Consider the following 56,841-nt stretch of genomic DNA (forward strand, 5'->3'; position numbering starts at 1 on the left):
ACAGCGCCAGGGCCTGGATCGGTGAGAACGCGATCCACAAGGCGGCGCCGATCCTCGAGCGTCTCGCGGCCTACGAACCGCAGAGCGTCCCGGTGGAGGGCCTCGTCTACCGAGAGGGCCTCAACGCCGTCCGGATCCGGGGCGGCGTCGCCGGCAACGTGATCCCCGACCTGTGCGAGGTCGAGGTCAACTATCGCTTCGCGCCGAGCCGTGACCTCGCCGAGGCGGAGGCGCACGTGCGCGAGGTGTTCTCGGGGTTCGAGGTGGACGTCGTCGACGCCGCAGCCGGCGCACGCCCTGGGCTGGACGCGCCGCTGGCACAGGAGTTCCTGTCGGCTGTGGGCGCGGAGCCCCGGCCCAAGTACGGCTGGACGGATGTCGCCCGCTTCAGCGCGCTCGGCGTGCCCGCCGTCAACTACGGTCCTGGTGACCCGCACCTGGCCCATCATGACGAGGAGCGCGTGGCGATCGCGCAGATCGAGGCGGTCGAGCAGGGCCTGCGCGCGTGGCTGGCGACCAGCTGACGGCGCCGCCCCGAGCACGGGCGTCGGTGGGACGCACCGCTCTGCGGATCGCGGTCATCTACGTCGCCGCACGTCTGGTCACGACGCTGTTCCTCCTGCTCGCGTCGGAGTTGAGCGGATTCGGCTCGCGGATGGGACCGGATGCCGGCCTGATGGACGTCGTCGTGGCGTGGGACGGCGCCTGGTACTGGCTGATCGGCTACTCCGGGTACCCGCCGGAGCTTCCGCTCTCCGACACCGGTCAGGTGGTCGAGAACGCCTGGGCCTTCCTGCCGATCTACCCGTACCTCGTCCAGTGGATCTCGCTGCCTTTCGGCCACTGGGGGAGCGGCGCGCTCATCGTCTCGCTGGTCGCCGGGTACGGGGCATCCTTCGTCCTCTTCCAGCTGCTGCGCACGCGGCTCGACGAGTCCGCGGCGACGTGGGCGGTGGTGTTCTTCGCCAGTGGTCCGCTCGCCGCGCTCTTCCACATCGGCTACGCCGAGTCGCTGAACCTCTTCTGGCTGTTCTGCGCGCTGTGGTGCGTCGTGCGCCGTCGATACGTGTGGCTCTACGCGCTCATCCCGCTGATGGCCTTCACGCGTCCGGGCGTGCTCGCGTTCGCGTTGTTCCTCGCGCTCTTCGGCATCTGGCGCTGGGTCACGAGGTCGCGCGAGCCGCTGCGTGCGCCGGAGATCGCCCACATCATCGCGCTGGGGCTGCTCGCCGCCGTCGCAGGCTTCGCGTGGCAGGTGATCGCAGGGGCGGTCACGGGCGTACCCGACGCGTACCTGGCGACCGAGCTCGCCTGGCGGCGGAACTGGATCGCCGGGGACGCCAGCTTCTTCCCCTTCGAGGCATTCGTGTCGGGGATCGACTTCTGGTTCGGGACGATGTGGCATCTGCCGCCGGTGGTCGGCTACGTGGCCGTGGGCGCCGGGGTGCTGCTCATCGGTGCCGGGCTGGTGTTCCTGCCCGCGGTGCGCCGGCTCGGGATGGAGATCCGGCTGTGGAGCGCGAGCTACCTCGTCTACCTGCTGCTGGTGTTCTTCCCGCAGTCGAGCATCTTCCGGCTCCTCGTCCCGCTCTCGCCGCTGTGGGGAGCCGTCGCCGTGCCCCGCTCCCGGGGATGGCGGATCGGTGTGCTCGTGGCATGCCTCATCGGCCAGTGGTGGTGGATCTACAACATGTACGCGTTGGGGAACACCGCCTGGCAGGTGCCGTGACCGGACGCCGTGATCCGCTTTCCCCAGGCTGCGCCCGGCGTCGGCGGCCTCACGATAAACTGTAAATGCAGACCATCGATGAAAAGGAGCCGCAATGGCAGCCATGAAGCCGAGAACCGGAGACGGGCCGATGGAGGCCGTGAAGGAGGGTCGACTGATCATCGTTCGCGTGCCGCTCGAGGGCGGCGGGCGCCTCGTCGTCTCTGTGAACGACGCTGAGGCCAAGGAGCTCTACGACGTTCTGGGTGGCGTCGTCAACGCCGCGTAGACGCAGCATTGCGCGAACGGCCGGTCCGGAAGGACCGGCCGTTCGCGTTCGCGTACCTGCTTCAGGATGCCGCGACAGTGGTCAGCTGCAGGAGCCCCTCGCCCGTGATCGACAGCGCGCCGATCACGGCCGGCGAAGCCTGCGTCTCCTGGATGAGAGAACGGAACGCGGTCGTCACCGGGTCGCGTCGCACCGGATCGGCGACGGCGCCGCCGGCCAGCACGCGGGGGACCAGGACGGTGCCGCCCGCACGCACCAGGCGCAGCCCGTGCTCGACGTATTCGATGACGCCCTCTGGATCGGCGTCGACGAGCACGATGTCGTATGACGCCTCGTTCATGCGCGGCAGCACCTCCGATGCACGCCCGGTGATGAAACGGGCCCGGGCGGGCGGGATCCGCGCGTCGGCGAACGCCTGCCGAGCGGCGCCGAGGTGCTCGGGCTCCTTGTCGATCGTGGTGAGGGTCGCGCGCGGCGAGCCGTGGAGCAGCCACAGCCCCGAGACACCCGCGCCGGTGCCGATCTCGACGATGTTCAGCGCCTGCGATGCTGCGGCGATGACGGCGCACTGCGCGCCGACGGCCGGGCTGACCGGCGCGGCGCCGAGCTCGAGTGCGTGCGCACGGGCACGGGCGATGTGCTCCGGCTCATTCGTGGCCTCGTCGACGAACCGCTGGTTCGCGTTCTGCTCTCCCATCCGAAACCCTCCGTCCGCCAGCCTACGCGGCCCCGCGGCACCGGCCGCACAGGCGCGGCGGTAACCTGAATGCATGATCTTCGGCCTCACGATCGAGAAGCTTCTGCTGATCGGACTCGTCGCCGCACTCATCCTCGGACCCGAGCGCCTGCCGCGCTATGCGGAGTCGCTGGCCGGATTGACCAAGCGGGCACGGGAGTGGGTGACGACGGCGAAGACGCGCGTGCGCGACGAGATGGGCGAAGACTTCGACGACGTCGATTGGCGCACGCTCGACCCGCGGCAGTACGACCCGCGCCGCATCATCCGCGAGGCTCTGCTCGACGACGCCCCCGTCGCGAGCATCGCGGCGGCACGACCGGCGACGGCGACGGCACCGACGCCGTCCACGGCCCCGGTGAGCTCGCCGTTTCGCGGCCCGACCGACGGCCCGCCGCCCTACGACACCGAGGCGACCTGAGTCTCAGCGCGGGCGGAACGGGAGCGACCGGCCCGACAGGCCGCGTGGCGTACCCGCGAGCGTCGTCGCGACGTCCGCGATCGCGCGAGCCGCAGGATCGTCGGGATGAGCCAGGACGGCGGGGATGCCGGCATCCGCATCCGTCCGCAGCGTCGGGCTGAGCGGCACCGAGGCCAGCAGCGGCACCTCGGTGTCGTCGTCAGACAGGGCCGCGGCGACGGCGGCGCCGCCCCCCGACCCGAACAGGTCGAGCGTCGTGCCGTCGGGAAGGGTCATCGCGGCCATGTTCTCGATCACGCCGATGACGCGCTGCCCGGTCTGCCGCGCGACGTGTCCGCTCCGGACGGCGACATCGGATGCGGCCGCCTGCGGCGTCGTGACGACGAGCACCTCGGCGTTGGGGAGCAGCTGCCCGACCGTGATCGCGACGTCGCCCGTGCCGGGCGGCATGTCGAGCAGCAGCACGTCGAGGTCGCCGAAGTACACGTCGGTGAGGAACTGCTGCACCGTGCGGTGCAGCATCGGGCCCCGCCACGCGACGGCGCCGACGGGTGCATCGCCGTCGCCGCGGCGCAGGAACATGCCGATCGAGATGACCTTCACCCCGTGGGCCACGGGCGGAAGCATGAGGTCGTCGACGCGGGTCGGCTGAGGTGCGGCGCCGTCGGGCCCGACCAGGCCGAGCTGGCCGGGGATCGAGAACCCGTGCACGTCGGCGTCGATGAGGCCGACGGCGAGCCCGCGCGCCGCGAGGGCGACCGCGAGGTTGGCGGTCACCGTCGACTTGCCGACGCCGCCCTTGCCGCTGGTGACGGCGATGACGCGCGTGAGCGTGCCCGGGCCGAACGGCATCTCGCGGCTGCGCCCGCCCCGCAGCCGCTCGGTGAGCGCGTGCCGCTCGGCCGGCGTCATGACGCCCACCTCGAGCGCGACCTCGGCGATCCCCGGAACGGATGCCGCGGCCGCACGCACGTCGGCGGCGATGCGATCCGCGGCCGGGCAGCCGACGATCGTCAGCGCGATCCGCACGTTCGCCACACCGTCGTCCACTGTGATGTCGCGCACCATGTCGAGCTCGCCGATCGGGCGGCGCAGTTCCGGGTCGGAGACGGCGGCGACGGCGGTGCGGACGGCGTCCGCGCTGGTGGACGTCATCGCGCGGCGCCGTCCTCGAGCTCGGTGGTGTCGAGCTTGTCGAGGAGCATGCGCAGCTCGGCACGCAGCACATCGCGCGTCACGACCTGCTCGGCGAAGTCGTTGACCGCCATCCGCAGCGCGACCACTTCGCGCGCGAGGTACTCGGTGTCGGCCAGATTGCGCTCGGCGCGCTGCCGGTCCTGCTCGATCTGCACGCGGTCGCGGTCGTCCTGCCGGTTCTGCGCCAACAGGATGAGGGGCGCGGCGTACGAGGCCTGCAGCGAGAGGATGAGCGTCAACAGCGTGAAGTTCGTCGCCGCGGGGTCGAACTGCAGCTGCGGCGGCATGAAGATGTTCCACGTCAGCCATACGGCGACGAAGATCGTCATGCCGATCAGGAACCCGGAGGTGCCCATCGCGCGGGCGAAGGCCTCGGAGAAGCGCCCGAACCGGTCACTGGACTGCTGCGGCGTGCGCTGCAGCATGCCTCCGCGGCCGCGAGGCGCATCGAGCGACGGCTGGCGGGTGGAGCGGGCCATCAGCGCCTCCTCGGAATGCTCGCGGTCGTGGTCGGGACGGGTTCGGATGCCGGGCGTTCACCCTCCTCGGCATCGTGGGATCTCCAGTCTTCGGGGAGGAGGTAGTCGAGCACGTCATCGACGCTCACGGCGCCGACGAGGCGGTGAGCCGGGTCGACGACCGGAAGCGAGACGAGGTTGTACGACGCGAGCAGACGCGCCACCTCGGCGGCCGACGCCGTCGCCGGCACCGGGTCGAGCGTGTCGTCGATGATCGCGCCGAGCCGCTCGTGCGGCGGGTAGCGCAGCATCCGCTGGAAGTGCACCGTCCCCAGCAGGCGCCCGGTCGGGGTCTCGTACGGGGGCAGCGTCACGAAGACCGCCGCGGCGAGGGCGGGGTGCAGCTCATGACGGCGGATGAGGGCGAGCGCCTCGGCGATCGTGGCGTCCGCGGACAGCACGATGGGCTCGCTCGTCATGAGGCCGCCCGCCGTGTCGGGGCCGTACTTCAGGAGGGCGCGGACGTCCTCGGCCTCTTCGGGCTCCATCAGCTCGAGGAGCTCCTCGCGCTGGTCCTCCGGCAGCTGCCCGAGCACGTCGGCGGCGTCGTCCGGCTCCATCGCGTCGAGGATGTCGGCGGCGCGCTCGTCGTCGAGGGCCTCGAGGATGTGCACCTGCTCGTCCTCGGGCATCTCCTCGAGGGCGTCGGCGAGCCGGTCGTCGGGGAGCTCCTCGACGACCTCGAGCAGACGGTCCTCGGGGAGGTCCAGGAGCGTGTTCGCGAGATCGGCCGGGCGCAGCTCGGAGTAGGTGGCGACCAGCTGCTCGGCCGACTGCGCCTCGCCGGGTGCCTGGCTCTCGCGCACGGCATCCCAGTTGGCGAACGTCGTCGGACCCTTCGCGAAGGGCGATGCGCTCGTCTTGGGCTTGCGCAGGAAGAGCTGTCCGACATCCCATTCGCCCAGGCGGTTGCGCTCGATCGCGACGTCCTCGATGACGGCCGTGCCCGAGCCGTCGGCGAAGAACACCTTGCGGCCGAGCATCTCGGCCATCACTCGCACCTCGCCGCCGCGCTGCTGGAAGCGGCGCACGTTGATGAGGCCGGTGGTGATCACCTGGCCGGTGGCGATCGAGGTGACGCGTCCGATCGACACGAACACGTGGCGACGGCCGGGGATCTCGACGACGAGGCCGATCACGCGAGGGGGATCGTCTTTGCGGTAGATGACGACGACGTCGCGGACCTTGCCGAGACGGTCGCCGGCGGGGTCGAAGACCGAGCACCCGGAAAGGCGCGCGACGAAAACCCTCTGCGTGCTCACACGTCCCAGCGTAGTCCGCGCGCCGTGGGAGGATGGGGAGATGACCATGATGGGAGGGCGTGCCCCGCAGGGCTCGGATGCCGTCGGTCAGACGGTCGCGAGCTTCCCCACGTACGAGGCGGCCCAGAAGGCGGTGTCGTCGCTGATCGCGGCCGACATCCCCGCGCGCGACATCGCGATCGTCGGCCAGGGGCTGCGCTCGATCGAGCGCATCACGGGACGACTCGGCTACGCCTCCGCGGCGCGGTCGGGCGCCGTGAACGGACTGCTGCTGGGACTGCTGTTCTCGGCGATCCTCGTGATCGGCTCTCCGTCGGTGCCGATCCAGGCCTTCGTCGGCGTCCTTTTCGTGGGCATCGCGATCGGGATGCTGCTGAGCATCGTGGCGTACTCGTTCGTGCGTCGGCGTCGTGACTACGCCTCGGTGATGCAAGTGGTCGCCGACCACTACGAGGTCACCGTGACAGACTCCAGCGTCGGACGCGCCCGCCAGGTCCTCGGACCGCAGTCGTCGGTGAGCCCGGCGACGCCGGCGCCGGCGCCTGCTGCCGCCGTTCCCGCGCCGACGCCCGATCCCGCCGCCGAACCGCCGAAGTACGGGGAGCGCGTGGTGCCGCCGGCGGACGCCGTGCCCGACGCGACGCCGGAGACCGAGCAGGACCAGCCCGCCGCTGCCGGCGGGACCGACGCGGTGCCGGACGACGACGACGCTCCCGCCTCGGTCGACACGCCCGCCGCGGTCGCGCCGGAGGAGTTCGGATCCGAACGAGGCGATCGCGCGTGAGCCCTGACGGGGATCCCGCGCGGATCGCCGTCTCGCTCCCGAGCGGTGCGGTCGAGGTGTCGGCCGACTTCGTGGCCCCCGAAGCCCCGTGGGCCTTCGCCGCCGTCGCGCACGGAGCGGGCGCCGGGTACCGGCATCCGTTCCTCCTCGGGTTCGCGCAGGCGCTGGCACGCGAGGGGGTCGCGACACTGCGCTTCAACTTCCCTTACGCCGACGCCGGACGACGGATGCCGGGGCCTGCGGCGCACGCCGTCGCGACCTGGGCGGCGGTCCACGCCGACCTCGTGGCGCGCGCGGGAACGGCGCCCGTCTTCGCGATGGGCAAGTCGTACGGCGGGCGCATGGCGTCGATGGCCGCCGCTGAGGGCGCGATGGACCCGGCCGCGCTGGTGTACCTCGGTTATCCGCTGCACCCGCCCGGCCGCCCCGACAAGCCGCGGACGGCGCACCTGCCGGACGTGCCGCAGCCGCAGCTGTTCGTCGAGGGGACGAACGACCCGTTCGTCGACCCCCACGAGCAGCTCGAAGCGGCCGTCGCGTCCTGTCGGACGGCGGAGATCTCATGGATCGACGGCGGCGGCCATTCGTTCGAGGTCAAGGGTCGCAAGCGCGCGGCGGCCGAGATCGGCGCCGACCTCGCCCCGCTGGTCGCCGGCTGGCTGCGCGCTCACTCGGCGGCAGGACCCACGTAGCGGCCGTTCGGGCGCAGCCGCATCGGACGCTCGGCGTACTCGTCGATCGCGTGTGCGATCCAGCCTCCGATGCGCCCGATCGCGAAGACGACCGCGCCCGCGTCGTCGGGCATCCCTGCCCACCGTGTGAGCGCCGCGAGAGCCAGGTCGAGGTTGGGGCGTGTGTCCGCACGCCGGGCCACCTCCGCGGCCACCGCGTCGACGGCGTTGAGCACGTCGGCGCTGCCCGGCGTCTCGCGCAGCAGATCCAGGAGGACCCGTGCGCGCACGTCGCCGTCGGCGTACAGCGGCTGGCCGAAGCCGGGGATGCCGCGTCCGCCGTCGCGGATCGCCTGCGCGATCGCCGCCGACGGCGCCGTGCCCTCCAGGACGTGCTGCAGCATGCGCGCCGCCGCGCGGCTCGCGGTTCCGTGAAGCGGTGCGTCGAACGCACCCAGCGCGGCGGTCACCACGGCGTACCCGGTGGCGCGGGCCGAAGCGGCCACACGGGCGGCGAGCGTGGACACCGCGAGGTCGTGGTCGATGACGAGGACGAGCGCCGCGTCGAGCAGGCGCACGCCGTCGGGCCGGGCGTCACCCCCGAGCGCCCGCCACAGAGTCGCGGCGACGGAGTCCGGCGGCATTCCGGGGGCGGCGAGGGCCGCAGGAAGCCCGGTCACCAGGCGCGCTCCGACGCGCGGGAGCTGCTCGGGCGCAGGGTCGTCCCGCAGCGGGTCGGTCGCCGCGAACGCGGTGACGGCGACCTGGAGGCGATCCAGTGGCGTGGCTGCGGCGCCGAGCGCGCCGACGGTGCGCCGTGCGACCGCGAGGTCGTCGGGCTCGGGAGACCGCAGCGACGGGATGTCCCACAGCCACGTCAGCACCTCCTCGAACGACTGCTCGCGCGCGAGGCGCGCTGCGGACCGCTCCCGGTAGTAGAGCTCGTCGTCGTCGACGTGTGCGAGCGCCGTGTCGAGCACCATGAGCGGGGTGCCGGGTGCGGCCGCGGCGGCGGCGCCGGGGCCGGGGCTGCGTCGACGCCGCTGGGCGAACGCCTCGACTTCGAGGGGATCGAACGTCGAGCCGGCCGCGTCGCGCTCGCGGGAGAGCAGGCCGCGCGAGACGTACGCGTAGAGCGACTCCGGTTTGATGCCGAGCCGGGCGGCCGTCTGGGCAGCGGTGAGGCGAGGCAGATCGTCCATGATATTGATCCGATCAAGATTGACGAACGCATGATCAAGTTCTCACACTGACTGTAGCGAGATCGCCTCAGCGGCGCTCGGAGAAAGCGGAGGACGACATGAGCACCACGACATCGCAGGTCCCGGCGGACGCACCGCGAGGCCTCGCCGGCGTGATCGTCGCCGACACCGAGGTCAGCGACGTGCGCGGTGCCGAAGGCTTCTACCAGTACCGCGACCGTCCCGCCATCGCGCTGGCGGAGTCGGCGACCTTCGAGGAGGCATGGCAGCTGCTCGTGACGGGGGAGGCGCCCCTGAGCGCCGCCGCCGCTGCGACGTTCGCAGCAAGAGTCGCCGACACCGCCAGGGGCCAGCGCGCCGACATCGCGCTCGTGGCCGATGCGGTCACCGGTGTCGCCCCTGACGTGCTCGCCGGGCTCGCAGCGTCGTGGCCGCTGCTGGCCGCGCGTCGCGGCATCCGTCCGCTGTACGACCTCGATGAACAGGAGCGCCTCGCCGACGCGATCGCGCTGGCGGCGTCGACGCCGGTCATCGTCGGCGCGCTGTGGCGTCGGGGCCATGGCGAGCAGGATCTGGCGCCGCTCGAGGGCCGCGGCCTCGTTGCGAACTACCTGCACCAGGTGACCGGAACGATCCCCGATCACGACACCGAGCGCGCGCTCACCGCCTATCTCATCGCCGTGATGGACCACGGCTTCAACGCCTCCACCTTCACGGCGAGGGTGATCGCCTCCACCGGCGCCGACGTCGCCGCGTGCCTCGTCGGAGCCCTCGGGGCGCTCACGGGCCCGCTGCACGGCGGCGCCCCGTCACGGGCGTTGGACGGACTCGACGCGGTGGGCACGCCCGATCGCATCGACGAGTGGATCGCCGGCGAGCTCGCCGCGGGGCGTCGGCTGATGGGCTTCGGGCACGCGGTGTACCGTACCGCGGATCCGCGCGCGGAGCTGATGAAGCGCGTCGCACTGCGCCGCGGCGGTGCGCGCGTCGAGCTCGCGCGGCGGTTCGAGGCATCCGCCGAGCGGCAGCTCGCCGCGGCGAAGCCCGGGCGCGACCTCCACGCGAACGTGGAGTTCTGGGCGGCGATCGTGATGGAGCAGTGCGGCGTGCCGCGGACGCTGTTCACGCCGACGTTCGCCGTCGCGCGCACGATCGGATGGACGGCGCACATCCTGGAGCAGGCGCGCGACCCCAAGATCATCCGTCCTTCGGCGCGCTACGTCGGCGCGCCCATCCAGGTGCCCACCGCGTAGAGGCTCAGCGCCCCGCGGCGTAGCCCTGCATGCCCCGCGGGTTCGCCGCGCTCCACAGCACGCCGGTCGCGGCATCCTTCCCGACCGCCGATACGCGGCCCAGCGTCCAGTCGCCGGCGCGCGTGACCACGTGACCGCGTCGCGCGAGGCCCTCGATCACTCCGTCGCCGAGGCGGTCCTCGACGACGGCGCCCGCGGGCGTCCACGTGCGCGGCCAGAACGACTCCGGCAGCGACGAGGTGTGCAGCGCGGGCGCGTCGATCGCCTGCTGCGGTGTGTAGCCGCCCACGATGATGCGCAGCAGGGCGAGGAGCTGCCACTGGTCCTGCTGATCGCCACCGGGGGAGCCGATCGCGAACTCCGGCGCGCCGGCGCGGAGCACCAGCGTCGGCGTGAGGGTCGTGCGCGGACGCCTGCCGGGGACGAGCGAGGACGGATGCCCCGGCTCGAGCCACGTCATCTGCAGGCGCGTGCCGAGGCAGAACCCGAGGGCGGGGATCGTGGGCGAGGACTGCAGCCAGCCGCCGGACGGCGTCGCCGAGACGATGTTGCCCCAGCGGTCGATCACGTCGAGGTGGCACGTGTCGCCACGGGTCTCGCCGGTCTTGGCGACCGTGGGCTCGCCGGTGCCGACCGCGGGCGCGTCGTAGGTCGTACGCAGCGGCGGCCGGAACGCCACGCCGCCCGACGGCGTGCCCGGCCGGAACTCGGCGGACGCCGTGGCGGAGATGAGGGCACGACGCTCGTCGAGGTAGTCGGCGGCCAGCAGCGCGTCGAGGTCGACGTCGTCGTCGCCGAACCACGCGTCGCGGTCGGCGTAGGCGAGCTTCTGCGCCTCGAGGATCGTGTGGGCGCCGGCCTCCTGCGACGGGTCGAGCAGGTCGTCGGCGAGGGGCTCGAGCATTCCGAGCGTCTGCAGCAGCGCGGGACCCTGCGTCCAGGCGCCCGCCTTGGCGATCGTGCGGCCGCGGAACTCGCGCGACACCGGAGCCTCGTAGCCGGCCTCGAACGCGGCGAAGTCGTCGGGTGTGATCACGGCCGCATGCACGCCGCCGCCGGAGTGGCGATGCGGCTGCGCGAGGAAGGCGGATGCCTCGTGCGCGACGATCCCGGTGCGCCACTCGGCACGAGCGGCGTCGATGCGCGCGGCGCGCCCCACCGGCCCGTCGTCGCGCACCGTGCACGAGGCGTGGACGAGTCCGTCGAGCACCGAGGCGTACGCCGGGTTGCGCACGACCTCACCGGCCGCCGGCGGTGCGCCGTCCGGCATCCACAGCGCCGCCGACGTCGTCCAGTCGTCGCGGAACAGCGCGGCGACACGGGCGATGGTCGCGGCGGCGCCCGCCACGAGCGGATGCCCGTCGCGTGCGTAGCCGATGGCGTACGCCAGCACGTCCTCCAGCTCCCACGTCCCGTGGTCGCGCAGCAGCAGCAGCCACGCGTCCACGGCGCCGGGGACCGCCGCCGCGAGGCCGCCCGCGCCGGGGACGAGGTCGAGGCCCTCGGCGCGGTAGTGCTCGATCGACGCGCCCGCCGGCGCCGGCCCCTGGCCCATGAGGACCGTCGGGGTCGCGGCATCGGCCGGCTGGAAGATCCCGACGAGATCGCCGCCCGGGCCGTTCAGGTGCGGCTCGACCACGTGCAGCACGAACGCCGCCGCGACGGACGCGTCGAACGCGTTGCCGCCCCGCTCGAGCACCGCCTGCGCGGTCGCCGTCGCGAGCCAGTGGGTCGATGCCGACATGCCGAACGTGCCGGTCAGCGTCGGGCGCGTCGTGAACGACGACGGGGCCGTGTACGTCACCGTGGTCAGCGCCGGCCGCGAGCGATCCACGCCTCGACGTCGTCCGCGGTGCGCGGGATCGCCGCGGACAGGTTGACCGGGCCGTCGGCGGTCATCAGGATGTCGTCCTCGATGCGCACGCCGATGCCGCGGTACTCCTCGGGAACGGTGATGTCGTCGATCTGGAAGTAGAGGCCGGGCTCGATCGTGAAGACCATGCCGGGTTCCAGCGCGCCGTCGTAGTACATGTCGCGGCGGGCCTGCGCGCAGTCGTGCACGTCGATGCCGAGGTGGTGGCTCGTGCCGTGCACCATGTACCGGCGGTGGTGGCCGCCGTTGTCGGCGTCGAGCGCCTCCGCGGCGGTCACCGGCAGGAGGCCCCATTCGGCCACGCGCGTCGCGATGACCTGCATCGCGGCCTCGTGGACCGACCGGAACTTCACACCCGGCTTCGCGGCGGCGAACGCGGCGTCGGCGGCCTCGCGGACGGTCTCGTACACCTTGCGCTGGATGTCGGTGAAGCGGCCGCTGACCGGCAGCGTACGGGTGATGTCTGCGGTGTAGAGGCTGTCGACCTCGACGCCGGCGTCGATGAGGATCAGGTCGCCCGGCACCACGGCGCCGTCGTTGCGCGTCCAGTGCAGGTAGCAGGCGTGAGGGCCGGATGCCGCGATCGTGTCGTAGCCGACCGTGTTGCCGTCGCTGCGCGCCCGCCGGTGGAACACGCCCTCGACGATGCGCTCGCCGCGGGGGTGCTCGACGATCGCGGGCAGGTTCGCCACGATGTCGTCGAAGCCGTCGGCGGTGACCTGCACGGCGAGCTCCATCTGCCCGACCTCGTAGGCGTCCTTGACGAGTCGCAGCTCCGAGACGAAGCGGGTGAGGTCCTCGTCCTCGTCGAGCACGACATCGCCCTCGCCCTGCTCGAAGTCGTCGATGTGGGCGGTGGCGACCCCCAGGTCGGCCGCGACGCCTGCCAGCGCGGGCCGGGGGCCGATCCAGAACTCGCCGATCGAGGCATCCGAGTAGAACTCGCTCGTGGTGCGGTCGGCGCGCTCGCGGAAGTACAGCGCGACGTCGTGGCCGCCGTCCGGGAGCGGCTCGAACACGAGCACGGCGCCCGGCTCGGCGTCAGAGGCCCACCCGGTCAGGTGGGAGAAGGCGGAATGGGCGCGGAAGGCGTAGTCGGTGTCGTTGCTGCGCTGCTTGAGCTCGCCTGCCGGCACGACCAGGCGCTTGCCGGGGAACGCGGCCGACACGGCGTCGCGGCGAGCGGCCGCGAAGGGCGCCTGCGCGCGCGCCGGGGGCGTGTGTTCGGGCCGCTCGGCCCACCCCTTCGAGATGGTGTCGAGGAATCCCTGCCCGTAGGGCTGGCGACGGTTGGTGCTGGTCGAGGGCTTCTCGGTCTCGGCGGTGCTCGTGGCGCCGGCGGACGTCTCGTTGGCTGCGCTGCTCATGCGTCCAGTCTCCCACGCACCGACGACGCCGAGACCTGCTCGGCCGGCCGCTTCAGCCGACCGGCTCGTACTGGACGATCAGCGGGCGGTGATCCGAGCCGGAGTCGTCGAGCGACCGCAGCACGAGGGAGCCCGTCGGGCGCCACTGCGAGGTCGCCATGATGTGGTCGATCGGTGCGCCCAGGATCGCGGGCATGTCGGAGGACCACGTGCCCAGCGCGCCGTTGCCGGTCTCGACTGCCGCGTCGTTGCAGTGCCCCAGGGTCGCGCCGTCCATGCCCAGGCCCGACATGTGGTCGACCGTCGCGTTGAAGTCGCCGGCCATGATCACGTTGCCGTCGACGCACTGATCGGCCAGCCACTGCAGATCGTCGCGCCAGGACTGCATGTACGCCGGGCGCGGTGCGACGGCGTGGACGGCGACGACGATCGGCCCGTCGCCCGACACCGGCATCGCGACGGCGCTGGGCACCGTCGAGGTGTTGCTGCTGCCGTCGAGCGAGGACTCGATCACGGAGTAGTCGCCGAGCTCGGGGGAGATCAGCAGCGTCGTGGAACCGGCATCCCACTCCGTCGACGGATCCGAGGCGTGGTGCGCCCACATGCGGTGTCCCAGGTCGCGCATCGCGATCGCGACGCGCTCGCCGGTCTCGATGGTCGTCTCGGGGAGGGCGACGATGTCGGCGTCCATGGCGACCGCGATCTTCGCGATCGTCTCGGGCGGGGTGGCGGGACCGGCCGTGTTCCACGTCATCACGCGGATGCTGGACTCGGTCTTCTCGGGGAGCGGGTCCGAGCCGGGGCCGCCGCGGGAGGCGAGCACGGCCGCGTTGGCGATGGTCGCCGCTCCCGCGACGATGGCGATCGCGAACGCGAACCCCCGGATCGGCCGCGCGATCGACAGGAGGAGCGCCAGCACCGCCGCGGCCGCGAACCCCAGGGCGACGAGCCCGCGGAACGACACGATCTGCGCGACCGGATAGATGCGCTCCATGTGGAAGAATCCGGGCCACGTGAGCACGGCTGCAGCGATCGCACAGAGCACGGTCACGAGGATCCCGAGCAGGCGAAGCACGTCCGCGACTCTATGCGAGCAGGCTGGGAGATACGTAAGCGGCCGGGGCGTGGCGCGTGGTATCCGCCGCGCTACGCTCGGAGGATGCCCGGCCTCCTACGGTTCGAAGGGCCGAGCGACCTGCACCTGCACTCGGCGAACTCCGACGGCACCCAGCCGCCTGCGGAGGTGATGGCCTCCGCCCACCGGCACGGGGTGCGCACCGCCGCCCTCACCGACCACGACACGACGTCCGGCTGGGCCGAGGCGGCCGAGGCGGCGGCATCGCTCGGCATGACGTTCCTTCCCGGCATGGAGCTGTCCGCGCGTCATGAATGGCGCAGCGTCCACGTGCTGGCGTACCTTCCCGACCCCGACGAGCCGGCGCTGCACGCCGAGACCGCCCGCATCCGCTCATCTCGGCTGGACCGCGCACGACTCATGGCAGATCGCATCTCGCGCGACTACGACCTGGTGTGGGACGACATCCTCGCGCAGACCTCCGACGGCGCCACCGTGGGCCGGCCGCATATCGCCGACGCGCTCGTGGCGCGGGGGGTGGTGCGCGATCGCGCCGAGGCGTTCTCGGGCATCCTGAGCCCGCGGGGCGACTACTACATCGCGCTGTACGCGCCCGACCCCGTCACGGCGGTGGAGCTCGTCGTGGGGGCCGGCGGCGTCCCGATCGTCGCGCACCCGGCAGGACGCGCGGGCCTGCTCCCGCAGAAGCTGACCGAGCGGATGCTGGACGCCGGCCTCGCAGGCTTCGAACTCGGTCACCGCGAGAACCGCGAGCCCGCACTCGGCGCCCTGCGCGAGCTGTGCCGCGACCGCGATCTCATCGTCACCGGCTCCAGCGACTACCACGGCCTCGGCAAGCCCAATGTGCCGGGCGAGAACACCACGACGGACGAGATGGTCGCCCGCATCATCCGGCGCGCAACGGGAAGCGCCCCCGTCTACCCCTGAGGGCGGACGAGGGCGCTTCGCGGACGCGGTCGCGTCGGTTCAGGCGATCAGCCGAGGGCCTTGGCCTTCAGCGCGTCGTACTCGGCCTGCGTGATCGTGCCGGCGTCGAGCAGCGTCTTCGCCTTCGCGATCTCGTCAGCCGGGCTCGCCGACGTGCCGGCGACGGACTTGATGTACGCGTCCTGCGCCTGCTGGATGTCGGTGGCCTCCCGGGCGCTGCGCTCGGCCATGCCCTTGCCGCGGGCGATGACGTAGACGAGCAGCGTGAGGAAGGGCACGAAGATCAGGAAGATGATCCAGACGGCCTTCCACCAGCCGTTCAGCTTGTGGTCGCGGAACAGGTCGCCGATGACGGCGAACAGCGCGAACAGGTAGACGACGAAGAAGAAGATCCAGAGGAACCACCAGATGATGTCCCAGAACGAGCCCCAGAAACCCTGGTACTCGTATGCCGCGGACACGGCTTCGATGAGGCGCACGGTATGCCTTTCGTGAGTGCGAGGTGCCGGCAAGAAAAGCACCGACTGCGCTCACATTAGCGCTGTCTGGATGTTGTCTGTGAGCGCCGCGACGACGTGCCGCGAATCAGCGCCCTCTCGTGCGCGGCGACTACCGTTCGAACATGCAGCGGGCGACATCACTCGAGCAGCGCATCGATGCGGCCGCTCATCGCGTCCTGCGCGACGCTCCCGCCCACGGCGCCAGGGCTTGGCTGGTGGAAGCCGGCGTGTTCGTGCTCAAGCAGGCGTGGGCGTGCATCTTCGGGGCTGCGCTGCTCCTGGTGATCATCGTCGCGCGGCTCTGGTACCCCGACGACGCACTGCTGGCGCGGAACGATGCACTGACCGTCGCGGCGATCCTGATCCAGATCGCCATGCTCGTCCTTCGGCTCGAGACGGGACGAGAGCTCTGGGTCATCGTGCTCTTCCACGTGACCGGCACCGGGATGGAGCTGTTCAAGACCGATGCCGGGTCGTGGTCGTATGCCGCCGACGGCGTCCTCCGCATCGGCGGTGTCCCGCTGTTCAGCGGCTTCATGTATGCGGCCGTGGGCTCGTACATGGTGCGCGTGTACCGGCTGTTCGATCTGGGTTTCACGCGGTATCCGCGACGCTGGATGACCACCGTGCTCGCGGTCGCCATCTACGCGAACTTCTTCACCCACCATTGGATCTGGGATGCGAGGTGGCTGCTCGTGGCGGGCGTCGTCGCGCTGTGGCTGCCGACGGTCATGCATGCGCGGGTGTGGCGGCGGACCATCCGGGTGCCGCTGCTCGCGGCGTTCGCCGGCGTCGCCGTGTTCATCTACCTGGCGGAGAACATCGGGACGTGGGCCGGAGCCTGGGTCTACCCCGACCAGGTCGTCGCCTGGCAGCCGGTGTCGCCCAGCAAGCTGAGCTCGTGGTTCCTGCTCATGATCATCTCCGTGGTGATGGTCACGTGGGTGTACCCGCCGCAGGTCCCGCTGCGCGCGCCCGAATTCGCCGAAGGGGCGGATGCCGCAGCATCCGCCCCTCCGAAGGACTCTCAGGCGCCGGTCGCGGGGGCCGTGCCCCCACCGCCCGAGCCGCCGCGCCGGCGGCGACGACGTCGCGCGGGAGCCGGCTTTCCGTCGTGATGCTCCTTGCCGCCGCCGTCGTGGGTGCCGGCGCCGTCGACGGCGCGCACCTCGGTGCTCCCGGCAGCGACGGGCTCCGGCTCGGACGCGGCCGCGCCCTCTGCGAACGTCGAGCCGACGCGTTCGGCCGAGCCGCTGCGACGCCGGCGGCGACGGCGGGTCGGACCCTGGCCGTCCACCTCGGCCGCGGCCGCGGCATCCGCCGCCTTCTCGGGCTGCACGCGCACCGCCTGGGTCTTGGGGGCCGTCACGATGCGGCCCTTCGTCCCGGCGGGGATGTCGAGGTCGGCGAACAGGTGCGGGCTCGACGAATACGTCTCGACGGGCTCGGGCTGGCCGAACTCGAGGGCGCGGTTGATGAGGGCCCACTTGTGCAGGTCCTCCCAGTCCACGAACGTCACGGCGATGCCCGTCTTGCCCGCGCGCCCGGTGCGGCCGGCGCGGTGCAGGTAGGTCTTCTCGTCGTCGGGGATGGTGTGGTTGATGACGTGCGTGACGTCGTCGACGTCGATGCCGCGCGCGGCGACGTCGGTGGCGATGAGGACGTCCTTCTTGCCGGCCTTGAAGCCCGCCATCGAGCGCTCGCGCGCCTCCTGGCTCATGTCGCCGTGGACGGCGCCGGCGTTGAAGCCGCGGTCGTTCAGCTCGTCGACGAGGCGCTGAGCGGCGCGCTTGGTGCGCGTGAAGATCACGGTCTTGCCGCGGCCGTCGGCCTGCAGGATGCGCGCGATGACCTCGTCCTTGTCGAGCGAGTGCGCGCGGTACACCAGGTGGCGGATGTTCGCCTGGGTGAGGCCCTCGTCGGGGTCGGTCGCACGGATGTGGATCGGGTTCGACATGAACCGGCGCGCGAGGGCGACGATCGGGCCGGGCATCGTCGCCGAGAACAGCTGCGTGTGCCGGACCGCGGGGACCTTGGAGAAGATCTTCTCGATGTCGGGGAGGAACCCGAGGTCGAGCATCTTGTCGGCCTCGTCGAGCACGACCTCGGTCGCGTTCGACAGGTCGAGCAGACGCTGGTTGTTGAGGTCGATGAGACGGCCGGGGGTGCCGACGACGATCTGCGCACCGGCCTTGAGCTGGTCGATCTGGCCCTCGTACGCCTTGCCGCCGTAGATGGCGACGACGCTCGTGGAGCGGTTCGAGGTGAGCATGTCCATGTCTTCGTACACCTGGACCGCGAGCTCGCGGGTGGGGACGACGATCAGCGCCTTCACCCCGTGCGCCGGGTCGGGACCGAGGCGCTGGACGACGGGGATGCCGAAGCCGAACGTCTTGCCGGTTCCCGTCTTGGCCTGTCCGATGATGTCCTGGCCGGGAAGGCCGAGGGGGATGGTCTGCTCCTGGATGGGGAACGCGTCGACGATGCCCTTTGCGGTGAGCGCGTCGACGATGTCCTGATCAACGCCGAGTTCGGCGAAGGTCGTCACGATGTGTGCCTGTCCGGCAGTGGGATGCTGCCTGGGTTCGTGCCCTGGCGCGGATGCGGCCTCTTCGAGGTCGCCGCGCGGGCGGAAAAGCGATCCACGCCCTTCTTTCCCACAGGCGCGGGCGCCCCGATCCGACGCCGGGGCCGACGTCAACGATACCGGAGGTCTCCTGCGCGAACACTTAGGCTGTGTGCGTGGTGAAGTGGTTCTGGCAGCGGCGCGATACGGGGCGCAAGCTACAGCTCCGCTCGCGGGACGAGCTGAGTGATGCGCATCGCGTCGATTTCGAAGAGCTCGCTCCCGACATCGACACGTTCCTCGGGCAGGCGGCGTACCTGCAGCTGGGCTTCTTCGAGACGCTCAGCGAGCTGATCCAGACCACGCCCGAGCTCTCCGACAAGGAGGCCGTGTCGCGTGCTGCCGGCGCTGCGCTGACCAAGCACGAGGCGCTCGTCGCCCTCATCCGCGAGCGCGGCGACGAGCCGACCGAGATCATGCTGCCCTTCCGCGAGCCGCTGGACGCCTTCCGTGCGGCCACGCACGGCGTGCGCCCGCAGGAGACGATGCTCTCGGTGCACATCACCGCGGGCATGCTCGACGACTTCTACCTCGCCCTCTCTGCCAGCTACGGCGACACCGGCGACCGGGTCGCCCGCATCCTGCTGGCCGACTCGGACCGGCAGGCGATCGTGCAGATCATCTCCGACACCATCGCGAGCGACCCCGAGTGGAAGTCGCTGCTGGCGATGTGGGGCCGCCGGCTCGTCGGCGACACCCTGCTCATCGCGCGCGCCGCGCTGCGATCGCCCACGCTCGGGCTCGCCGAGCAGGAGAAGGTGGAGCCGGTCTTCACCGAGCTGATGGCCGCGCACTCGCGGCGCATGGACGCCATGGGCCTCGCGGCCTGAGGGGCGCCGGCGTCGGGGCGTTCGAGCCCCTCAGCTCAGGCCGAGCCGCGCCTTCTCGCGGGCGTCGTGGGCGACGCGCACGCGCGAGAGGATCATGATCGCCGGGTAGGTCACCGCGATCGGCACGACCAGCGCCGCCAGCCACGGCCACGGGGTGTCGATGCCCACGCCGAGCCAGGTGAGGATCGCCCAGGCGGCGCCCGCCGACACCGCGCCGATCATCGGCGCCAGCACGACACCGCGCGTCAGCCGCTGGTGCAGCAGGAAGTGGATGCCGATGCCGACGACCGCGCCGACGATGAAAGCGATGAGGATCTGCACGTCGTGCTCGCTCAGGCGACGAAGCCGACGCGGCGCGACTCCTCGGAGCCGAGCTCGATGTAGGCCAGTCCCGCGGTGGGGACGATGTACGAGTTGCCCTTCGCGTCGGCGAACGTCACGTGCGTGGCGCCGGCATCCAGTGCCGCGGCGACGGACTGCTTCACGTCGGCAGCCGCCTCGTTCGTCTCGAAGTTGAGCTCGCGGCCGGTGTTCGCGATGCCGATGCGGATCTCCACGTGACTGACCTCCTGCGCGGGGCGACGGTGTACTCGCCGAGAGGCTGAGGCTCCCCGGACGCATGGCAACTCTACGACACCGGGAAGAGGCATCCGCCCGCCGCGGGAACGCTCTGGGCGAACGGCCGATGTCGGCCGGCCGCGCTAGCGTCGAAGGGTGAGATCGGGGAGCCAGGACGACGCGATGCCCGCGCCGGATGCCGCGCAGCGGGCCGTGCTGGCGCTTCCGGTCGACGCCTCGGGGGTCGTCGTGGGCGCGCCGGGGACCGGCAAGACGACGACCCTGGTCGGGCGCGTCGCGGCCCTGGTCGCCGCCGGCGCCGACCCCGACTCCGTGCTGGTGCTCACGCCGTCCCGCCAGACCGCGACCGCGCTGCGCGACCGCCTCGGGCTGGCGGTGCGCGTCGCGACGACCGGGCCCCTGGCGCGTTCGGTCGCCTCGTACGCGTTCCAGATCGTGCGCGCCCACGCCGTCGCCGTCGACGCCGACCCGCCGCAGCTGCTGACCGGCGGCGACGAGGACCAGATCATCCGCGACCTGCTCGCCGGCGACGACGAGGACGAGGCCGCGGGAGCAGGGCGATGGCCCGAGTGGCTGGGGCCGGCCATCCGCGGGACGGCGGGCTTCCGCACCGAGGTGCGCACCTTCCTCGCCGAATGCACCACGCTCGGCATCGAGCCTGCGCGGCTGCGGGTGCTGGGGGAGCGCGGCGAGCAGCCGGCATGGGTGGCGCTGTCGTCGTTCTTCGCCGAATACCTGCAGGTGCGCGGCGCCATGCGCGGCGCACACCGCGACGCCGCCGGCCTGGTGCGCGAGGCGGTGGGGCTGCTGCGGACCGCGCCCGCCGGCATCCCGGCCGTCGACCGGGTGCGGATCGTGCTCGTCGACGATGCCCAGGAGCTCACCCTCGGCGGCGTGGAGCTGCTGGAGGCGGTGCGCGACCGGGGAGCTGCGGTGCTCGCGTTCGGGGACCCCGACGTCGGATCGGGATCGTTCCGCGGCGCCACGCCCGAGAACTTCGCGCGCCTCGCGGCCTCGCTCGGAACGGTGCACGTGCTGTCGGAGGGGCATCGCGGCACACCGTGGCAGCGCGAGCTCGTGGGCAGGGTGACGCAGCGCATCGGGGCCGTGGGCGTCGTGGCGCACCGCGGCGCGGGGACCGGGGCCGAACCCGACGCCTCGGTGCGGGTGCTCACGCTGCGTTCGCCGGCGGAGGAGTACGACGCGATCGCGCGGCTGCTGCGCGAACGGCACGTGCACGACGGGGTGCCGTGGCATTCCTGCGCCGTGATCGCGCACGACACGCGTCAGGTCGCGGCGCTCGAGGCCGAGCTGTCGGCCAGGGAGGTTCCGGCGCGCTCGAGCGGACCCGGCCGCGCGCTGGGTGCCGTGCGTCCGGTCGCCGACCTGCTGCGCCTGATCGAGCTCGCCGCGCGCGACGACTGGACCTTCGACGACGTGTCGGCCGCGCTCGTCGGCACCTACGGACGTCTGGACGTCATCGAGCTGCGACGTCTGCGCTCCGCGCTGCGGCATGTCGAGCTGCGCCGCGCCCTCGATCCCGATGCCGATTCGGACCCCGATGCCGGTGACAGCGGTGGCCCGCTGCGCGACGCGCCCGAGCGGTCGGGTCGCGACCTCGTGCTGTCGGCGATGGGCCGGCCGCTGGAGTTCGACCTCATCGACACGCGCGAGGCGCGGCGGGCGGCCTCGCTCGCGCGCACGCTGGAAGTGCTGCGCGACGACCTCGCGCGCGGCGCCACCGCGCATGAGCTGCTCTGGACGGCCTGGGACCGCAGCGGCCTCCAGCGCGCGTGGTCGGAGCTCGCCCGGGGCAACGGACCCCTCGCCGAGCAGGCGAACCGCGATCTGGACGCGCTGGTCGCCCTGTTCCAGGCGGCCAAGCGGTTCGTCGAGCGGTCGCTGGATGCCGACCCCCGCGTCTTCGTGAGGTCGATCCTCGACAGCGGCGTGGCCGAGGACCGGCTCGACGCGCCGACGCGCGACGACAGCGTGCGGATCATGACGCCGGCAGGCGCCCTCGGCCTCGAGTTCGACACGGTCGTGATCGCGGGCATGCAGGACGCGGTGTGGCCCAACACGAGGCTGCGGGGGAGCCTCCTCGACACGTGGCGACTCGCGGATGCCGCCACCCGTGCCGATGGTGAGGCCGCGGGCGCGTTCGACCGGCGCCGCGCGGCGATGCACGATGAGCTGCGGCTGCTGGTGCGGGCGCTCTCGCGCGCGGGCGAGCTGGCGGTGGTGACCGCCGTGGATGACGACGACACCGGTCCGAGCGTGTTCTTCGAGCTCCTGCCGGACCCCGAGCCGTTCGAGCTCGACCACCCGGTGTCGCTGCGCGGCCTGGTCGCGCGGCACCGCCGCACCCTCACGTCGGTCGCGGCCGGATCGGCTCCCGCAGGCACACGGCGGGCGGCCGAGCAGCTCGCGCTGCTGGCCGACGCCGGCGTCCCGGGCGCTGCGCCCGGCGAGTGGTACGGCGTGGCGGCACCGACGTCGGCCGGACCGTTGCGCGATCTCGCGCGCGAAGACGTCCGCGTCTCGCCCTCGCGTCTGCACGCCCTCGAGGAATGCGAGCTGAACTGGGTGATCGGCGACCTGGGCGGCGACCCCGGCGGCACGACGGCGGGCCTCGGCACGATCATCCACGCCGCACTCGAACACGCCGCGGGGCACGACGAGTCCGCCCTGTGGGCCGAGGTCGAGGCGCGCTGGGGCGAGCTGACGTTCGAGGCGGCATGGCGGGATCGCGCCGAGCAGACCCGGGCGCGCGACCTCGTCCGCCGACTGCATCTGTACCTGCGCCGCTTCGACGACGCCGGCGGCACGCTCATCGGGGCGGAGCCGCACTTCGAGGTGGTGATCCCGCTCGATGATTCGGCGGAGGTCGCGTCGGCCACGACGAACGGCGAATCCGGCGAGGGCGGCGAGGGTGGCGAGCACCGCGTGATCCTCTCGGGCTACATCGACCGTGTCGAGCTCACCCCGGAGGGGACGGTCGTCATCATGGACCTCAAGACCGGCAAGCGCGAGCCGCAGACCGACGCCAAGGTGCTGGACAACCCGCAGCTGGGCGCCTACCAGCTGGCGTTCGAGTCGGGCGCGATCCCCGAGGCGAACGGGCACGCCCCCGGCGGGGCGAAGCTGCTCGTGCTGCGTCCGACGGCGGCGAAGTCGGACTACGTCACCCCGTGGCAGCCGCCGTTCGACGACGAACGGCGCGACGTGTTCCTGGGTCGCATCCGCGCCGCGGTCGCCGTGATGCGGGGCGAGTCGTTCACCGCCCCCTACGAGGAGCATTGCCGGGACGAGCACTCCTACGGCCTCTGCCGCATCCACACGGTCGGCGCGGTGAGCGCCTCGTGACGGTCGTCGACGGGATCGCCCCGGTCGTGCCGGCCGCCGCGACGCCGCTGCTGCCCGCCCGCGTCATCGCCGCAGCGCTCGGCCAGTTCCCGCCCACCGATGAGCAGACCGCCGTGATCGAGGCGCCCCTCGCACCGGCTCTGGTCGTGGCCGGCGCCGGCAGCGGCAAGACCGAGACGATGTCGGCACGTGTGGTGTGGCTGGTCGCCAACGGCATCGTGCGCCGCGACGAGGTGCTCGGACTCACCTTCACGCGCAAGGCCGCGGGCGAGCTCGCCGAGCGCATCCAGAAGCGGCTCGCCCGCCTCGCCGAGTTCGAGCGCCGCGGACTTCTGCCCGCGCTGCCTGACCTGGCGGCGGAGGGCCGGCTGGCGGTGTTCGGCGAGCTGGAGCGCTCCGGCGTCGACGGCGCGCGGGCGACCGCCGAACGCCACCGCATCCTCGACGAGCTGGCGCGCGAAGTCGGCGCGGTCGCCCAGACCTCCGCCGACGACGCGCTGCTGCACCGCCCGACCGTGGCCACCTACAACAGCTTCGCCGACCAGATCGTGCGCGAGCACGCGGTGCGCATCGGACGGGATGCCGAGGCCGCGGTGCTGTCCGAATCCGCCGCGTGGCTGCTCATGCGCCGTGTCGTGTTCGCCTCCGACGACGCCCGTCTGGAGCTGCGCGGCGAGGCGGTGCGCAGCATCGTGGACGCGGCCCTGCGCATCGCGCGCGACGGCGTCGACAACCTCGTGGACTTCGACGCGCTCGCCGCCTTCCCCGCCCGCTTCCAGACGGTGCGGGACCTGCCGTCCACCAACAAGCGCACCGTGGTCTACGCGGACGTCGCAGACGCCGTCGACAAGGTCGCCGCCCTCGCCCTGCTGGCCGATCTCGCCCGCGAGTACGCCGCCGAGAAGCTGCGGCTGGGCGTGATCGACTTCTCGGACCAGGTCGCCGGAGCGCTCCAGGTCGTGGCCGGTCACAGGGCTGTCGCCGACGAGCTGCGCGACCGCTACCGAGTGGTGCTGCTGGACGAGTACCAGGACACCTCCGTCGTGCAGACCGACCTGCTGGCCACGCTGTTCGCCGGCACCGGCGTCATGGCCGTGGGCGACCCGCACCAGGCGATCTACGGCTGGCGGGGTGCGAGCGCCGGCAACCTCGGCGGGTTTCCCGCCGCCTTCGCCCCCGGGGCCCCGTGCGCCCAGTACGCGCTGCTGACGAGCTGGCGCAACAGCGCCTCGGTGCTGACCGCGGCCAACGCGGTGCTGGCCCCGCTCGCGGCATCGGCCTCGGTGCCCGTGCAGGAGCTGCGCGCGCGTCCCGGTGCGCCCGACGGCCGGGTCGAGCTCGGCTTCGACGCGGATCTCGATTCCGAAGCAGACCGCGTGGCGGCATGGTTCGCGCAGGTGCGCGCAGAGCGGGCGGGCGAAGGTCGCTCCACGACGGGAGCGATCCTGTTCCGCAGCAAGAAGCACATGGTGCGCTTCGGCGACGCCCTGGGCAGGCGTGGCATCCCGCACCGGATCCTGGGTCTGGGCGGACTGCTGTCCACGCCCGAGGTCGTCGACGTGGTCTCCACGCTGCGCGTGATCAGCGACCCCTCGGCGGGCTCGTCGTTGATCCGCCTGCTGTCGGGGCCGCGCTGGTCGATCGGTCTGCCGGATCTGCGGGAGCTCGCCGCGCTCGCCCGCCGCCTCGCACGGCACGACGCCGCGCTGCAGCCGCTGGCACCCGAGATCGTCGAGCGGATCCGGGGGAGCGCCGGTGACGACGACGGCTCGCTCGTGGACGCCCTCGACTTCGTGCTGCGGCAGAAGCCCGATCACGGCTGGCTGGCCGGCTTCACGCCCGAGGCGCGAGAGCGGCTGCGGGAGGCGGCGTCCGTGTTCGCCGGACTCCGGCAGGCCGCCGGGATGCCGATCCCCGAACTCGTCCGCCTCATCGAACTCGAGCTGCGCCTGGACATCGAGCTGGCCGCCAACGAGTCGCGCGGACCGGCGCGGATCGCTTCCGCGCAGCTGCGCGCGTTCGTCGATGAGGTGCACGCGTTCCTCGCCGCCGACGAGACCGGCTCGCTGTCGAGCCTGCTCGCATGGCTGGACCATGCCGAGCAGCTCGACGAGTTCGCGCCGCGCACCGAGCCGCCCGAGGACGACGTGGTGCAGCTGCTGACGATCCACGGCTCGAAGGGCCTGGAATGGGATGCCGTGGCGGTGGTCCGCCTGGTCAAGGACGAGCTGCCCAGCGCTCCGCGTGACACCAAGGCATGGCTCGGTTTCGGTGTGCTCCCGTACGCGTTCCGCGGTGACTCCGCCTGGCTGCCGGCACTCGGCTGGCAGGCCGCGCAGACCCAGCAGGAGCTGAAGGAAGCCTTCGACGCGTTCATCGAGGCCAACCGCGCCCGGCAGCTCGAGGAGGACCGCCGCCTCGCGTACGTCGCGGTGACCCGCGCCCGTGACCATCTGCTGCTCACCGGGGCGAGCTGGTCAGGCACGAAGCGACCGCGGGCACGCAGCACCTTCTTCGCCGAGATCGCCGAGGCGCTGGAGGTGCCGCTGGCCGAGGACGAACCCGGGGACGACCCGTACCAGGGTGAGCGCCGGGTGCTGCAGTGGCCCATCGATCCGCTCGGCTCCCGCCGCGACGCCGTCGCGGACGCGGCGGCCGCGGTCGAGGCGGCGCTGGGCTCGCCTCGCGCGGCGATCGATCGTCAGACCGAGCTGCTGCTCGCTGAGCGGGACGCGCGACGAGCCCGACCGGTGCACACCGCGCCGACCCGCATCGCCGCGTCGCGGTACAAGGAGTATGCGGCAGACCTCGAGGGCACGCTGGCGAGCATCGCGCGGCCGATGCCCGAGCGGCCGTTCCGGCAGACGCGTCTGGGCACGCTCTTCCACGCCTGGGTGGAGCAGCGCTCCGGACGCGCCGGACTCGGGGGCTCGCTCGACGACGCGCTGTGGGAGAGCGACGACGACGCCGGGACGGAGGCCTCCGTCGAGGACGCCGCCGCTCTCGGCGCCCTGCGCGAGCGCTTCCTCGCCTCGGAGTGGGCCTCGCTGCAGCCGATCGAGGTGGAGACCGAGATCGACTTCACCACCGTCGGCCCCGACGGACTGCCGCACATCGTCATCTGCAAGCTCGACGCCGTGTACCGCCGTGAGGACCGTGGCGGCCGCATCGAGATCGTCGACTGGAAGACGGGCGCCGCCCCGCGCACGGCGACGGAGAAGGACGAGCGGATGCTGCAGCTCGAGCTGTACCGCAAGGCATACCACGCCAAGCACGGCGTCCCGGTGGATGAGATCGACGTCGCGCTGTACTACGTCGCCGAGGACGTGATCCTCCGCGGCTGAGGTTCCACCGCGGGTCGGCGACGGAGCTCAGTCGGCGAGCCACCGCCGCAGCGCCGCCTCGGAGGCCCGCTCCGCGTCCGCCGCGGCATCCGAGCCGTCTGCGGCGTGCGCCCGGTCGAACGACGGCGTGGCGGGCACGATGGTGATCGGCGCGGTCGACAGGTCGTCGGCGGCGGCCGGGGGAGCGTCTTCGGATGCCTCGTCGACCAGGAGGTCGAAGGACCGGGCGCCCGCGGGGTCCGCGGCCTCGTCGGCCGGTTCCGGCTCGAGCTCGTCCGAGATCCACTGCGCGAGCTCGTCGGGGTCGTACGCATCGGTCTGCATCGACGTGTCGATCGTCGGTGCGGCGGACGCGCCCGGCATCCGATCGAGCAGGGCGATCGCGTCGTCGACGTCGAGCGCGGCATCCGACACGATCTCGTCGCCGGCCACTCCCGCGGCGAGCGATTCGAGCAGCTCGACGGCGTCGGCGACGATGTCCTCGCGCGCCTCGTCGTGCCCGTGCACCAGCCATTTCGCGAACTCGAGCTCGGCGTACAGCCGCGAGCGCTCACGGGCGCGGGCGTCGGGGGCGCGCTCGCTCTCGGCGACGTACGCGGCGAACACGTCGTCGGCCGCCTCCGGCGCCGACGCGAGCCACTGCAGGTCGACGGCGGGGTCGCCGATGGACAGTCCGTGCCACTCCAGGAGGCCGGTGACGGTCGGCACGTCCTCCACATCTTCGAAGAAGAACGACGCGGCGCCCGCGCCGCCGAGGACGACCGCGGGCTCGAAACGCCACAGCTCCTCGGTGTCGGCGGCGCGATGCCACCGCTCGGCGAGGGTCATCGGCAGGCGTCGGGTGGCGATGGCGCGGTCGATGAGGCGCACGACGTCGGCGCGCACCTGCTGGGGGGTGCGCGCGGGGAGACCCTCGCCCTTGACCACCGACAGGGGGAGTGCGTGCAGCGCTGCGAGGGCCGCACCGAGCGACGTGGCGGCGCCCCGGCCGGGCGGAAGGTGGGCGGCATCGACCCGGTACCCGGGGAGGAAGTCGACGACGACCACGCGCGTATCGCCCAGGCCCGCCTCGCCCAGTAGTTCGGGTGCACGGAAGGGAAGCAGCGAGCGGACGCCGGGGGTGAGCGCCTGCAGCGCCCTCACCTCGGCGGCCAGTTCCGGGGTGGCCGAGGGGTCCGCGGGCACGCGGACGACGACGCGGCGGCCGTCGTCCAGTTCCGCCAGCGCGGCGTCGTACCGCCCGGTGGCGCCCTCGGTGAGGGCACCGACTCCGACGACCCCTGCCCGCGGCAGAGCCGACGTGACGGACGCGGCTAGAGTGAGGGGTGAGCGTGCCATGTGCCCAGGGTAGGTCGGTCGCGCTCGTCCGTCCCCGCGCCACGCCCGGCCCAGAACGACGAAGCGGAGCATGTTCGATGGCGGCTCCTGACAGTCCCGGCCTTCCGCCGCTGGCACGCGTAGGCCTGGACCGCGCGGCCGAGGAGCGGCTCGTCCCGGACCTCATCGAGGCGTCCCGAGCGGATGCCGCCACCCGCGTGCTGGTGGTCTCCGGCGACGCGGCGCCGCTGTCGACGCCGGATGCGCTGCACTGGACGACACCGTCGCGGGTCCCCGCCGGCGGGCAGTGGGCGTTCCTCGGACGCGACGCGGACGGCACGGCGCTGCTGGCCGCGGTGTTCCCCTCGGGCGACGACGAGCTCTTCTCCGCCCCGGCCGGGTGGGCGGGGCTGCGCGCGGCCGGTGCCCAGCTGTCCGCCGAGGACTCGTCGGCGTTCGTCGAAGCGCTCAGCCTCGGGCGATGGCTGCTGGATGCCGCGTTCTGCCCGGCCTGCGGCGCCCTCACCGTGGTCGAGGACGCGGGGTGGTCGCGGCGTTGCCCGTCGTGCGGACGACAGCACTTCCCGCGCACCGATCCGGCCGTGATCGTGGCGATCACCAGCGCCGAGGATCCGGATCGGCTGCTGCTGGGCTCCAACGCACTGTGGGGCGCCGACCGCTTCTCGTGCTTCGCCGGATTCGTCGAGGCCGGCGAGGCGCTGGAGGCGGCGGTGCGTCGTGAGGTCGCCGAGGAGTCGGGCGTCGAGGTCGGAGCGGTGACATATCGGGGCTCGCAGGCCTGGCCCTACCCGCGCTCGCTCATGGTCGGGTTCCTCGCGGTCGCGCTCGACGATGCCGCGGCCCGCGCCGACGGCGAGGAGATCGCCGCGGTTCGGTGGTTCACGCGCGACGAGATCGGCCGGGCGCTGGCGGGCGAGGGCGATGTGGTGCTGCCGGGCCCCGCGTCGATCGCCCACCGGCTCATCGCCGACTGGCACGGAGCGGGGCTGTGATCGGCGACGCCCTCGCGGGACTGGACGAACGGCAGCGCGAGGCGGCGACCGCACTGCGCGGGCCGGTCGTCGTGCTCGCCGGTGCCGGGACGGGGAAGACCCGTGTCATCACGCATCGGATCGCCCACGGCGTCGACACCGGGGCGTACTCGCCCGGCCGCGTCATGGCGGTCACCTTCACGACGAAGGCCGCGGGCGAGATGCGCGGCCGCCTGCGGGCGATGGGTGTCGGCGGGGTCGCGGCGCGCACGTTCCACGCGGCGGCGCTCGCACAGCTCAACTTCTTCTGGCCGACCCTCGCAGGCGACTCGGCTCCGGGCATCATCGACAACAAGGTGCGCATGCTCGCCCACGCCGCCGACGGCGTGGGCCTGTCTCCCGACGTCGCGACGCTGCGCGACGTGGCCTCGGAGATCGAATGGCGCAAGGTGTCGATGCTCGGGATCGACGACTACGCCGCGGCCCGGCCTGGTGGCGTCGGACGTCTGGGCGTGGATCGCGTGATCGCCTTGCAGCAGGCGTACGAGAAGCTCAAGGACGAACGCCGCCAGCTCGACTTCGAGGACGTGCTGCTGGCCTGTGCGGGCATGCTCGAGGCGGAGCCGCAGGTGGCCAAGGCGGTGCGCGAGCAGTACCGGCATTTCACCGTCGACGAGTTCCAGGACGTCTCTCCGCTGCAGAACAGGCTGCTCGAGCTGTGGCTCGGCGATCGGCGCGACCTCTGCGTCGTCGGCGATGCGAGCCAGACGGTGTACTCGTTCGCGGGCGCCGACGCCCGGTTCCTGCTGGACTTCCAGACGCGGTACGAGGGTGCGCGGGTGGTGCGGCTGGAAACGAACTACCGATCGGATGCCGCCATCCTGGCCGTCGCGAACGAGCTCATGCGCGGCAGGCCCGGGGCGCTGCAGCTGACGGCGGCCGAGCGGCCCTCCGCCCTGGAGAGCGCGGAGGATGCCTCCGTGCCGATCCCGACGGTCACCGCGTTCGAGGACGACCGCGCCGAGGCGCGCGCGGTCGCGGCTCGGATCGCGTCGCAGGTCGCGGCCGGGGCGGACCCGCGTGACATCGCCGTGCTCTACCGGGCGCATGCGCAGTCCGCCGAGATCGTCGCGGCTCTGGCCGACGCCGGCATCGCGACGACGGTGCTCGGCGGTCGCCGGTTCTTCGACATGCCCGAGGTGCGGCAGGCCGTGATGGAGCTGCGCGCGGCGTCCGTCGCGCCCATCGAGAGCGGCTTCGTCGACACCGTGCGCGACATCCTGCGGTCCCGCGGGCTGACCGATGAGCCCCCCGAGGCGGGCGGAGCGCTCCGCGACGCGTGGGAGGCCCGCGCGGCGATCCTCCGGCTCGCACAGGAGGCGCCCGCCGGCACCACGCTGCGCGCCTTCGCGGACGAGCTCACCGCCCGCGCGAAGGTGCACGACGAGCCGGCGATGCGCACCGTCACCCTGGCGACGCTGCATGCCGCCAAGGGTCTGGAGTGGGAGCACGTCCACCTGGTCGGGGTGGCGGAGGGGCTGCTGCCGATCTCGTACGCGTCGACGTTCGAGCAGGTGGACGAGGAGCGCCGCCTCGCGTACGTCGGCATCACGCGGGCCGGGCGAACGCTCTCGCTGTCGTGGTCCCGAGGGACACGGGAGCGGCAGCCGTCGCGGTTCCTGCGAGAGATCGGCAGCGGCACTCTGCGTGCGGGCGCTGCGGTCGCACGCTCCGGTGGAGCGACCCGGCGCGCACCGCGATCGACGCCGTCCGGGTCGACGACGGGCTCTTCGCGCGCTCAGCGATGAGCCTCGCCGCGATGATGCCGGCCTCCCACATCACGGCGGGTTCGCTGTCGACCGGCCGGCCGAGCAGCTGCGCGGCCACGGCGGGCCAGGCCGGGTCGTCGTCGCGGCGGTGAGCCGCCACGCAGGCGAGGCACGCGGTCACCCCCGGCTCGACGAACGGCCCGATCTCGGCGCCGGATCCCGTGAGGGCCACGGGCACGTGCGCGCGGTCCGCGCTCATCAGCGCGGCGACCGCGCCCGGGTCGATCACCCGGTGCACCACGAGGACGACGGCGGCGGCGTCCGGGTGCGCGGTGCCGATCGGGTCGAAGCGGTGCGCGGTCTCGACATCGAGCCCGGTGGCGCGCAGGCCGGCGCCCACCGCATCCCGCTGCTCGTCGGGGACACCGTCGGCGGCGTGCAGGGTCACCATGCGCCGAGGACCGGCATCCGTCATCAGCGCGCGGCGGATGTGCACGAGGAACCGCCTCGCCGACTCGGCGTCGGGTGCGCCCATCGCCTGGGCGAAGGGGACGAGGGCGCCGTCGGGGATGCCGCGCTCGAGCTCGCGCAGCAGCCGCAGCTGCCACGCCGGCGGATCGTCGAGGACCGCGATCCGCTCGGCGCCGAACTGCAGCACCGTGGCGGAGCGCCAGACAGGCGGATACGAGGGATCGAGGCGCAGCATGCCCTGATCCTGCCCGAGCCCTCACGCGGGCGGACGGTATCCACAGGCGTCACCGCACCCGGGCGCCCGCGGCTCCTTCCTGGGGAGGAGCGGGCACGATCGGCGCGGAGCCGGACTAGACCGGCCGGTGATCGTCCGGCGCGCCGCTCCCGTCGCCGCCGTCGGCGTCGTCGTCCTGCGGACCGTCGTCGTCCTGCGGACCCTGAGCCCGGGGCTCCTCACCCGCGAGCAGGCGGGCCAGCGCATCGTCCATCTCGTCGCGGGCCGGCTCCTCGCCGCGCGCCCTCGCCTCGAGCCGGGCGACCAGGGCCGCCGGGTCGTCGATGTCGGTCGCGCTCGGCATCAGGTCGGGGTAGTCCCAGAGGGCGTCGCGGGCGGCCGGGCCGACGGCATCCGTCACCGCACGCCACATCGCGGCCGCCTCGCGCATGCGCCGCGGGCGGATCTCGAGGCCCACGAGCGAACCGAGTGCGCGCTCGGCGGGACCGCCGACCGCACGGCGGCGACGCACCGCCTCGGCGATGCGCTGGGCGGAGGGCAGGCGGTTCGTCGCCTCGGCGGTGACGACCTCGACCCAGCCCTCGATGGTGGCGAGGAGATTCTCGAGGCGGGCGAGCGCGGCATCCTGCGCCTCCGAGCGCGCCGGCAGCAGGGCGCCGCTCTCGATCGCACGGCGGAGCTCCTCGGGCTCGGACGGATCGAACCGCGACGCGAGGTCCTCCAGCGCGTCGGTGTCGACGTGCACGCCCCGCGCGAAGTCCGTGACCTGCGAGATGACGTGCAGGCGAAGCCAGCGCGCATGCCGGAACAAGCGGGCGTGGGCGAGCTCGCGCGTCGCGACGTAGAGCGCCAGCTGGTCCTCGGGCACCTCGAGGTCGCGCCCGAAGTCGGCGAAGTTCTGCGGCAGGATCGCAGCCTGCCCGTCGGGCATGAGGGGGATGCCGACATCGCCGCCGCTGACGACCTCCTTGGAGAGGTTGCCGACCACCTGGCCGAGCTGCGAGGCGAACAGCGATCCGCCGACGGTGCGCATGAGGCGCCCGGCGCCCTGGATGAGCCCCTGCATGTCGTCCGGCGCCTGCTCGCGCAGCGCGGCGGTGAGGGCGTCGGCGATGCTCGTGGCGACGGGAGTGGCCAGCTCCTGCCACACCGGCAGGGTCGCCTCCACCCACCCGCCGCGGGTGAGGGTCTGCGGGGGAGCGGGCAGCTCCGAGATCGTGGTGGCCTCGCTCAGCCACAGCGTCGCCAGGGCGAACGCCTGGTCGAGGTCGGTGCGCTGCCCGGCGGTCACGCCCAGGCCCTCCTGGTTGGCGATGTGCAGCGCCTGGCGCTCGGCCATGTCCCACGAGATGCCGCTCTCATCGGCATTGGCGAACGCGCCCTGCAGCTGGCGCATGACCGCCTGCATCATGGCCGGATCGATGTTCATGCCCGACAGGCGCGAGAGCTGTTCGGGGTCGAGGTCGCCCACGCCGCCGCCGAAGAGCTGCCGGATGAGCTCCTGGAACTCGTCCTCGGGACTCGGTCCGCCTGCAGGAGTGTCTTCGTCTGCCACTTCGGTCGCCTTTCAGCCGGTCCATGACGTTGCGCTCTACGCTAGTCGCAGCATCCATCGCACTCCCCGGCAGGGACCCGAACGCCTTACGCCGGTCGCGAACGACCAGGCAGCTGACGACAAGGCACGGAAGAGAGGTCCCGCGTGGCCCTGTTCGACGAGAACACCACCATCGAGCCCGCCCCGCGGCAGCGGATGTCGCGTCGCACACTCGCGGGGGTGTGGGCGCTGGCCGTGGCCATGGTCGTGCTCCTGGTCATCACGTTCCTGCCGACGTCGTACGTCATCCAGCAGCCCGGCCCGGTGTACAACACGCTCGGCACCGCGCAGAACGCCGACGGCGACGAGGTGCCGCTGATCTCGGTCGACGGCGCCGAGACCTATCCGACCGACGGCTCGCTCGACCTCCTCACCGTGCAGGTCCAGGGCAACCGCGAGCACACCCCGTCGTGGTTCGAGCTCGCGAGGGCGTGGTTCGACCCGAGCAAGGCGGTCATGCCCATCGACGCGATCTTCCCCGAGGGGCAGACCACCGAGCAGCGCAACGAGGAGAGCGCGCAGATGATGGTCGACTCCCAGCAGGAGGCGACCGCCGCCGCGCTCACCGAGGTCGGCTACGACGTCGGCGCGAAGCTCTCGGTGCACTCGGTGATCAAGGACGCGGCCGCCGAGGGCGTCCTGCAGGAGGGCGATGTCATCCTCGAGGCGAACGGCCAGGCGGTGACGGATGCCTCCTCCCTGCGCGCGGTCATCAACGACGGCGCCGGGGCGCCTGTCGAACTGCTCATCGAGCGCGACGGGAAGCAGCAGACCGTCGAGGTGACTCCCAAGGAGTCCACCGCCGACGGCGAGACGACGTGGCTCATCGGCGTCAACCTGATCACCGACTACGACTTCCCGATCGACGTGACCATCCAGCTCAACAACGTCGGGGGCCCGAGCGCCGGCATGATGTTCGCGCTGGGCATCATCGACACCCTCACCCCGGGCGAGCTCAACGGCGGCGAACAGGTCGCCGGGACCGGCACCATCAACGCCGAAGGCGACGTCGGGCCGATCGGCGGCATCCGCCAGAAGATGTGGGGCGCGCTCGACGCGGGCGCGGACTGGTTCCTGGCCCCGGCCGACAACTGCGACGAGGTCGTCGGGCACATCCCGGGTGACCTGCGCGTGTACTCGGTGAAGGACCTGGATGACGCGCTCGACGTCCTCGACGCCGTCCGCACCGGTGACGGACTCGACGAACTGCCCACCTGCCGGGCGAGCTGATCGTTCCCGAAACGTTGCCGGTTTCCTAGAGTTCGCCCAGCGAGGACACGGTCGCCGCCCGGAACCAGCCGCCTAGGATGGGACGGTGACCACGACCTCGTCGCCGCCCCCGGCCACACCCTCCCGCACCCGACGCGTCATCGCCATCACCCTTGCGGTCATCGCCGCGCTCGTGGTCGCGTTCTTCGTGTTCGCCAGCCTCTACGCCGACTGGCTCTGGTTCGACCAGCTCGGGTTCCAGGAGGTGCTGGTGACCCAGTGGGTCGCGCGCGTCGTGATGTTCGTCATCGGCTTCCTCGGCATGGCGGTGCCGGTGTGGCTGTCGATCCAGCTCGCCTACCGACTGCGCCCGGTGTACGCGCGGCTGAGCTCGCAGCTGGACCGATACCAGGAGGTCGTCGAGCCGCTGCGGCGCCTGGCGATGTGGGGCATCCCGGTCTTCTTCGGCTTCTTCGCCGGCTTCGCGGCATCCGCCCAGTGGGAGACCACCTGGCTGTGGTTCAACGGCGTCGCCACGAAGCAGACCGACCCCGAGTTCGGTCTCGACACCGGCTTCTACATGTTCGCGATGCCGTTCTGGAGTTCGCTCATCGGCTTCGTCTCGGCGGTGCTGCTCATCTGCCTGCTCGTCACGGCACTCGTGTCGTACCTGTACGGCTCCGTGCGGATCGGCCAGCGCGAGCTGCGGATCTCCAAGTCCGCGCGCATCCAGCTCGCGGTCATCGCGGGACTGTACCTGCTGGTTCAGGGCGCGAGCCTGTGGCTGGACCGCTACAAGACGCTCATCGAACCGGGCGACCGCATCACCGGCCCCGGCTACACCGGCGTGCACGCGATCATCCCCGGGCAGACGATCCTCGCCTTCGCGGCCGTCATCGTCGCGATCCTGTTCTTCGTCACCGCGGTGATCGGCCGATGGCGCTACCCGCTCATCGCGACGGCCCTGCTGGTCGTCTCGGCGATCGTGGTCGGCATCGGGTACCCGTGGGTGGTCAACACCTTCCAGGTGCAGCCGAACCGGTTCGCCCTGGAAGAGGACTACTACCAGCGCAACGTCGACATGACCCATGAGGCGTACGGCGTCGACGGCCTGGACCAGCAGGACTTCACGGCGGTGACCGATGTCGAGGCGGGCCAGCTGCGCGACGACGCGGCGACGACCGCGCAGGTGCGCATCATGGACCCGGCCATCATCTCGCCGAACGTGCGTCAGCTCGAGCAGTACCGCTCCTACTACCAGTTCGCCGACCCGCTGGACGTCGACCGCTACGACATCGACGGCGTCTCGCAGGACACGGTGGTCTCGGTCCGTGAGCTCAACCTCGCGCAGCTGGGCGCGGCCGCCGACTGGCAGAACTCGGCCGTCGTCTACACGCACGGCTACGGCATCGTCGCCGCGAAGGGCAACGACCGCACCACCGAGGGCGACCCGGTGTTCCTCGAGCGCGGCATCCCCGCCAGCGGCTTCCTCTCCGACCAGGAGGACTTCCAGCCGCGCGTGTACTTCGGCGAGTACTCGCCGACGTACTCGATCGTGGGAGCGCCGAAGGATGCGGACCCGATCGAGCTGGACTACCCGTCGGGTCAGGACGGCGCCTCGGGCGAGACCAAGACGACGTTCGAGGGCGACGGCGGACCGAGCCTCGGCAACGTCTTCAACCGCCTCATCTACGCGCTGAAGTTCCAGGCCGAGCAGATCCTGTTCTCGGATTACGTGAACGAGGACTCGCAGATCCTCTACGACCGCAACCCGCGCGATCGCGTGCAGAAGGTGGCGCCGTACCTCACGCTCGACAACGACGCGTACCCGAGCGTCGTGGACGGCCGCATCGTCTGGATCGTCGACGGCTACACGCTGAGCGCGAACTACCCGTACTCCTCGACGGTGAGCCTCACCTCGGCGATCTCGGACTCGTCGAACCCCGCTCCGCGGTTCGCGCTGGACGACATCAACTACATCCGCAACTCGGTCAAGGCCACCGTCGACGCCTACGACGGCTCGGTCACGCTCTACGCGTGGGACGAGAGCGACCCGGTGCTGCAGTCCTGGCAGAAGGTGTACCCGTCGACGATCAAGCCGATCAGCGACATGTCGGCCGACCTGATCAGCCACGTGCGCTACCCGACCGATCTGTTCAAGGTGCAGCGCACGATCCTCGGCACGTACCACGTCGACGACGCGCGGTCGTTCTACCAGAGCGACAACCGCTGGCAGACGCCGAACGACCCGCAGGAAGACACGCTGCTGCAGCCGCCGTACTACCTGACGATGCAGATGCCCGGCCAGGAGGAGCCGACGTACTCGATGTTCACGTCGTTCATCCCGTCGTCGACGGGGGGCAACGCGCGCAACGTGCTGATGGGCTACCTCGCGGTGGACTCGAACGCCGGCAGCGAGGCGGGGGTCAAGAGCAAGGACTACGGGAAGCTGCGAATGCTCGTGATCGACGCCGCGACGACGGTGCCCGGTCCCGGTCAGGTGCAGAACACGTTCAACTCCGACCCACAGGTGTCCTCGCAGATCAACCTGCTGAAACAAGGGCAGTCCGAGGTGCTCAACGGCAACCTTCTGACCCTCCCGGTCGGTGGCGGCCTGCTGTACGTGCAGCCGGTGTTCGTGCAATCGTCCGGTGCGACGAAGCTGCCGAAGCTGCAGAAGGTGCTGGTCTCGTTCGGTGACGACATCGCCTTCGAGGACACCCTGAACGAGGCGCTCGACACGCTGTTCGGCGGCGATTCGGGAGCGGATGCCGGCGACACCGACGTGCAGCCGACTCCGGGGGCCTCGCCAGCGCCTGAGCCGTCGCCGACTCCCACGGAGCAGACGCCGCCGACGACCGAGCCGACGGACGCGTACCAGGCCGCGCTGCAGGACGCCCAGAAGGCGATGCTGGACCGGCAGGCGGCCCTCGAGAAGGGCGACTGGACCGCGTACGGCGAGGCCGACGCGCGACTGACGGCCGCTGTCGAGAAGCTCATCGAGCTCGGCAAGCAGTGACCCGCTGACGTGAGAAGGGCCGCCCATCCGAGGATGGGCGGCCCTTTCGCATCGCACCGGACGCCGCCGGCGTTCACGCGGTGAGGAACGCGAACCAGATGAGCAGCAGCGTCACGACGAAGCCCGAGAACTGGTTCAGCCACAGGAACCGGCGCCATCCCGTCGTGGCGGCCGCGGCATCCGCGTCGGTGATCGAGCGATACGGCCACACGGTCACGAGATAGGGGATGACGAGCAGACCCGCGAGCGGTCCGGGCCAGGTGGTCGCGAGCATCGCCACGCCGGCTGCGGCATAGCAGACGAGCGCGAAGCGCACCGTCCAGCGTGCGCCGCGCGCCGTCGCGATGGAGGCGATCCCCGCCTCGCGGTCGGCTACGACGTCCTGCACCGCCCCGAACGCGTGGGAGGCGACGCCCCACAGCGCGAACGCGACGACGAGTGCGATCAGCGGCATCGTCCAGGCCGCCCCGGCGAGCACGAGTCCGTAGACGGCGGGGGAGAAGAAGTGGATGCTGCTGGTCGCGGAGTCCAGGAAGGGACGTTCCTTCAGACGCAGCGGCGGCGCGCTGTAGAAGACGACGAAGAAGAGGCTGGTGGCCAGCACGAGCCACGACACCGGCGAGCCGACCACCACGAGGTACGCGACGAACGGAAGGCACAGCAGCCCCGCGGCCCACAGCGTCACCCGATGCATGCGCCGGTCGAGGACAGCGCCGTGAGCGCCGCCCTTGCGCGGGTTGCGCAGGTCGGACTCGTAGTCGAACACGTCGTTGATGCCGTACATCGCGAGGTTGTACGGCACGAGGAAGAACAGCGTGCCGATCACCGCGGTCGCGTCGATCTGCCGTGTCGTCATGAGGTACCCGGCCGCGAAGGGATAGGCGGTGTTGATCCAGCTGACCGGTCGTGAGGAGATCAGCAGCTGCCGGGCGATGCCCGCCGTGCGCAGGGGCGGTGCCGCGGTCACGAGCGTGCCTCCTCGCGTCGTGGACGGGCCGGCGAGAGCAGCGTGAACACGGCGGGCACCAGAAACGCGGCGCATACGGGGTACGCGAGGTCCTCGATCGGCGCCAAGCCGATCCGCGCGCCCGAGATGAGGGCCTCCGGGTAGGCGAACAGCCCGACGGCGATCATCACGTTGTCGAACACCGCGGTCAGGACGCAGAGGGTGCCGGCGGCGATGGCGGATGCCGCGACCCGGCGCCCGAACCCGGGCCGGCGCGCCGTGAGCAGCACCACCACGGCGGTGACGGCCGCGAAGGGCAGGACGATGAGGGAGTACGTCACCGGACCGCCTCCGATCGCCGCGTCGCGGCATCCGCTCCTCTACGCGCGATCAGACGCTGCGCGCCGGACCACGAGATGAGCGCCAGGTAGCTCAAGAACGCCAGGAAGACGGGCTCCTCCAGCGGCAGGTGCGGGGCGAGGTCGATGCCGATCAGCAGCGTGCTGTCGCCCTTGACGAAGACGCCGGCGGCGATGCCGACCGCATCCCACACGAGGAGGAATGCGGTGCCGATGCCGACCGCGAGCGCCGTGCGACGGGGTGACCGCCACGCGGCGAGCCGCCATCGCCGATCGAGCAGCGCGACGCCGACGGCGGAGCCGAGAATCGCCGCGAGGTAGACGCCGGGCACCGTCACACCCTCGCCGGCTCTGCGAGGGGACCGGGGGAGCGATCCCCTCGCAGACGCTTGACGACGAGCTCGGCCGAGATGAGGCACATCGGCAGGCCGATGCCCGGCAGCGTCGAGGCGCCGACGTACGACAGCCCATCGACGACGCGCGAGGCGTTGCGCGGCCGGAAGACGGCGCTCTGCCCGAGGGTGTGCGCGAGGCCGAGCGCGTTCCCCCGCCACGCGCCGAAGTCGTCGGCGAAATCCCCGGGCGCGACCGTGCGCCGCACCACGATGCGTTCGGCCAGATCCGGGATGCCGCACCACTGCGAGATCTGGTCGATGACACGGTCGGCGGCGGCCTCGATGCGAGGGTCGCCGCCCCGGTCGAAGCCCCCGTGCCCGAGCAGGGGATCTGCGGGCACGGGGACGAGCACGAAGAGATTCTCGTGCTCCGGCGGCGCCACGCTGGGGTCCGTGGCGCTGGGTCGGCAGATGTACAGGGAGGCGGGATCCGGGATACGAGGATCCGTCCCGAAGATCGCGGCGAAGTTCTCGCGCCATTCCCGCGCGAACAGCAGAGTGTGGTGGGCGAGCTGCGGGAGCGGGCCCTCCACGCCGAGCATGAGCAGCAGGGCACCGGGGCTGGGGGTGCGGGAGCGCCACCACTTCTCGGGGTACGTCTGCGCTTCACGAGGGAGCAGACGTGTCTCGGTGTGATGCAGGTCGGCACCCGACACGACGAGGTCCGCAGGCACGCGGCGCCCGTCGGCGAGCTCCACACCGGTCGCGGCTCCGGCCGCGGTCGTGATCGCGGTGACGCGCGCGCCCGTCTCGATGGCGGCTCCGGCTGCCTCCGCCCGCGCCGCGACGGCGCGCACGAGCGCTGTGAAGCCGCCGCGCGGGTACAGCACCCGGTCGTCGAGATCGAGGTGGCTCATCAGGTGGTAGAGGCTCGGCACGCCGTAGGGAGACCCGCCCAGGAAGACGGCGGGGTACTCGAGGATCTGCCGCAGCCGCGGATCGGTGAACCGGCTCTCGACATGGCGGGCGAGGCTACGGGTCAGCAGGGCCGCGAGCCGCGGCATCCGTCGCAGCAGAGCAGGATCGCGCACGCCGGCGGTCGTCTCGTACGTGTCGTAGAGGAATCGGGAGACGGCGAGGTCGTAGGCGTCGGCGGCGGAGTCGAGGTAGGCGTCCAGGCGGGCTCCCGCGCCAGGTTCCACGCTCTCGAACAGCGCGGTCGCCGCGGTACGTCCGGATCGGACGTCGAGGGGGTCGAGGCCGGTCGCAGGGTCGGAGTAGACGCGGTAAGCGGGATCGAGCGGGACGAGGTCGAGTTCGCGCTCGGCGGTCGTTCCGAGCAGCCGGAAGAAGTGGTCGAACACCTCGGGCATGAGGTACCAGCTCGGGCCGGTGTCGAAGCGGAATCCGGCGTGCTCCCACGAGCCGGCGCGCCCGCCGAGCTCGTCGCGCGCCTCGAACAGGGTCGTGTCCCACCCCTCGGTCGCCAGCAGTGCCGCCGCGCCCAGTCCGCCGATGCCGCCGCCGATCACGACGGCGCGCCCAGGGCCGTCGGCGCGGGTCATGCGCGCACCTCCCTCGGCGCGAAGCCGAGCAGCGCACGCGCCGCGAGGCGCGCCTTGACGGCGTCGGGCACGCGGACCCGTACGTCGCTGTCGGCGTCGCACGTGCGCAGGCGGGCGGCGAGCTCGGCGAAGAGATCGTGCGCCGCGGTCACCGCGCGTCGGCAGTCGGAGGGGAGCGCCGGGATGACGCTCGCCGCGGCCGCGAGGTCGCCGTCGATGCGATCGAGGATCGCCGCACGTGTGCCCTCGCCCGAGGAGAGCCCGAGATAGTCGCGACCGAGCACGGTGCCGTCGTGGTGCAGATCCCGGAGGAAGTTGACGTCCTGGAACGCGGCTCCGAGCCGTCGCGCGCCATCGACCAGTTCCGGCGAGGGGGTGACCGGATGCGGCGCCCCCGCGTTGACGAACACCTGCAGGCACATCAGCCCGACCACCTCGGCCGACCCGTAGACGTAGTCGTCGTGGGAGGCCGCATCGTGCCGTCGGGTGTGCAGGTCGGTGCGCATCGAGGCGAAGAAGGGGGCGACGAGGTCCGGGCCGATCCCGCACTCGCGCGCGGTGCTGGCGAAGGCGTGCACGACGAGGTTCGAGCTGAAGCCTCGGTCTATTGCGGCCAGCACCTCCCGCTCGAGGTCGTCGAGCACGTCACCGGTGGCCTCAGCGGTGAGCCCCGCCTCCTCGGCCGGTCCGTCGACCACCTCGTCCGCGACGCGTGCGAGCGCGTACACGTTCCGCACATGCGGCCGGGGCCGTGGGCCGAGGAGGCGGCACGCGAGGCCGAACGACGTGGAGTAGCGCGCGATGACGGTGGCAGCGGCATCCGCTGCCGCCTGATCGTAGAGGGCGAGGCCTGTCGCCGTGCCGACCCGCGTCGCGCTCACGGGATCCGCTCCAGGATGCCGTCGGCCAGTGCGCGCAGGAGTGCACCGGCGCGCTCGGGCAGCGCCGGGTCGTGGGACTGCTCGCGCACCGCCGCGACGATGTCGTCGACGAGCCCCGCGAGGCGTTCGCGCGCACCGCTCTGCTCGAGCACCTGCTGCGCCTCGCGGACCGCGACCGGGCCGGTGCGCGCGCGGGCGAGGGCGTGATCGAGACCGGGGGCGGCACCCGATTCGCGCGCGAGCGCGACGAGCGGGGTGCGCTTGTTCTCACGGAGGTCCGGGCCGCTGTCGCGCCCGGTCTGCGAGGTCGTCCCGAACGCGCCGATGAGGTCGTCGACCAGCTGGAAGGCGAGCCCGAGTCGTCCGCCGGCGTCTCCGAGCACACGCAGCGCCTCGGCATCCGCCCCGCCCAGCAGCGCGCCCGCCTGCAGGGGAGCCCGGAACGAGTAGACCGCCGTCTTGTTGAACGCCGTGTCGAGGGTCGCGACGCGCGACGGATACCGCGCCATGACGCTGCTCTCGACATCCGTCAGCTCGCCCGCGGCCGACACCAGGACCGCGTCGTCCAGCAGGGCGAGCAGGCGCTCGCGCGTGGCGTCTTCGGTGTGCGCCATCGCCACGAGCCGGAAGGCCTCGTGCAGCAGGATGTCCCCGGCGATGATCGCGGCGGCATCGCCCACGTGGGCCGCTTCTGCGGCATCCGCTCCGTGTTCCTGCGCCCGCTGCCGGAACTCGCCCCCGACGTTGAGCACGCCCCGACGCACCGTGTCGCGATCGATGACGTCGTCATGCACCACGAAGGCGGTGTGCAGCAGCTCGAACGCGGCGGCGACCGAGAGCGCGGCGGAGGCGTCCGCGTCATCGGTGCGGAACGCGTCGAACGATGCCGTCACCAGTGTCGGGCGCAGGCGCTTTCCTCCCTGTGCGGCGCGGGTGAGGGATTCGCTCAGCGCGACGAAGTCGGGGCCGAGGTCGGCGGCACGCTCGCGGATGCGCGCGAGCGCGCCGTCGATCGCGATCCGCACCTCGGGGTGCTCCCCGCCCGGGATCACGATGCTCGTCTCCGACGTTCCGGCGCGTCGAAGAGGTGGAGCTGCTGCGCCTGGAGCACCAGCCAGGGGCTGAACGCCCACGGGGTCGCCTCGAGCGACGCGGCGAGGTCGACCGGGTCGGCCCAGCGCGCATCGGCCACCTCGAGCGGGTTGAGCACCGGCTCGTCGTCGGTGCGTGCGATGTAGACCGGGCACACCTCGTGCTCCACGATGCCGTTGGCGTCGGTCGCGCGATAGCGGAACAGGGGGAGGGCGACCTCGAGGTCGCGGAGGGTGAGGCCGAGCTCGAAGTCCGCGTGGCGCCGCACCGCGGTCAGGACGGGTTCGGCGGGCCGCGGGTGCCCGCAGAACGAATTGGTCCAGACGCCCGGCCAGGTGCGCTTGGTCAGTGAACGGCGGGTGATGAGCACCTGGCCGTCGCTGTTGTGGACGTGGCACGAGAACGCCAGGTGCAGCGCCGTGTCCGGGCCGTGGACGCTCGCCTTCGGTGCCGTGCCGATGGCGCGGCCCTCGTCGTCGAGCAGCACGACGTGGTCGGTGTCGGGCATCTCAGAACCTCCTCAAGTCGCTAGCTAAACTAGCGATCCTTCGTGTGCGATGCTACAACGGGTTGGAGGGAACGTCCATGATGTCGGAGCGATGGCTGCCGCAGACCGAGTATGAGCACTCCGTGATGCGCGTGCTCACCTCGATCCGCGCCGTCAGCGACGCCATGGAGCGGATGCACAGCGGCCTCAAGGGCGACATGGACATGAACGCCACCGACGTGGCGGCGCTGCGGTTGCTGATCATCCGTGAGCAGCACGGGCGGACGGTGAGTCCGCGCGACATCGCTCAGCACCTGCGGATCTCGACCGCGTCGACGACGAAACTCCTGGATCGCCTGGTCGACTCGGGGCACGTCGAGCGACTGCCGCACCCTTCCGATCGCCGCGCGCTCGTGGTGGTGCTGACCGACGAGGCGCGCCGCGCGTTCTTCCGTATCTTCGGTGGACGCCTGCTCGCGATGCGTGAGGTCGCGATGCGGTACGAGGGCGCCGAACTCGACGTCATCGCCCGATTCCTCGACGACCTCTGCGGGGCCATGGACCCCGAGGACTGACCCTCCGCAGGTTCGCGGCGCCGGTCTCGTAAGACAAAACGAAGAAGAGGGCGCCGCTTGCGCGACGCCCTCTTCTTCGTTTTCTGTTGCGGGGACAGGATTTGGCCACGCCGCCCCTCCACGCGCCGCTGGCGCGTCGCGCGGAGCCTCTGGCGGCGCGGGACCCCCTGAAGCAGGTTCGCGGCGCCGGTCTCGTAAGACAAAAACGAAGAAGAGGGCGCCGCTTGCGCGACGCCCTCTTCTTCGTTTTCTGTTGCGGGGACAGGATTTGAACCTGCGACCTCTGGGTTATGAGCCCAGCGAGCTACCGAGCTGCTCCACCCCGCGGCACAAGAGATAGCCTAGCACGGCTTTTCGGCGGCTCATGACACGGCGCTGCGCTTGTCCGTGCACGGTGCGGCGGGGGAGGATGACGGCATGTCACGGGACTCAGGCGCACGCGCGCCGCGGGACGCCGGACCCGGGGACGACATCGTCGACGGACGAGACGAGACGCCGACGGAGCGTGCAGACCGCAACTGGAACGAGGTGCTGCAGGAGCTGCGGGTGCTGCAGACCGGCACACAGATCCTGACCGGCTTCCTGCTGGCGCTCGCCTTCCAGCCTGCGTTCGCCGATCTCACCGAGTTCCAGCGCGGGGTGTACCTCGGGCTCGTCGTCGTGTCGGCGCTGAGCTCGATCATCGCCCTGGCGCCGGTCGCCCTTCACCGAGTGCTGTTCCGGCGGCACGCGAAGAGCGTGGTGGTCGCCTACGGCCACGTGGCGCTGGTGACCGCCCTCCTCATCGTCTCGGTGCTGATGGTGGGTGTGGTGGCCTTCGTGTTCGACGTCGTGGTGGGCGGGTCGGCTGCCGCGTGGGCGCTCATCGCGCTGACATGCGCGATCGTGGCACTGTGGATCGTGGCGCCCGCGGTCATCCGTGCGCGCCTCCGGAGCAAGGGGGAGTCGTGACCGCACGTACGCTCGCCGTCGGCGTGGCGCAGTTCGCACCGACCGCCGATGCCGCCGCGAACCTCGAGACCATCGCGCAGCTGGTGGCGACGGCATCCGCCCGCGGGGCGCGGGTCGTGGTCTTCCCCGAGTACTCGAGCTACTTCGTCGACCCCTTCGACGCCTCGCTGGCCGAGAATGCGCAGGAGCTCGACGGCCCCTTCGTGCGGGAGCTCACACGGATCGCCGCCGCGCACGACGTGACGGTGGTGGCGGGCCTGCTCGAACGGGCGGGCGACGGGCGGCGCGTGCGCAACACCGTCGTCGCGGTCGACGGCGAGGGGCTGCATGCGCACTACCGCAAGCTCCACCTCTACGACGCGTTCGGACAGCGCGAATCGGACTGGGTCGAACCGGGCGCACCGGGCGAGCCGCAGACGTTCGAGGTCGAAGGGCTGCGCTTCGGACTGATGACCTGCTACGACCTGCGCTTCCCGGAGGTGGGCCGCGTCCTGGTAGACGCGGGCGCGGAGGCCTTCCTCGTGCCGGCCGAGTGGGTGCGCGGTCCGCTCAAAGAGCAGCACTGGCGCACCCTGCTGCACGCGCGGGCGATCGAGAACACCGTGTTCGTCGCTGCGGCCGACCATCCGCCGCCCCTGGGCGTGGGCAACTCGCTCGTCGTCGACCCGCAGGGCGTGGAGCTCGCCGCGGTGGGTACGTCGACCGATGTCGCGGTCGCGCACCTCGATCTCGGCGCCGTCGAACGCGTGCGCCGGGTCAACCCCGCGCTCGCGCTGCGCCGCTTCCGCGTCGAGCCGCGCTGACGGCGGCATACTGGGCCGCATGCCCTTCGACCCGGAACGCCCGTTCGCGATCAAGCCGACCCTCCGCGGCGAGCGCACGCTGCTGCGCCCGTTCGAGACCGCGGATCTCGAGGCGATGGGTTCGATCCTCGCCGATCCCGACGTCCTGAGGCTCACCGGCAGCGTGCACACCAGCGACGAGGCCGAGAACGAGACCCCCGAGCTCGACGCGCGAACGCGCGACTGGTACTCCACGCGCAACGCGCAGGTCGATCGACTGGATCTGGCGGTGGTCGATCCCGCGACCGGCGTGTGCGTCGGCGAGACGGTGCTGAACGAGTGGGACGCCGGAAACCTCGCCTGCAACTTCCGCATCCTGATCGGGCCCGACGGGCGGGACCGGGGGATCGGCTCCGAGGCCACCCGCCTCACCGTCGACCACGCGTTCTCCGCAACGCCCCTGTATCGCCTCGAGCTCGAGGTGTTCGTCTTCAACCCGCGTGCACAGCGGGTGTACGAGAAGGCGGGCTTCGTCGTCGAGGGCGTCCGCCGCGGAGCGCTCCGCTACGACGGCAGCTTCGTCGACGCGATCCTCATGTCGATCCTGCGGCCCGAGTGGGAGCAGCGCGCGGCGCTCGCCGGGTGAGCGGCATCCGCGACGTCGCGGTCACCGCATGCCGGCCAGACGGGATGCCGCCTCCTCGAGCACGTCGACCCGTTTGCACGCCGCAAACCGCACCAGCTTCGCGTACTCCGCGCGGCGCGCTGGCGTCGCGAACGCGGTGAGCGGGATCGCCACCACCCCGGCGCGGTCGGGGAGTCCGCGGCAGAAGGTCGCGGCATCCGTCGCCCCGAGGGGGCCGGCGTCGGCGACGGTGAAGTACGACCCCGCCGGCGCGGACACGTCGAAGCCCGCCGTGCGCAGGCCCGCGCCCAGCAGGTCGCGCTTGGCGCGCAGGGTGTCGGCGATGCCGCGGAAGAAGTCGTCGCCCAGGCGCAGCCCCGTCGCGATCGCCGGCTGGAACGGGCTGCCGTTGACGTACGTGAGGAACTGCTTGACGGCCAGCACGGCGTCGATGAGCGCGGCGGGGCCCGAGATCCAGCCGATCTTCCATCCGGTGGTCGAGAACGTCTTCCCGCCCGACGAGATCGTCAGGGTGCGCTCCCACGCGCCGGGGAGCGTCGCGATGGGCACGTGCGGCTCGTCGAACACGAGGTGCTCGTAGACCTCGTCGGTCACGATGATCGCGTCGTGGCGTTCGGCGAGCCGCACCACCTCGTCGCGCACGTCGGCGCCGAACACCGCGCCGGTGGGGTTGTGGGGGTCGTTCACCAGGATGACGCGGGTGCTGTCGCTGACGGCCGCGCGCAGTTCGTCCAGATCGGGCTGGAAGTCGGGCCACCGCAGCGGCACCGTCACGAGCTTCGCGCCGGCCAGCGCGACGACCGCGGCGTAGGAGTCGTAGTAGGGCTCGAACACGACCACCTCGTCGTCGGGGCCGTCCAGGAGCGCCAGCAGCGCCGCGGCGAGCGCCTCGGTCGCGCCGGCGGTCACCAGCACCTCGCGGGCCGGATCGAGCCGCAGTCCGTAGAACCGCTCCTGGTGCTCGCAGACCGCGGCGAGCAGGTCCGGGATGCCGCGCCCCGGCGGGTACTGGTTCACGCCGTCGGCGATGGCGGCGCGGGCCGCCTCGAGCACCTCGGCGGGGCCGTCCTCGTCGGGGAACCCCTGCCCGAGGTTGATCGCGCCCGTTCGTGCCGCGAGGGCGGACATGTCGGCGAAGATGGTGGGGTGGATGGATCCGTCGGCACCGACGAGTCCAGCACCGGCGGCCGCGCGGTGCCACGCTCCGGGGATCTGTCGCATCGCTTCACCGTACCGGGCGGGCTCATCCCGGTTGCATAGGCGAGTCCCACTCGCGACATAAGAAACGCACAGCATCGGTGGGCACAGTGGTGAGTGCTTGGCAGAAGGAGCAACCATGAGCGACATCCAGGGCGATCGCCCGGAAGACCAGACCCCCGCCGTACCGACCCAGCCGGCCGCGGAGGCTGCGGCTCAGCCCGCCGCGCAGGCCCCGGCTCAGCCCGAGGCCCCGGCGCCCGCCCCGGCCGCGCCCGCCGCAGCGGATCCCGCTGTCGCGGCTCAGCCCGCCGCACCCGTCCCGCCGGCGCAGCCCGCGGCACCCCCCGTCCCGCCGGCGGCACAGCCGGCCGCGGCGCAGCCGACGGCAGCTCAGCCCGCCGCGGCGCAGCCGCCGCTGCCGACGCAGCCGGTTCCGCCGGCCGGGTACCCGACCGCCGCCCACGCCTACGCACGGCCGCAGGGTTACGCGGGGCAGCCCGCGCCGTACCCCCAGTCGTACGCCGGTCAGCCCGCGCCGGGCACGCCGGGCGCCGCCTTCGGCGTCAACCCGGCCGACGCGCAGCCCACCCAGCCGATCGGCGGTGCTGCGCCGGCGACGGCTGCGGCGCCGAAGAAGTCCTCGGGCGCCGGCAAGATCGTCGGTCTCATCGTGGCCGCTGCCATCGTCGGCGGCGCCGCGGGCCTGGGTGGCGCCTACGCCGGCGTCAACTGGTTCTCGCCGGCGAGCAACTCGCCGGCCGCGGGTCCCACCACGGTCACCGTCAACGACACCGAGTCGGTCAACCAGACCACCGCGATCGCGGCGAAGGTCGTGCCGAGCGTCGTGACCATCGAGGCGACGAGCTCGTCGGGGGCCGGCACCGGCTCGGGCGTCGTGCTCACCAAGGACGGCTACGTCGTCACGAACACCCATGTCGTGACCCTCGACGGTGCGACCGGTGACGCCACGATCCGCGTGACCACGTCGGACGGCCGCGTCTACGACGCCGAGGTCGTCGGGACCGACCCCACGTACGACCTCGCGGTCATCAAGCTGAAGGACGCGAAGGACCTCACCCCGATCTCGTTCGCCGATTCGAGCAAGCTCAACGTCGGTGACACCACGGTCGCCGTGGGCGCGCCCCTGGGCCTGGCCAACTCCGTCACGGAGGGCATCGTCAGCGCGCTGAACCGCTCGATCTCGATCGCCTCGTCGGCCGCGCCCGACACCGGCAGCGAGGACCAGCAGCAGCAGGACCAGGGCGACGGCCAGCAGAGCCCGTTCCGCTTCGACTTCGGTCAGGGCCAGCAGCAGCAGACGCCGACCGAGACGATCTCGATCTCCGTCATCCAGACCGATGCCGCGATCAACCCCGGCAACTCCGGCGGTGCGCTCGTCGACTCCGACGGCAAGCTCATCGGCATCAACGTCGCGATCGCGACGGCGGGCGGCTCGTCGTCCGACGGATCGGGCTCGATCGGCGTCGGCTTCTCGATCCCGTCCGACGTCGTCAAGCGCATCACCGGCGAGATCATCGAGAACGGCGCGGCGACGCACGGCCTGCTGGGCGCGAGCGTGAAGCCGGCGGCATCCGTCGAAGGCTCCACCATCACGGGCGCCTACATCGACAAGGTCGTCGACGGCGGCGCGGCGGCCGCGGCCGGACTGCAGAAGGGCGACGTCGTCACCGGCTTCAACGGCGTCCCGGTCACCGACGCCACCGACCTCACGGCGCAGGTGCGCGCCGCGGCGGCCGGCAGCAAGGCGGAGGTCACCTTCGTCCGCGACGGCAAGACCCAGACGGTCGAGGTCACGCTCGGAACGCTCGAGCAGTAATCCCCACCTCCCAGGGCGCCATCACGCGAGCAGGATAGGCTCGCGTGATGGCGTCCTTCTCGTTCGGCGCGGGGAATGCGCGAAAGCTCGCGACGATCCCGCTGTATGCCGCAGGACGCATCTTCACGTTCCTGGTGCCGCGTGTCCGCGACGAATGGGTGTTCGGCTGTGCGGTCGGCATCGGCGACGGCGCCCTGGCGCTCTGGGAGGCGTCGGCGACGGGTGGACATCGCGCGGTATGGCTGGTCGCGAATCAGCGCGAGGCGCGGGATGCCGCGGCCCGCGGCATCCCGACAGTGCCCAAGCGTTCGCTGCGGGGCCTGTGGCGTACCGCACGCGCGGGTGTGGTCGTCGTGACGCACGGGTTCGGCGACGTGAACCGGTACGCCGTGTCGGGGGCGTACGTGGTGCAGCTGTGGCACGGGATCCCGCTCAAGCGCATCGGGCTCGATTCGCCCGAGACGCTCCGGGTGCCGGGGCTGGTCGCAGGCACCGCCGCCGCCGGCCCCGTCCGTACGCTGCTGCGGGCGATGTTCCGTGCCGCGGCGCGGCGGATCGACGTGCTGCCGGCGGCCTCGCACGCCGTGCGCGGCCGGCTCGAGTCGGCGTTCGCTCTTCCCGACGCGCATGTGCCCGTCACCGGGGAGCCCCGCGTCGACGTCCTTTCGCGGGGGAACCCTGATGACCGGCGCACGGTCGCTCGCGCCGCGGTCGAGCGCGCCGCGCCGAGGATCGGTCCGTCATCGCGCCTCGTGCTGTACGCGCCGACCTGGCGTGACGGCGCGACCGATCCCGCGGTGCCGACCGCCGCGGAGTGGACCCGGCTCATCGAGGTGCTCGCGCACCACGACGCCACGCTGCTGGTGCGTTCGCACCCGCTCGGTGCAGGCGAGTACGCACCGCCGGTCCCGACCGATCGCGTCCAGGCGCTGGGCAGCGACGTGGTCCCGGACGTCACCCCGCTCCTGCCGGGACTGGACGCGCTCGTCACCGACTACTCGTCTCTCGCGTTCGACGCGGCGCTCGTGCCGCTTCCCACGCTCTTCCTCGCACCTGACGTCGACGAGTACGCGCGACGGCGGGGCTTCTACGGCACGTATGCCGACGTCGCCGGCGACGCGTGGGCGCAGGACTGGACCGAGACGGCCGCGCAGCTGGACGCGCTGCTGGGCGACCCCGAGGAGCGCGCGCGTCGCACGGCGCGCGCCGCAGCGCTCAGCGCGCGTGTCCACGCGTTCCGCGACGGCCGCAACGCCGAGAGGGTGTACCGTGCGATTCTGGCCGGAACGGCCGATGTCCGCCCGAGGGAAGGAACCGGATGACCGAGGCGCGCTTCACGACGGACGGGGGCCCGGCACTCGAGCTCTCGGGCGAGGGCGAACGGCCCGCTTCCGTCGAGTTGGTCGGCGCGCGCGCACGGGTCACGGCGCGGCTCACGGGTCGCGGCAAGACATGGCGGGCGACACTGCCGCTGCGGGCGTCCCGGTGGGGCGGGGCGGAGCTTCCGCTGCCGTCGGGTGCGTACGAGGTGCGGATCGCGGATGCCGCGAGCCGCGGCATCCTTCCCCCCGCCGCCGTGCCACTCACCCAGCTCGGCACCCTGCGGGCGACGTTGGAGGGGTGGGCGCTGCGCGTCGGGCCCCCGGTCGACCCGGCCTATGACTCGGGAGAGGGCCAGGACGCCCTCGAGCGCCGCTATGCGACGCGCCCCGCCACGGGGTTCGAGAACGCCGTCTTCTTCGAGAGCTTCTACGGGCGCAACGCCAGCTGCAACCCGCTCGCGATCGACCGCGAGCTCGCCCGCCGCGCGCCCGGCGTGACCCGGTACTGGAGCGTCGTCGATCTGTCGGTCGCGGTGCCCGAGGGCGCGATCCCCGTCGTCGAGGGGAGCCCCGAGTGGTGGCGGGCCCGTGGCGCGGCACGGCTGCTGGTGGTCAACGACTGGCTGCGCCGCCGTTTCGCGCGGCGCCGCGGCCAGGTGGTGCTGCAGACGTGGCACGGCACGCCGCTCAAGCGCCTCGCGCTGCATCGGCCCGGGTTCGACCCGCGGCGCATGGCGGCGGTGGTGCGCGAGTCACGCCGCTGGAACGTCCTGCTCGCGCAGAACCCCTACGCCGCGCGCATCCTCGGCAAGGCGTACGCGTTCCTCAGCCGTCCCATCTGGGTCGAGGGGTACCCGCGCAACGACGTGCTGACCGTGGGTGACGGCACGGCCACCCGCGAGGCGCTCGGCATCCGCCCGGGCGAGCGCGTGCTGCTGTACGCGCCGACGTGGCGCGACGACCGGGAGCAGATCGTCGACTTCGTCGACCCCGTCGCGCTCGCCGCGGCGACCGACGCCGTGGTGCTGGTGCGCGGCCACTCCCGGACGCTGCTGCCGGGGCGGGATGCCGAGGGGCCCCGCGTCATCGACGTCACCGGATTCCCCGACACCTCGCTGCTGCTGCTCGTCGCCGACGCGCTGATCACCGACTACTCGTCGGTGATGTTCGACTTCTCGGTCACCGGCAAGCCGATGTACTTCCTGGTGCCCGACATGGAGCACTACCGGGGCGAGCTGCGGGGCTTCTACTTCGATCTCGCCGCCCATGCGCCGGGGCCGATGGTGCGCAGCCAGGACGAGCTCATCGCCGCTCTCCGTGCCGATGACGCCGGGAAGTACGCCGACCGGTACACGCAGTGGCGGGAGAAGTTCAACGCGCGCGACGACGGCCGTGCCGCGGAGCGGGTGGTGTCCCGCATCCTCGATCAGGGCTTCATCGCCCCCTGACGCGGTGCCGGATCAGGGCAGCGGCGTGTTGCGGCTGCCCAGCCTCGACGTGTCGACGGTGTCGTGCGCGCCGCCGATCACGCCGAGCAGGAACCCCCATCCCCACGCCAGGTGCATCGAGGGCAGCACGGCGGCCGTCCAGAGCTTGTCACGCCAGCCGTGCCCGCCGCCCGATCCGAGGGCGACGGCGAAGATGAGGATCGCGTACGCGAGGACCGGCAGATAGACGACGGATGCCGCCACCGACCACCACCCCTGCAGCACACCGGTCAGCTGCAGCACACCGACGACGACGGCCAGCAGGATCGTGAGCACGAGGGCCGGCGGCGCGAAGAACCGCAGGGAGTTGCCACGGCCGAACCGGCGCACCAGCTCGCCGCGCCAGCGTCCGGTCGCCGAGAACTGCCGCACGAGCCGCGCCCAGCTCTCTCGCGGCCAGTACGTGACGGCCAGCGACGGGTCGAACCAGACCCGATATCCGGCTCGGCGGATCCGCAGGTTCAGCTCCCAGTCCTCGCCGCGGCGGATGCTCTCGTCGAACAGCCCGACCTCGTCGAGCACCGCGCGGCGCATCACGCCGAGGTAGGCCGACTCGGCCTCGCCCTCCTGCGTGCCGCCGTGGTAGGCGCCGCCGCCGAGGCCGATGGGGGAGTTGTAGGCGCGCGCCACGGCCCGCTGGAACGGCGTGCGCCCGTCGGCGCTCATGACGCCGCCGACGTTGGCTGCGCGCACCCGGTCGAGCGTGGCGAGCGCCCGGCGCGCATAGGTCGGATCGAGCTCGGAGTGCGCGTCGACGCGCACCACGGTGGGGTAGCGGCCGGCGCGGATGGCGAGGTTGAGGCCTATGGGGATGTCGGCGGCCGGGTTGTCGACCAGCACGATGCGCTCGTCGGCCGCAGCCAGCTGCTGGGCGAGCTCGGTGGTGCCGTCCGTCGAAGGCCCGAGGGCGAGGATCAGCTCGGCCGGGCCCGGCACGTCCTGCGCGAGCACGGTCTCCACGGCGCGCTGGAGGTAGTCCCGCTCGTTCAGCACCGGCATCACGAAGCTCACGCCGGCTTCGGCGGGGACGACCGGAGCGTCCCTGCGCCCGTGTTGCTCGACATGCACGCGTCGATCATGTCATGGCGCGCTCGATAGGCTGGAAGCGTGGGTCTCGTCTCGGATGCCAGGAAGGCCGTCGCGCTCGTCAGGAAGGCGGTGCGCAGCCGTTCCGCCGTCATCGACGTGCGGCGCACCCTCGCGGCGCGTCCGCCCCACCCGCCGCTGCACTACCGCGTCGCCGTGTACTTCGCCGACGGCGCGGTCAACATGTACCAGATGCGGCAGTGGTACAAGCCGCTTGCCGGACTCGCGAAGACCTGGCCGGTCGTGGTGCTCAGCCGCACCGCGACCGGCGCCGAGGCGCTGCTGGCCGACGGTGCGCTGCCTGTCGCGTTCGTGCCCACGGTGCGCGACCTCGAACGCTTCATCGCCAAGCAGGACATCCGTGTCGTGCTCTACGTGAACCAGAACACGCGCAACTTCCAGATGTTCCGGTACGGACGCCGCTGGCACGTGTTCATCAACCACGGCGAGTCCGACAAGATGTACATGACGACCAACCAGTACAAGGCGTACGACTACGCGATGATCGCCGGCGACGCCGCACGGGAGCGCCTCTCGCGCGTGCTGTGGGACTACGACATCGAGCGCCGCACGATCGAGATCGGCCGCCCGCAGGCCGACCACTACTCGGGCACCCTGCCGTACACGCCCGATGAACGCACGGTGGTGCTGTACGCGCCCACGTGGGAGGGCGATCGCCCCTCCGCCCACTACGGCTCGATCGCCACGCACGGCGAGGCGCTTGTCAAGGCGCTGCTGGCCACCGGCCGCCACCGCGTGATCTATCGCCCGCATCCGCGCTCCGGCGTGGTGGACCACGAGTACGGCGCCGCCAACAAGCGCATCATCGCGGCGCTGGCCGCCGCCAACACCGCCGACCCGGCCGCGCACCACGTCTTCGACGACGGGCCCGAGCTCGGGTGGCAGCTCGCCGCCGCCGATGTGGCGATCGTCGACATCTCGGCGATGGTCTACGACCGCCTGGCCGCCGACAAGCCGCTGCTGATCACGCGTCCGGCCGATCCCGCAGCCGCCATCGACACGCACGGCTACCTCTCGGCCTGCGAGTGGCTGGATGCCGCAGCCGCACCCGACATCGTCGCCCAGACGGCCCGCGTGCTCGACGACCCCGACGCGGTCGCCCGTCTGGACAAGTGGGTCGCGCACTACTTCGGAGACACGACCCCGGGCGCGGCCACCGCTCGCTTCCACGACGCCGTGCAGCGTCTGATGGACGACTGGGAGGCGTGGTACGCGCGCTCGGTCGCCGATGCGGAGGACGACGAGCCCGAGGAAGAGGCCGACCTGGACGAAGAGGGCTGAGCCGACCGCTCACGCCACCGCGGCGGGCCGCTCCACCAGTCGCGCGATGGCACCGAGCGGGATCGCGAGCCACGTCGGCCGGTTCCTGGCCTCGTAGAGGGCCTCGTACACGGCCTTGTCGAGCTCCAGGGCCGCCAGGAGCGGATGCCGCGGGTCGAGCCCCGTCCCCGACGCGGCGGCGTACCCCTCGACGAAGGACTGCCGCGCATCGCGCGCCCAGGCGCGGACGGGGTCGGCGGGACGGCCGGCATCGTCCAGGCCCAGCGAGCCCGCGACGTAGTCGAACGAGCGCAGCATCCCGGCGACGTCGCGCAGCGCCAGGTCCGGCTGCGTGCGCTCGCCCATGGGCCGCAGCGGTTCGCCTTCGAAGTCCAGTAGCACCCAGCCGCGCTCGGGGGAGTGCAGCACCTGACCGAGGTGGTAGTCGCCGTGGACACGCTGCAGCGGCGGCCACGCCACGCTCAGGGCGCGGCGGTACACCCCGGCTGCGGCATCCCGCAGCGGGGCGATCTCGGGCACCTCGGCGATCGCGATGGCCAGCCGTCGCTCCCACGTCGCAGCGGTGGCCTCGCGGTCGCCGGGGGTCGCCGCATGCGTGGGGAAGCACTCGGCCAGGGCGAGGTGCACCTCGGCCGTCGCGGTGCCGAGGGCGCGTGCTCCGGCGCGGAAGTCCTCGCCGCGAGCGGCGGCGAGGAGCGCCACCCGCCATGCGTCCTCGACGCCCGGCAGGAACTCCTGCGCGAAGGCGAGCGAGCCGCGCACGCTGCCGTGGGCAGTGGTGAGATCGGGCCAGGCGCCCTCGATCGAGCCGACCGGGCGCGGCACATGGGGCGATCCCACCGCCGCGAGCGCCTCCTGGAGCTCGATGTCGGGGTTCAGGCCGGCGTGGAGCTGGCGGTACACCTTGCAGATCACGGGAGTGCCGGTGCCCTCGTAGATGAGGGAGGTGTTCGACTGCTCGCCGCTGACCACGCGCGAGGACCGCGGCCCGGCGGGTTCGGCGACCGCGGCGGGCCGTCCGATGGCCGTGGTCTGTGGTCCGTGGGCCACCCCGCCGTCGGCGATGAGTCGCAGCAGCGCCTGCGCGTACGCGGTGTCGAACGGGCCGTCGATGAAGGTGGTTCCGGGGGACGGGCTGCCGATGACGTGGTCGGGATCGGCGTCGACCGTTTCGGTGGGCCGGGCGACGACGGGGATCTGGTAGAGCACGGCCGGGAGCGCACCCTCATCGGCAACGAGGAAGGTGCGCACGCGAGCGGCGTCCTGCTCGGCCTCCTCGTCGCCGGGGGTGAGATCCCACCAGGCGACCAGGCGGAGGCTCGGCGGACGCCCCTTCGCGGCGTACCACCGCTGCCGCGGCATCCAGGCCGCCAGGCACGCCAACGTGCTGTCCATACTTGCGAGGGTATGCCCGCGGGAGGAGTGTGTCGAGGACGCCGCTGCAAGCGCTTGCAGGTTCTCTTGCTCCGACTGTCGGGGCTACCCGTCTGCGTCGTCGCCCTGCGCCTCGGCGATCTCGATGACCGGGGCGACCGGGATCACGATCGACTCGACCGCCGGGGCGCCGCCGATCGCCAGGTCGCCCACCCCGAGCGTGCCCAGGTCGAGGCCGGCGGCATCCGTCAGGCGCTCCGCCAGGCTCTCGGGGCGCGCAGGCTCGGACGGGAGGCCGGCCCACTCGATGGGTTCCTCCGGGAGCTTGCTGAACAGACCCATACCCTCATTCTCACCCCGTCGACCGCCGCCGGGGTCAGTCCGACGGCGAAGATTCGAGCTCGGGCCTGCGGCGACGCACGACACTGCCGACCGCTGCGGCGCCTCGCGACACGCCGCCCACGACGACCTCGCCCGCGCGGCGGATGCCGCGACCGGCGATCCGCTCGACGCGGTCGGCTCCCGGGCGTGGTTCCAGTTCCGCGGGCAGCTGTTCCGGCGGTGCGCCGAAGGCCCGTCGTGATCCGGTGAGCACACGGCGGCCGAGGATGTTGTTGCCGGCGCCGCCGATCGCCGCGCCGATGCCGAAAGGCAGTGCCTTGCCGATCCACGATGCGCCGCCGCGCGCCGCGAACTGACGGATGAACGTGTTCTTGAGCCGGTCGACCAGCGGACCGACGGCGGCGCGGGGGAGCGTCTTGGTCACGGTCTCGCCCCAGAACGCCGAGCGCGTCGGGCCGCGACCGGCCGCTTGACCGGCCAGCTGCGCCACGAGGTCCACGCCCTCCTTGCCCAGCATGAGCGTGAGCACCAGCGCGCGGGCACGGTCGGGATCGGCGACGGGGATGCCGTGCACTTCGGTGACGGACTGCGCGAACAGCGTCGTCGCTTCGAGGAACGCCACCGTCTCCACGCCGCTGAGCGCGAGGGTGATGCCCGTCCCGATGCCGGGGACGACCGCCGTCGCGCCGACCGCGGCGCCACCGGTGGTCACGGCGGCAAGATAGCGGCGCTCCAGGATCCGCACGATCTCGGCCGGAGTCGCATCAGGATGCCGGAGCCGGATGCTGCGCAGATGCGCGAGCACGACGGGTCGCTGGATCGCCAGGACGCGGTCCAGCGCGCGGATGGTGAACGGGTGCTCGTCCGAACCGGCAGGCGGGAGCCCTCCCTGCCAGGGCGCATCGCCGGGCAGCGAGTGAATTCGGTGAACCTTGTCGGTCATCGCGCCGAGTCTATGCGTCGAAGCCTGAGCGTCGGCTCGGGCTTGACAGGCGTCGGCGAGAGGGTCAGACGTAGAGGTTCGCGCGCTCGAGGTCCTCCGCGAAGTCCACCTCGACGGCGTACAGATCCGAGATGTCGAGCGGCTCCAGCAGCACGCCGTCCTCGGCGATGGCCA

General features: G+C 72.1%; 50 protein-coding genes, 1 tRNA gene and 1 pseudogene (2 of these 52 only partly in view). 24 read left to right on the forward strand and 28 right to left on the reverse strand.

Going from position 1 to position 56,841, the window contains the following annotated elements; translation table 11 throughout:
* From dapE to AC1DDU_RS14285, 3 genes and pseudogenes are all read left to right on the forward strand, one after another.
* Positions 1–524, forward strand: a pseudogene (dapE, locus tag AC1DDU_RS14275) (succinyl-diaminopimelate desuccinylase) (its annotated part extends 427 nt beyond the left edge of the window); the annotation flags it as partial.
* Between the two features lie 26 nt (positions 525–550).
* Complete coding sequence (locus AC1DDU_RS14280; protein ID WP_477435195.1) at positions 551–1,729, forward strand: hypothetical protein; 1,179 nt, start codon at positions 551–553, stop codon at positions 1,727–1,729.
* Positions 1,730–1,823: 94 nt separating this feature from the next.
* Entirely contained in the window at positions 1,824–1,997 is a 174-nt protein-coding gene (locus AC1DDU_RS14285) for a DUF3117 domain-containing protein (RefSeq protein WP_019179788.1), read from the forward strand.
* Between the two features lie 61 nt (positions 1,998–2,058).
* On the opposite strand, the gene AC1DDU_RS14290 is transcribed toward AC1DDU_RS14285, so the two are convergent.
* Complete coding sequence (locus tag AC1DDU_RS14290; RefSeq protein ID WP_477435197.1) at positions 2,059–2,694, reverse strand: O-methyltransferase; 636 nt, start codon at positions 2,692–2,694, stop codon at positions 2,059–2,061.
* Positions 2,695–2,767: 73 nt separating this feature from the next.
* On the opposite strand from AC1DDU_RS14290, the gene AC1DDU_RS14295 reads away from it, so the two are divergent.
* A complete protein-coding gene (locus tag AC1DDU_RS14295) occupies positions 2,768–3,154 on the forward strand; it encodes a twin-arginine translocase TatA/TatE family subunit (protein WP_477435199.1) in 387 nt (128 codons plus the stop codon).
* A 3-nt stretch (positions 3,155–3,157) separates the two neighbouring features.
* Here AC1DDU_RS14295 and AC1DDU_RS14300 read toward each other — a convergent pair whose 3' ends face one another.
* The 3 genes from AC1DDU_RS14300 to AC1DDU_RS14310 are packed head-to-tail and all read right to left on the reverse strand — an operon-like array spanning position 3,158 to position 6,131.
* Positions 3,158–4,309: an Mrp/NBP35 family ATP-binding protein gene (locus AC1DDU_RS14300; RefSeq protein WP_477435201.1), complete on the reverse strand. Its 1,152-nt coding sequence runs from the start codon at positions 4,307–4,309 to the stop codon at positions 3,158–3,160.
* Positions 4,306–4,830 carry a DUF1003 domain-containing protein gene (locus AC1DDU_RS14305; protein ID WP_477435203.1) on the reverse strand — a complete coding sequence of 175 codons (525 nt, stop codon included), beginning with the start codon at positions 4,828–4,830 and terminating at the stop codon, positions 4,306–4,308. Before AC1DDU_RS14305 ends, AC1DDU_RS14300 begins: the two co-directional genes overlap by 4 nt.
* Positions 4,830–6,131, reverse strand: a complete 1,302-nt coding sequence (locus AC1DDU_RS14310) for a magnesium transporter MgtE N-terminal domain-containing protein (RefSeq protein ID WP_477435205.1) — start codon at positions 6,129–6,131, stop codon at positions 4,830–4,832. Before AC1DDU_RS14310 ends, AC1DDU_RS14305 begins: the two co-directional genes overlap by 1 nt.
* Before the next feature lie 40 nt (positions 6,132–6,171).
* Here AC1DDU_RS14310 and AC1DDU_RS14315 point away from each other — a divergent pair, with 40 nt between their 5' ends.
* On the forward strand, positions 6,172–6,915 hold the full coding sequence (locus AC1DDU_RS14315; protein ID WP_477435207.1) for a YflT domain-containing protein: 744 nt from the start codon (positions 6,172–6,174) through the stop codon (positions 6,913–6,915).
* Positions 6,912–7,607 (forward strand): alpha/beta hydrolase family protein, encoded by a 696-nt coding sequence (locus AC1DDU_RS14320; RefSeq protein ID WP_477435209.1) that lies wholly within the window; start codon positions 6,912–6,914, stop codon positions 7,605–7,607. Before AC1DDU_RS14315 ends, AC1DDU_RS14320 begins: the two co-directional genes overlap by 4 nt.
* Here the strand turns inward: AC1DDU_RS14320 and AC1DDU_RS14325 are convergent.
* Complete coding sequence (locus tag AC1DDU_RS14325) at positions 7,583–8,788, reverse strand: citrate/2-methylcitrate synthase (RefSeq protein WP_477435211.1); 1,206 nt, start codon at positions 8,786–8,788, stop codon at positions 7,583–7,585. The genes AC1DDU_RS14320 and AC1DDU_RS14325 overlap by 25 nt on opposite strands.
* Positions 8,789–8,886: 98 nt before the next feature.
* On the opposite strand from AC1DDU_RS14325, the gene AC1DDU_RS14330 reads away from it, so the two are divergent.
* Positions 8,887–10,041 (forward strand): citrate/2-methylcitrate synthase, encoded by a 1,155-nt coding sequence (locus tag AC1DDU_RS14330; RefSeq protein ID WP_477435213.1) that lies wholly within the window; start codon positions 8,887–8,889, stop codon positions 10,039–10,041.
* Between the two features lie 4 nt (positions 10,042–10,045).
* Here the strand turns inward: AC1DDU_RS14330 and AC1DDU_RS14335 are convergent, their stop codons facing one another.
* The 3 genes from AC1DDU_RS14335 to AC1DDU_RS14345 are packed head-to-tail and all read right to left on the reverse strand — an operon-like array spanning position 10,046 to position 14,356.
* A complete protein-coding gene (locus tag AC1DDU_RS14335; RefSeq protein ID WP_477436839.1) occupies positions 10,046–11,845 on the reverse strand; it encodes a gamma-glutamyltransferase family protein in 1,800 nt (599 codons plus the stop codon).
* A gap of 5 nt (positions 11,846–11,850) precedes the next feature.
* Positions 11,851–13,281, reverse strand: a complete 1,431-nt coding sequence (locus AC1DDU_RS14340; RefSeq protein ID WP_477435215.1) for an aminopeptidase P family protein — start codon at positions 13,279–13,281, stop codon at positions 11,851–11,853.
* Positions 13,282–13,333: 52 nt separating this feature from the next.
* Positions 13,334–14,356 (reverse strand): endonuclease/exonuclease/phosphatase family protein, encoded by a 1,023-nt coding sequence (locus AC1DDU_RS14345; RefSeq protein ID WP_477435217.1) that lies wholly within the window; start codon positions 14,354–14,356, stop codon positions 13,334–13,336.
* A gap of 84 nt (positions 14,357–14,440) precedes the next feature.
* On the opposite strand from AC1DDU_RS14345, the gene AC1DDU_RS14350 reads away from it, so the two are divergent.
* Positions 14,441–15,304: a PHP domain-containing protein gene (locus tag AC1DDU_RS14350; RefSeq protein WP_477435219.1), complete on the forward strand. Its 864-nt coding sequence runs from the start codon at positions 14,441–14,443 to the stop codon at positions 15,302–15,304.
* Positions 15,305–15,351: 47 nt separating this feature from the next.
* On the opposite strand, the gene AC1DDU_RS14355 is transcribed toward AC1DDU_RS14350, so the two are convergent.
* On the reverse strand, positions 15,352–15,783 hold the full coding sequence (locus tag AC1DDU_RS14355) for an SHOCT domain-containing protein (RefSeq protein WP_477435221.1): 432 nt from the start codon (positions 15,781–15,783) through the stop codon (positions 15,352–15,354).
* Positions 15,784–15,926: 143 nt separating this feature from the next.
* On the opposite strand from AC1DDU_RS14355, the gene AC1DDU_RS14360 reads away from it, so the two are divergent.
* On the forward strand, positions 15,927–16,922 hold the full coding sequence (locus AC1DDU_RS14360) for a DUF817 domain-containing protein (protein WP_477435223.1): 996 nt from the start codon (positions 15,927–15,929) through the stop codon (positions 16,920–16,922).
* On the opposite strand, the gene AC1DDU_RS14365 is transcribed toward AC1DDU_RS14360, so the two are convergent.
* Positions 16,832–18,352 carry a DEAD/DEAH box helicase gene (locus tag AC1DDU_RS14365; protein ID WP_477435225.1) on the reverse strand — a complete coding sequence of 507 codons (1,521 nt, stop codon included), beginning with the start codon at positions 18,350–18,352 and terminating at the stop codon, positions 16,832–16,834. The genes AC1DDU_RS14360 and AC1DDU_RS14365 overlap by 91 nt on opposite strands.
* 194 nt (positions 18,353–18,546) lie before the next feature.
* On the opposite strand from AC1DDU_RS14365, the gene AC1DDU_RS14370 reads away from it, so the two are divergent.
* Entirely contained in the window at positions 18,547–19,260 is a 714-nt protein-coding gene (locus AC1DDU_RS14370; protein ID WP_477435227.1) for a ferritin-like fold-containing protein, read from the forward strand.
* A gap of 30 nt (positions 19,261–19,290) precedes the next feature.
* On the opposite strand, the gene AC1DDU_RS14375 is transcribed toward AC1DDU_RS14370, so the two are convergent.
* Positions 19,291–19,581, reverse strand: a complete 291-nt coding sequence (locus tag AC1DDU_RS14375) for a hypothetical protein (RefSeq protein WP_477435229.1) — start codon at positions 19,579–19,581, stop codon at positions 19,291–19,293.
* Between the two features lie 11 nt (positions 19,582–19,592).
* Entirely contained in the window at positions 19,593–19,817 is a 225-nt protein-coding gene (locus AC1DDU_RS14380; protein ID WP_477435231.1) for a DUF3107 domain-containing protein, read from the reverse strand.
* A 184-nt stretch (positions 19,818–20,001) separates the two neighbouring features.
* Between AC1DDU_RS14380 and AC1DDU_RS14385 the strand changes: the two genes are divergently transcribed.
* Positions 20,002–23,205 carry an ATP-dependent helicase gene (locus AC1DDU_RS14385; protein WP_477436841.1) on the forward strand — a complete coding sequence of 1,068 codons (3,204 nt, stop codon included), beginning with the start codon at positions 20,002–20,004 and terminating at the stop codon, positions 23,203–23,205.
* 26 nt (positions 23,206–23,231) lie between these two features.
* Positions 23,232–26,549 carry a UvrD-helicase domain-containing protein gene (locus tag AC1DDU_RS14390; protein ID WP_477436843.1) on the forward strand — a complete coding sequence of 1,106 codons (3,318 nt, stop codon included), beginning with the start codon at positions 23,232–23,234 and terminating at the stop codon, positions 26,547–26,549.
* A 27-nt stretch (positions 26,550–26,576) separates the two neighbouring features.
* On the opposite strand, the gene AC1DDU_RS14395 is transcribed toward AC1DDU_RS14390, so the two are convergent.
* Positions 26,577–27,887 carry a phosphotransferase gene (locus tag AC1DDU_RS14395; protein ID WP_477435233.1) on the reverse strand — a complete coding sequence of 437 codons (1,311 nt, stop codon included), beginning with the start codon at positions 27,885–27,887 and terminating at the stop codon, positions 26,577–26,579.
* 77 nt (positions 27,888–27,964) lie between these two features.
* Here AC1DDU_RS14395 and nudC point away from each other — a divergent pair, with 77 nt between their 5' ends.
* Positions 27,965–28,879, forward strand: a complete 915-nt coding sequence (gene nudC / locus AC1DDU_RS14400) for an NAD(+) diphosphatase (RefSeq protein ID WP_477435235.1) — start codon at positions 27,965–27,967, stop codon at positions 28,877–28,879.
* Positions 28,876–30,666 carry an ATP-dependent helicase gene (locus AC1DDU_RS14405; protein ID WP_477435237.1) on the forward strand — a complete coding sequence of 597 codons (1,791 nt, stop codon included), beginning with the start codon at positions 28,876–28,878 and terminating at the stop codon, positions 30,664–30,666. Before nudC ends, AC1DDU_RS14405 begins: the two co-directional genes overlap by 4 nt.
* A 782-nt stretch (positions 30,667–31,448) precedes the next feature.
* Here the strand turns inward: AC1DDU_RS14405 and AC1DDU_RS14410 are convergent.
* The gene (locus tag AC1DDU_RS14410) at positions 31,449–32,888 is read right to left on the reverse strand and encodes a zinc-dependent metalloprotease (RefSeq protein ID WP_477435239.1); all 1,440 of its coding nucleotides are present in this window, start codon (positions 32,886–32,888) and stop codon (positions 31,449–31,451) included.
* Positions 32,889–33,032: 144 nt separating this feature from the next.
* Here AC1DDU_RS14410 and AC1DDU_RS14415 point away from each other — a divergent pair, with 144 nt between their 5' ends.
* Together AC1DDU_RS14415 and AC1DDU_RS14420 are read left to right on the forward strand one after the other, a co-directional pair.
* Entirely contained in the window at positions 33,033–34,157 is a 1,125-nt protein-coding gene (locus AC1DDU_RS14415) for a YlbL family protein (RefSeq protein ID WP_477435241.1), read from the forward strand.
* Between the two features lie 85 nt (positions 34,158–34,242).
* Complete coding sequence (locus tag AC1DDU_RS14420) at positions 34,243–37,155, forward strand: UPF0182 family membrane protein (RefSeq protein ID WP_477435243.1); 2,913 nt, start codon at positions 34,243–34,245, stop codon at positions 37,153–37,155.
* Positions 37,156–37,228: 73 nt separating this feature from the next.
* On the opposite strand, the gene AC1DDU_RS14425 is transcribed toward AC1DDU_RS14420, so the two are convergent.
* The 7 genes from AC1DDU_RS14425 to idi are packed head-to-tail and all read right to left on the reverse strand — an operon-like array spanning position 37,229 to position 42,841.
* On the reverse strand, positions 37,229–38,122 hold the full coding sequence (locus AC1DDU_RS14425) for a prenyltransferase (RefSeq protein WP_477435245.1): 894 nt from the start codon (positions 38,120–38,122) through the stop codon (positions 37,229–37,231).
* Positions 38,119–38,442 carry a lycopene cyclase domain-containing protein gene (locus AC1DDU_RS14430; protein ID WP_477435247.1) on the reverse strand — a complete coding sequence of 108 codons (324 nt, stop codon included), beginning with the start codon at positions 38,440–38,442 and terminating at the stop codon, positions 38,119–38,121. Before AC1DDU_RS14430 ends, AC1DDU_RS14425 begins: the two co-directional genes overlap by 4 nt.
* A complete protein-coding gene (locus AC1DDU_RS14435; protein ID WP_477435249.1) occupies positions 38,439–38,792 on the reverse strand; it encodes a lycopene cyclase domain-containing protein in 354 nt (117 codons plus the stop codon). The genes AC1DDU_RS14430 and AC1DDU_RS14435 overlap by 4 nt, the downstream gene beginning before the upstream one ends.
* Before the next feature lie 2 nt (positions 38,793–38,794).
* On the reverse strand, positions 38,795–40,360 hold the full coding sequence (crtI, locus tag AC1DDU_RS14440; protein WP_477435251.1) for a phytoene desaturase family protein: 1,566 nt from the start codon (positions 40,358–40,360) through the stop codon (positions 38,795–38,797).
* On the reverse strand, positions 40,357–41,241 hold the full coding sequence (locus tag AC1DDU_RS14445) for a phytoene/squalene synthase family protein (protein WP_477435253.1): 885 nt from the start codon (positions 41,239–41,241) through the stop codon (positions 40,357–40,359). The genes crtI and AC1DDU_RS14445 overlap by 4 nt, the downstream gene beginning before the upstream one ends.
* The gene (locus AC1DDU_RS14450) at positions 41,238–42,293 is read right to left on the reverse strand and encodes a polyprenyl synthetase family protein (RefSeq protein WP_477435255.1); all 1,056 of its coding nucleotides are present in this window, start codon (positions 42,291–42,293) and stop codon (positions 41,238–41,240) included. Before AC1DDU_RS14450 ends, AC1DDU_RS14445 begins: the two co-directional genes overlap by 4 nt.
* The gene (gene idi / locus AC1DDU_RS14455; protein WP_477435257.1) at positions 42,290–42,841 is read right to left on the reverse strand and encodes an isopentenyl-diphosphate Delta-isomerase; all 552 of its coding nucleotides are present in this window, start codon (positions 42,839–42,841) and stop codon (positions 42,290–42,292) included. Before idi ends, AC1DDU_RS14450 begins: the two co-directional genes overlap by 4 nt.
* 77 nt (positions 42,842–42,918) lie before the next feature.
* Here idi and AC1DDU_RS14460 point away from each other — a divergent pair, with 77 nt between their 5' ends.
* Positions 42,919–43,395 carry a MarR family winged helix-turn-helix transcriptional regulator gene (locus tag AC1DDU_RS14460; RefSeq protein WP_477435259.1) on the forward strand — a complete coding sequence of 159 codons (477 nt, stop codon included), beginning with the start codon at positions 42,919–42,921 and terminating at the stop codon, positions 43,393–43,395.
* Between the two features lie 253 nt (positions 43,396–43,648).
* Here the strand turns inward: AC1DDU_RS14460 and AC1DDU_RS14465 are convergent.
* Positions 43,649–43,722, reverse strand: a tRNA-Met gene (locus tag AC1DDU_RS14465).
* A gap of 90 nt (positions 43,723–43,812) precedes the next feature.
* Here AC1DDU_RS14465 and AC1DDU_RS14470 point away from each other — a divergent pair.
* Genes AC1DDU_RS14470 through AC1DDU_RS14480 form a run of 3 tightly spaced genes read left to right on the forward strand, consistent with a single transcriptional unit; the run spans position 43,813 to position 45,774 of the window.
* Positions 43,813–44,346: a DUF6328 family protein gene (locus tag AC1DDU_RS14470; RefSeq protein WP_477435261.1), complete on the forward strand. Its 534-nt coding sequence runs from the start codon at positions 43,813–43,815 to the stop codon at positions 44,344–44,346.
* The gene (locus AC1DDU_RS14475) at positions 44,343–45,149 is read left to right on the forward strand and encodes a carbon-nitrogen hydrolase family protein (protein ID WP_477435263.1); all 807 of its coding nucleotides are present in this window, start codon (positions 44,343–44,345) and stop codon (positions 45,147–45,149) included. The genes AC1DDU_RS14470 and AC1DDU_RS14475 overlap by 4 nt, the downstream gene beginning before the upstream one ends.
* A 19-nt stretch (positions 45,150–45,168) precedes the next feature.
* Positions 45,169–45,774, forward strand: coding sequence for a GNAT family N-acetyltransferase (locus AC1DDU_RS14480; protein ID WP_477435265.1), 606 nt, complete (start codon positions 45,169–45,171; stop codon positions 45,772–45,774).
* A 21-nt stretch (positions 45,775–45,795) separates the two neighbouring features.
* Here the strand turns inward: AC1DDU_RS14480 and AC1DDU_RS14485 are convergent, their stop codons facing one another.
* Positions 45,796–46,995 (reverse strand): aminotransferase class I/II-fold pyridoxal phosphate-dependent enzyme, encoded by a 1,200-nt coding sequence (locus tag AC1DDU_RS14485; RefSeq protein ID WP_477435267.1) that lies wholly within the window; start codon positions 46,993–46,995, stop codon positions 45,796–45,798.
* Positions 46,996–47,110: 115 nt separating this feature from the next.
* Here AC1DDU_RS14485 and AC1DDU_RS14490 point away from each other — a divergent pair, with 115 nt between their 5' ends.
* From AC1DDU_RS14490 to AC1DDU_RS14500, 3 genes are read left to right on the forward strand one after another with little or no spacing between them, the layout of a single operon-like run.
* Complete coding sequence (locus AC1DDU_RS14490) at positions 47,111–48,811, forward strand: S1C family serine protease (RefSeq protein ID WP_477435269.1); 1,701 nt, start codon at positions 47,111–47,113, stop codon at positions 48,809–48,811.
* Positions 48,812–48,858: 47 nt separating this feature from the next.
* The gene (locus AC1DDU_RS14495; RefSeq protein ID WP_477435271.1) at positions 48,859–50,133 is read left to right on the forward strand and encodes a CDP-glycerol glycerophosphotransferase family protein; all 1,275 of its coding nucleotides are present in this window, start codon (positions 48,859–48,861) and stop codon (positions 50,131–50,133) included.
* A complete protein-coding gene (locus AC1DDU_RS14500; protein WP_477435273.1) occupies positions 50,130–51,581 on the forward strand; it encodes a CDP-glycerol glycerophosphotransferase family protein in 1,452 nt (483 codons plus the stop codon). The genes AC1DDU_RS14495 and AC1DDU_RS14500 overlap by 4 nt, the downstream gene beginning before the upstream one ends.
* A gap of 12 nt (positions 51,582–51,593) precedes the next feature.
* On the opposite strand, the gene AC1DDU_RS14505 is transcribed toward AC1DDU_RS14500, so the two are convergent.
* The gene (locus tag AC1DDU_RS14505) at positions 51,594–52,619 is read right to left on the reverse strand and encodes a glycosyltransferase family 2 protein (RefSeq protein ID WP_477436845.1); all 1,026 of its coding nucleotides are present in this window, start codon (positions 52,617–52,619) and stop codon (positions 51,594–51,596) included.
* 108 nt (positions 52,620–52,727) lie between these two features.
* On the opposite strand from AC1DDU_RS14505, the gene AC1DDU_RS14510 reads away from it, so the two are divergent.
* The gene (locus tag AC1DDU_RS14510) at positions 52,728–54,008 is read left to right on the forward strand and encodes a CDP-glycerol glycerophosphotransferase family protein (protein WP_477435275.1); all 1,281 of its coding nucleotides are present in this window, start codon (positions 52,728–52,730) and stop codon (positions 54,006–54,008) included.
* 9 nt (positions 54,009–54,017) lie between these two features.
* On the opposite strand, the gene AC1DDU_RS14515 is transcribed toward AC1DDU_RS14510, so the two are convergent.
* The 4 genes from AC1DDU_RS14515 to AC1DDU_RS14530 form a co-directional block, all read right to left on the reverse strand.
* Positions 54,018–55,403 carry a maltokinase N-terminal cap-like domain-containing protein gene (locus AC1DDU_RS14515; protein ID WP_477435277.1) on the reverse strand — a complete coding sequence of 462 codons (1,386 nt, stop codon included), beginning with the start codon at positions 55,401–55,403 and terminating at the stop codon, positions 54,018–54,020.
* A gap of 84 nt (positions 55,404–55,487) precedes the next feature.
* A complete protein-coding gene (locus AC1DDU_RS14520) occupies positions 55,488–55,724 on the reverse strand; it encodes a hypothetical protein (RefSeq protein WP_477435279.1) in 237 nt (78 codons plus the stop codon).
* 34 nt (positions 55,725–55,758) lie between these two features.
* The gene (locus tag AC1DDU_RS14525) at positions 55,759–56,667 is read right to left on the reverse strand and encodes a hypothetical protein (protein ID WP_477435281.1); all 909 of its coding nucleotides are present in this window, start codon (positions 56,665–56,667) and stop codon (positions 55,759–55,761) included.
* 64 nt (positions 56,668–56,731) lie between these two features.
* On the reverse strand, positions 56,732–56,841 hold the 3' portion of the coding sequence (locus tag AC1DDU_RS14530; protein ID WP_477435283.1) for a phosphocholine cytidylyltransferase family protein. Its footprint extends 583 nt past the window's final position; 110 of the gene's 693 nt are visible here — the last part of the coding sequence; its start codon lies beyond the right edge, outside the window — the gene reads right to left on this strand; the stop codon is at positions 56,732–56,734.

It is taken from the genome of Microbacterium sp. 05T445 (genome assembly GCF_056395865.1).

What these genes read in the sequence shown, in the direction of transcription:
- AC1DDU_RS14515 (WP_477435277.1), bottom strand. Translation starts at nt 55,403, where the DNA reads ATGGACAGCACGTTGGCGTGCCTGGCGGCCTGGATGCCGCGGCAGCGG.
- AC1DDU_RS14300 (WP_477435201.1), bottom strand. Translation starts at nt 4,309, where the DNA reads ATGACGTCCACCAGCGCGGACGCCGTCCGCACCGCCGTCGCCGCCGTC.
- crtI (WP_477435251.1), bottom strand. Translation starts at nt 40,360, where the DNA reads ATGACCCGCGCCGACGGCCCTGGGCGCGCCGTCGTGATCGGCGGCGGC.
- AC1DDU_RS14485 (WP_477435267.1), bottom strand. Translation starts at nt 46,995, where the DNA reads ATGCGACAGATCCCCGGAGCGTGGCACCGCGCGGCCGCCGGTGCTGGA.
- AC1DDU_RS14285 (WP_019179788.1), top strand. Translation starts at nt 1,824, where the DNA reads ATGGCAGCCATGAAGCCGAGAACCGGAGACGGGCCGATGGAGGCCGTG.
- AC1DDU_RS14290 (WP_477435197.1), bottom strand. Translation starts at nt 2,694, where the DNA reads ATGGGAGAGCAGAACGCGAACCAGCGGTTCGTCGACGAGGCCACGAAT.
- AC1DDU_RS14340 (WP_477435215.1), bottom strand. Translation starts at nt 13,281, where the DNA reads ATGAGCAGCGCAGCCAACGAGACGTCCGCCGGCGCCACGAGCACCGCC.
- AC1DDU_RS14350 (WP_477435219.1), top strand. Translation starts at nt 14,441, where the DNA reads ATGCCCGGCCTCCTACGGTTCGAAGGGCCGAGCGACCTGCACCTGCAC.
- AC1DDU_RS14460 (WP_477435259.1), top strand. Translation starts at nt 42,919, where the DNA reads ATGATGTCGGAGCGATGGCTGCCGCAGACCGAGTATGAGCACTCCGTG.
- AC1DDU_RS14520 (WP_477435279.1), bottom strand. Translation starts at nt 55,724, where the DNA reads ATGGGTCTGTTCAGCAAGCTCCCGGAGGAACCCATCGAGTGGGCCGGC.
- nudC (WP_477435235.1), top strand. Translation starts at nt 27,965, where the DNA reads ATGGCGGCTCCTGACAGTCCCGGCCTTCCGCCGCTGGCACGCGTAGGC.
- AC1DDU_RS14385 (WP_477436841.1), top strand. Translation starts at nt 20,002, where the DNA reads ATGCCCGCGCCGGATGCCGCGCAGCGGGCCGTGCTGGCGCTTCCGGTC.
- AC1DDU_RS14500 (WP_477435273.1), top strand. Translation starts at nt 50,130, where the DNA reads ATGACCGAGGCGCGCTTCACGACGGACGGGGGCCCGGCACTCGAGCTC.
- AC1DDU_RS14525 (WP_477435281.1), bottom strand. Translation starts at nt 56,667, where the DNA reads ATGACCGACAAGGTTCACCGAATTCACTCGCTGCCCGGCGATGCGCCC.
- AC1DDU_RS14330 (WP_477435213.1), top strand. Translation starts at nt 8,887, where the DNA reads ATGAGCACCACGACATCGCAGGTCCCGGCGGACGCACCGCGAGGCCTC.
- AC1DDU_RS14480 (WP_477435265.1), top strand. Translation starts at nt 45,169, where the DNA reads ATGCCCTTCGACCCGGAACGCCCGTTCGCGATCAAGCCGACCCTCCGC.
- AC1DDU_RS14295 (WP_477435199.1), top strand. Translation starts at nt 2,768, where the DNA reads ATGATCTTCGGCCTCACGATCGAGAAGCTTCTGCTGATCGGACTCGTC.
- AC1DDU_RS14470 (WP_477435261.1), top strand. Translation starts at nt 43,813, where the DNA reads ATGTCACGGGACTCAGGCGCACGCGCGCCGCGGGACGCCGGACCCGGG.
- AC1DDU_RS14490 (WP_477435269.1), top strand. Translation starts at nt 47,111, where the DNA reads ATGAGCGACATCCAGGGCGATCGCCCGGAAGACCAGACCCCCGCCGTA.
- AC1DDU_RS14325 (WP_477435211.1), bottom strand. Translation starts at nt 8,788, where the DNA reads ATGGACGATCTGCCTCGCCTCACCGCTGCCCAGACGGCCGCCCGGCTC.
- AC1DDU_RS14495 (WP_477435271.1), top strand. Translation starts at nt 48,859, where the DNA reads ATGGCGTCCTTCTCGTTCGGCGCGGGGAATGCGCGAAAGCTCGCGACG.
- AC1DDU_RS14395 (WP_477435233.1), bottom strand. Translation starts at nt 27,887, where the DNA reads ATGGCACGCTCACCCCTCACTCTAGCCGCGTCCGTCACGTCGGCTCTG.
- AC1DDU_RS14360 (WP_477435223.1), top strand. Translation starts at nt 15,927, where the DNA reads ATGCAGCGGGCGACATCACTCGAGCAGCGCATCGATGCGGCCGCTCAT.
- AC1DDU_RS14315 (WP_477435207.1), top strand. Translation starts at nt 6,172, where the DNA reads ATGACCATGATGGGAGGGCGTGCCCCGCAGGGCTCGGATGCCGTCGGT.
- AC1DDU_RS14505 (WP_477436845.1), bottom strand. Translation starts at nt 52,619, where the DNA reads ATGCCGGTGCTGAACGAGCGGGACTACCTCCAGCGCGCCGTGGAGACC.
- AC1DDU_RS14305 (WP_477435203.1), bottom strand. Translation starts at nt 4,830, where the DNA reads ATGGCCCGCTCCACCCGCCAGCCGTCGCTCGATGCGCCTCGCGGCCGC.
- idi (WP_477435257.1), bottom strand. Translation starts at nt 42,841, where the DNA reads ATGCCCGACACCGACCACGTCGTGCTGCTCGACGACGAGGGCCGCGCC.